Source organism: Halalkalibacter sp. APA_J-10(15) (assembly GCF_023017105.1).
GTDB lineage: Bacteria > Bacillota > Bacilli > Bacillales > Bacillaceae_D > Halalkalibacter.
Genome location: NZ_JALKEV010000019.1, coordinates 57,672 through 108,008 on the forward strand (window position 1 = coordinate 57,672; position 50,337 = coordinate 108,008).

The window sequence follows — 50,337 nt, forward strand, 5'->3', positions numbered from 1 at the left end:
GGTGTTCAACCTTTCTAAAAGAAGTGAGGAGATGGACGATGAAGAGGTTTCAAAAGCTAGTTAATATCATGGTCTATATGCTCATCGCTAGCCTATTCCTACCGGCGTTCGCAGTGCTTGCTGAGGATCAGTCAAGCACTGCGGAAAGAGGGAAGTTAAATGTGGATCTCGAGCGAATTAGTGGAAGTAATCGTGAAGGCGATCAGACGAACACGGTAACAGAGCTTGAGAAAGTGTTTCCAGAGCTGTTTAGAGATGAGACGAAAGAGATCATTGATACGAAGCAGCTTGAGCAAGAAGAATGGCTTGAGGGCCTTCAACAATCTATTTTTGAAATGGAAAGTCAAACAGATGCGACGGTAGCTCGTGTTCAAGAATCTCTTTTTACAGAAAGCTATACGGCTCCGACAACTGAAAACCGAGCAAGTGAAGATGGATCTAATGGGGGCGCTAATAACGTCCTCCTTTTCTCCATTATGGGATTTGTCACGATGATTGGCGGAGCGGTATTTATGATGATGCGACAAGTTATGGATTAGGAGAGTCGATGATGGCAAAGTCTACACATATTAATGTAACGATTGATTTTCATAATTGGGGTGGAGGCGTATATGACTTACGCATTCCAGTTCAATTAACGGTAAAGCAATTACTGCTAAGCGTTGCTGATACGCTACATATCGAGCGGACGGATTCCTCTCTATGTGCGATTAAGGTTTTAACGAAAAAATTATTTATTACGGATGATGATATGTTAAGTCATTATCCGATTACAGATGGGGATATTTTACAAGTTTTATAGACTAGAATGTGAAGGTCTGTGAAAAGGTGAAGGAGTCAACGCTATGAAGGAAAAAAAGATTCAGTTGGATTCGCTCACGCTTCATTTTCAAATTGAAGGTGAAGAGTGGCGCACAGAATTAGCCAAATCACAAACGAAGGTGAAAACGATTCAACAAATGGGACTGATTACGACACCCTCGGACTATTTTTTGCCAGTCTCGATCGAAGAGGAAGAGGATCTTTTTAGGTTTTCGTTTGTGGTGGAAGATGAGAAAAAGAAATGGAAGGATATTAAGGATCTTCAACGGAATGAAAAGCTACGGTTGCTTTGGAATTTAGCTAAGCTGAAACCTTATTTATCAACTCGGACGACTTTCTTTCTCCATCCTGATAACGTCGTATTTGATGACAATTTAATGCCGTCTATTATGTATCGTGGGATTCGTCAATTGCTACCACCTTATGAAGTGAAAGAAGATCACTTCTTCCAACAATATAAATGTTTCATTCTCGCCTTATTTTCTAAACAGTATACCTTTGATGATTTATACAACGGTTCATTAAAGAAGGTGAAGGAAACAGAGTTTGAACGACATGTTCATGAGACAAAAAGTCTAGAAGAATTAATTACGTACATAAAGACGTGCTATCGCAAAGAGCAACAAAAGACGGAAAAAACGATGACGACAGTCCCGATGAAACGGTTTCGGTTATTCAAGCAATTATCGATCATTATGATTACGTTGTCTATCGTGCTGGCCGTACCGTTATTTTATTACATGTTTGTGAAAGACCCATATCAGGAAAAGTTATTAACTGCACACGGTGAATTTTTGTCGTCAGATTATAGCGCAGTCATTTCAACTCTTCGGAGAGAAGACCCTGAGCGGTTACCTTATCGGACTAAATATATTTTGGCGTACTCTTACATTCAAGTTGAGAGTTTACCAAATCGAGATAAAGAAGCGATTATGAGAAATGTCAGCTTACGAAGTGATGAGAATTATTTGCTCTATTGGATTTTAAATGGTCGTGGCTATTTTGAAGAATCGATTGAAAAGGCGATGTTTATAGATGACCCACAATTAATTATGTATGGGCTTATTAAGCAAATGGAGCAAGTTCGAAATGATCCGCAATTAAGTGGTTCAGAACGTGATGAGGAAATAAGGAGGCTTCAAGACGAACTGAATCGATATGAAGACGACTACTTGGAAGAGAATGAAGAGGAAGTAACAGAGGAAGTTCCAGTAGAAGGAGCCAATGCTGAACAAGAGCTTGCTCCAGAGCCTGATGAAATGATTGATCAAGAAGAGGAAGAAGAGTAGCGATGCAAGCTTGGCTGATTGAGAGAGGAAGAAAATCATGGAACAGACGAGACTATTAATTCTTTTTGATAAGCAGTTACACAAATGTCTTTTACCTAAAGGGATATCGAAAGAAATAACGGTAAGTAATGATTGGTCTGATACGGTCACATTTACGAGCTTAACGGAATCTTTTGTCGTTACTTGGGATGGAGAAGAGTGTGTTCTTGAAGGGGACGCCCTTCCTGATAATGGACGAACGCGATTACAAGTAGGCTCGACGGAAATAGAGTTTCTTCTTATAGAGGAAGAAGAAGTAACCGTTTATGATTTAGCAGGTGCTCAGGCGGTGACATTTGGAAATAGTGAACATCATGATATCCGGCTGGAATCGACGGATGCTGATTTTTCACTTATACGACCATCAGAAGATCGATTCTTTCAGTTAACGGTAAATAGTGGTGAAGTGTATCACAATGGTCTATGTAAGGAGCATGTTCAATCGCTTGAACCGGGAGATCAGCTCTATGTAGATGGAATCTCGATCATCATCAATGCAGAGGATATGGAGGTCAGTGGTGCCAAAGAGAAGCTAGCATCGGAGCTGACGCAGCTGGTGGAGCGGGATACGTACTACAGTGAGGAGTATCCAGATTACCATCGCTCGCCTCGCGTCATTTATCGAGAGCCAACCAAAAAGCAGACCATTGCTAAGCCGCCACCGCAACCGTCAAAGCCGAGTGAACAATTAGCGCGGACCATTGTCCCTCCTCTTGTGATGATTGCGGCGTTTGTTCTATTGACAATTTTCCAGCCGCGAGGAATTTATATTGTCGTTATGCTCGCGATGACGGTGACAACGATTCTGATTTCAGTTATTTATTATGTGAAAAACCTGAAGCAATATAAAGTAGACACAAAGGAACGGTTAGAGAGCTATCGAGAGTACTTACACCGAAAGACGAAGGAGTTATATCACATAACCGAGGAGCAGAGGCATTCCTTGAACTATCATTTTCCTCATATCGAACAAATACGAGATATGGCTGTACGAGTTGATGCAAGAATCTATGAGAAAACGATGTTTCATCATGATTTTCTGCAATATCGTACAGGATTAGGAACAGCAGAAAGAAGCTTTGAGATTGACTTTAATGAAGAAGAGTTTACTCAAGAAAAGGATGTACTCGCAGACGAAGCGAGAGAGCTTTTGAATCAGCATGAAGATTTACACGATGTTCCTGTCGTGGCCTCCTTAATGAAAGGTCCGGTTGGATATATTGGACAGCGTCATCTCGTCTTGGAGCAGCTACAGCTGCTAGTTATGCAGCTAGGTCTGTTTCAAAGCTATCATGATGTTCAGTTCATTACCGTATTTCCTGAAGAGGAAAAAGAAGAATGGAATTGGATGCGGTGGCTTCCTCATTCAAGCCTGCGTGATGTGAATGTAAGAGGCTTTGTGTACCATGAACGCTCACGAGATCAAGTTCTTTATTCGGTGTATCAGATCTTGAAGGAGCGAAAGCAATTGATCGACGAGAAAGGGAACACGAATGAAAAAACGTATTTCTTCCCACACTATGTCGTCTTGATTACGGACGAAAAGCTCATTCTCGATCATACGATTATGGAATTCTTTAATGAAGATCCAAGCGAGCTCGGCGTTTCTCTTCTATACGTTCAAGATGTCATGCAATCATTACCAGAGCATGTGAAAACGGTTATTGATATTCGTGATTCTAAGACAGGAAATATCATCTTAGAAGAAGGCGAGCTTGTTAATCGTGCGTTTGTTCCTGATCACTTTCCGTTGAATTTCGATAAGGAGGAAGTGTCTCGTGCTCTTGCACCGATTAATCATTTGCAAAGTTTAAAGAATTCCATCCCAGAAAGTGTAACGTTCCTTGAAATGTATGGGGTTGAGCGAGTGGAGGAGCTAGGTGTTACAACGAGGTGGCGTGCAAATGAAACGTATAAGAGCTTGGCGGTTCCGCTTGGATTACGTGGAAAAGAGGACATCGTCCAGCTTAATCTTCATGAAAAGGCTCACGGGCCACACGGGCTTGTTGCTGGGACAACTGGGTCAGGTAAGTCTGAAATTATTCAATCGTACATTTTGTCTTTAGCTGTTAACTTTCATCCATACGAAGTAGCTTTTCTATTAATTGACTACAAAGGTGGAGGAATGGCGAATTTATTTAAGAAGCTCCCGCATTTAGTTGGAACGATTACGAATTTAGATCGTAGTCAATCAATGCGTGCGTTAGCTTCTATTAAGGCGGAGCTTCAAAAGCGCCAGCGTCTTTTTGGAGAAAACGATGTAAACCATATTAATCAATATCAAAAGCTATATAAGCAAGGGAAAGTCCAAGAGCCGATGCCACACTTATTTTTAATTTCGGATGAGTTCGCTGAGTTGAAGTCGGAGCAGCCTGATTTTATGAAGGAGCTTGTTTCAACGGCGCGTATCGGTCGATCATTGGGCATTCATTTGATTCTTGCTACACAAAAGCCAAGTGGGGTTGTCGACGATCAGATTTGGTCGAATTCAAAATTTAAGTTAGCGTTAAAAGTACAAAATGCTAGTGATTCAAATGAAATATTGAAAACACCAGACGCTGCTGAAATTACATTGCCTGGTCGTTCCTATTTACAAGTAGGAAATAATGAAATATATGAGCTATTCCAAAGTGCATGGAGTGGTGCTGATTATATTCCTGATCAGGACGATTATGAATTAGTGGATACGACGATCTATGCGATTAATGATCTAGGGCAGTATGATATCTTAACAGAAGATTTAAGTGGTTTAGGTCAGAAAGAACAAGTTGAGAAGGTGCCTACGGAGCTCGATGCTGTGATTGATCATATTCACGATTATACGACGAAACAGGACATTGCGCCATTGCCACGTCCGTGGCTTCCACCGCTTCCTGAGCATTTAACGACAGAAGAGCTTCACCCTATTAGCTTTGAAGAGGCTTGGGAAGAAGAGAAGAGGCCGTTGCAAGTGACGATTGGTTTACTCGATCAGCCTGAGCTTCAGTCACAGAAGCCGTTAACTCTAGATTTAACAAAGGATGGTCATATTGCTGTCTTTTCAAGTCCAGGGTACGGGAAATCGACGTTCTTACAAACGGTTGTAATGGATTTAGCCAGACAACATCACCCTGAGCATTTTCATGTATACTTGCTCGATTTCGGGACAAATGGTTTGTTACCGTTAAAGGGTTTGCCACATGTGGCTGATACATTTTTAGTTGATGATAGTGAGAAGGTTGGAAAGCTGATACGTTTGTTATCGACAGTCATGAAAGAACGAAAGCAGCTTTTAAGTCGGTATGGTGTCGCTAATTTATCGATGTATGAAAAGGCGAGTGGGGAAGTTGAACCGAATCTATTAATCGTCATTGATAACTTTGACACTGTTCGAGATACGGATTTCTCTGAGGAGTTCGAGAAGCTTGTGACGCAAATCGCTCGTGAAGGTGCAAGTGTTGGGGTTCATTTAACGATTAGTGCAGGACGACAAGGGGCTATGCGCATTCCGTTATTATCAAATATTAAGACTCAAATCCCACTTTACCTGATTGAACAAACAGAAGCGCGCTCGATTATTGGTAGAACCGAACTAGAGATTGAAGAAATTCCAGGACGCGGTCTAGTGAAGCTAGAAGAGCCAGCACTATTTCAGGCGATGCTACCTGCTGAAGGAACAGAGCCATTAGAAATAATCGATTCAATCCAAACGACTGCTAAGAGCATGGATGAATATTGGCAAGGAGAGCGTCCTGAGGAGATTCCGATGATGCCAGAAGGGGTCATTGAGTTTGAGAAGTTTAGGCAGAGTAAGAAAGTAAAAGAGCTTGTAAATCAGCAGCAGCTTCCTCTAGGTCTGGAGTTTGAGGAGGTTCAGCCGTTGGCATTTGCTCCGAACAAATTTGGACAGTTCATCGTCGTAAGTGACCGTAAAGACGGGTTAAGAAGGATGAATCAGTCTATCTTAAAAAATATGATGCTTCTGAAAGATGATTATCAGCTCATGCTCCTTGATACGAGTGATAAAGAGTTATCCGAAGTAGCAACAGAGGTGAATGCTTATATTTGTGACACAGAAGGTCACAAGACGGTTAAAAATGATTTATTAAGTGAGATCAAGATTCGAATGACTCAAGGGACAGAAGGAATGCCGAGTTGGCTCATCTTTATAACGGATTTAGAAGATTTCTGTCAAAGTAGTGAGCTCACAATAGAGGAAATGACTACATTCTTTGAGCAGGGAGCTAAGCTAGGACTCTACTTTATTTTGGCAGGAGATTATAGCTTTATTGGAACAAGCTTTGATCCAATTGCTAAATATGTTCGAACACAAGCCATTGTTGGACTTATTAGTATGCGATTGTCTGATCAAGACATTTTTAAGCAAGCATATATTGCCAAGGAAAAGTACCCTAACGCATATGAATGCTATTATGCGATGGATCATCAACATATTAAATTAAAAATCCCTGAATAAGGAGGCTGGAGGAGAATGAGTTATTTACATACATTACAATCGAAAAGAAATCGAGTTTCGAACCAAATGTATACGAAACAGCAACAGCATTCCGTTGCGTCTGATGAAGTGTCCAGGTTAACGACAGCTTTGTCTAATTTACAAGCAGAGGTCTCTGACTTAAGATCGTCAAAGTCAAGGATTGATAAACTCTCAATTCAAACGAGTAGATGGAAGGGAAAAAATGAATCGACCTTTTCAAGTCGCTATTCATCCTATCAATCGGTTGTTGGCACTTATGCGAACAGAGCTGATGATGCGAAGGAGCGAGTGGCTGATGATCTTCGTAGGGCGGAAGAACGAAAAAACTCGCTTGCATCAGATATTACTAATCTACAATGGTCACTAAATTCTCTGGATAATCAAATAAGATGGGAACGCGTTGCTCAACAGAAAGGGTGAAGAATATGGGAGCAGAAGTTAAGATTAATATTGAAGTGTTTCGTGCAAATGCTGAGAAGCTTAGAGGCTCATTATCGCAACTAGAATCAAAAATGAATGTGAATAAAGCGCTTGGACAAACGAATATTTCTCCTTTCACAGATGATGTTGAAAAGTTTGCCGAAGCATTGCAGCTTATAAAGAGATATAAGCAATTGATCGAAGTAGATGTAGGCATTTTAAAAGAAACAGGAGAAGCTATGAAGGAAAATGATGAGCAATTAGCTTGTCAATATGTCCATTCAACGACGGGATCACAACCTTTACCATACTAAGGGAGGAGGCGAAGCGAATGAGTCATAAAGTAAAGCTAGAAGAAGTTACGCAATTTTCAGATGAACAGTACAATGAAACGATGAATCTATTAGATGGAATTGGAGAAGTTCGATCTAATATAGATCAAATCATTCAAATGGATACATTCCAAGGTGAAGCGGCCGACTGCTCAAAAGCATATTTTAATGAAATACACATAACGATTCTTCAAGCATTTGAAGATTTGTTCATAGCTTTATCAACGACAACAGACAAACATATTGAAGCATTTCAAGCGAATGTTGATGCAAATGAATCAGCTATCATTGAGAGCAACTATTTAGAGGAGCAAGTTACCAAAATCGATGACCAATATAATGAGCTAGCTCAAGTCTCAAATAATATTAACCGAATTATTCAAAGTGTATCAGATATCTCAACGGCTACACAGCCTAGCCTAAACAATGTCACAAGCCATCAAGAGGATGTTATTGAAGTCCCAACAAAATTGGATAAGAATCTATCTGAATTTACGAGTAGTGGCAAGAGTGATATAAATAACATTAATACGGTTATTTCAGAGATTGAGTCGCTAATCAGTCAGATAGAAGCTAAGAGAGGTTCGGCTCAAAGTAATAGTAATTGGTTTAAAGAGGGATTGGATTGGGCATATGAGCATGAATTTTGGCTCCAAAGGGGAGCCAATGTAGCTGGCCAATCACGAACAGCAGCTTCCAGTAATTCAATGTACAATGCAGGAAAAGATGGCGGTCTTGACACTTCTCAACACCGAACTTCAACTGGTACAGGATATCGGATAAATGCGACAAGTGACGCATTAGAACAGCTTGGAGTGAAACCGGATGGCCAAGCAAGGCGGGATTTGAATAAACGATTGCCGAAGAATGGTCAAACGTTAACCGTGGCACAGCAAGATCTGGCAAGAACCAACCAAACAACATTACGAGCAGCTGACCAAAGACCAGGAAGACCAGGCTGGACGAATACGGGTCAGCAAGCTTTGAATATGCATCCGGAGTTACAGTATTTCGGTGCTGGTTCTAATACGGTAACTCCTGTTGGGTCAGCAAAAGAGATTGTGAAAGCCGGGGTTCATGGCGCAGCTAGAGGAGCTGTAGGAGCGTTTACAGACGTTTTGAAGAAAAGTACAAATACGCTATCTAAAGTCGCAAAAGGAGCAGGAGTATTTGGTGCTGGTTTAAGTGCTTATACAAACTTTAGAGATGCTGAGGAAGATGGCTTGTCAGGTTGGAGTGCAGTAGGAAGGGCTGCGAAAGATACTACCATTGATTTGGCAGTAGGTGGCGCCGTACAAGCTGGAATAACGGCGGCATTTACAGTCGCTATACCGATACCAGGAGTCGGAACTGCTGTTGGGATGGCAGCAGGAATTGGAGCCAATGCTCTGCTAAATGTAAAGTTTGGCAAGAGTGATAAGTCAGTGATGGATCGAGTGAAAGGTTGGTTTAATTAATTGGAGGAACATTATGTTTAGCAAATTATCAGAAAAGGATTTTTTAGTATTAAGAGGCCCGTTTGAATCGGGAAGGCAGGCACCTGTATCATTGGGTGGCGCTATGATTTTAGGTATCTTTGGCCAAGCGTTAATGGTTTTTTTAAGTATTTTTATAGGTAACTATTCCATATTACCTTTTACAGATAAACTAGTAGCGATTCATCTATGGATAACGATTATTATTGTAGGGCTAACGATTTTATATTCATTTCCGTATTTTTATAAAAATCATCAAAAGTCTCAGTACTTGTTAAGTATCTTTATGATTCATAATCTCGGGACGTTTTCATGGTTTGTTTTGCCTTTGTTAACAATGGGAGCGAAATTACCAGAAAATTATGTTTTAGAACATGTTATGACGTATATTTACATTACATTAGGAATAGGGGTTATCTTATTTATTGTGACGTGCATACGCTTTTACATTTTGCTTATGAAAGGAAAATATAGAAAAGGGTCTTCGCGGGATAGATTGAGGGGGAAGTTCGAAGGGAAAATCAATATGGCTTCGATTGGAGCTGGAAGTATAGGTGTTGTTGCTAGTGTGCAATATTTGATGAGAAATGTCGATTTTATGGATTATGAAGTTTTGTTTATTGTTGTATTAGGTTTATTAATATTTTATACAATGATCTTTATTCTTCCAGAACAGCTTGTCATTTTGTATTGTAAATACCGCTTTAAAAGCTTTAATTTTAGGCCGAGTGGTAAGTATTTGACGTTAATTCCACTGCAGGAAACGGATAAAGACGAAAAAAACGCATAATAACTGATGATAGAAAGGATGAACGAAATGACCATCGAAAAACGTGCACTTCAATTTGATAATCTATTAGTATACGAAAAAACACAGCTACGCACCGATTGGCAGGAAGGCTTTTTTATGATGGAGGATTTATTGCTTTCTGAAGGGATCTATAAAACAGGGCCTGTCTTTTTCTCTGTTGCACCTGCAGAGGGAGAAAAGTCTTTTGGTCACTTTACGTATTATTTACCGATTAATGAAGCGGTTCGTTTGGAGGATGAACCTGACTTTCGTTTTGAGGGAACATTTCGTATAGAGGATGCTCTAGTATTGCGACAAGCCAATGAAGAGGTTGATTTCCACGTAGCCAATGATCGAGTACGAGAGTATGCCAATGAACAAGGAATCTTGTTAGAGGATACTTTTTATTGTGTGTTATTAGAAGTGTATGGTGATATGATCATTGATTTATATGTACCGATTCAAGGGAGAGGCGAGTAATGATGATCGATAATCATACTATTGCCTATCGAAATGTTGTATCAAAGTATTATCAATTTATGCCGGAGGAAATTGAACTTGCTTTTCAAGATTTTGAAGCGTTGTTAGAGAAGCATCAATACCATCCAACGGGTACGGTTTTTTTCTCTATTATGAGTGATCCTACGGAAGAAATTATGACTGCGGAAATTTTCTTTGGAATAGAGGAAGAGCAATTTGCGCTTGAATCAGAAGATTATTTACGATTTCGTAGCTACTTTTCGGTGAAGCCGATGTTCATGACGCGTGTAGAAGGGGATATTCAGGAACAAGCACAAGTGAAATATTGGGAGTTAATTGAACGATTGAATCAATTGGGAGTTGAGCAAGCCACTCCTGTCTTTGTGGAATATAAACGAACACATTCAGATCAATCGTATATTGAGATGAGTGTAGGATATCGATGACAATACTAGAGGGAGGCAAAAATATGAAAAGGTTATTGATGACCATTATTTTCCTAATAGGTATGACCTTAGTTGGCTGTAGCTCTGAGGATACGAATACAGATGAGGAAGGGGTCGATGTAATTTTGGAAGAAGAAAATCAAGACGGAGTTGAAGAAGAGGATAACTTCATAGATGACGAAGAGGCATCTGCAATTGAGGAAGAAGAATTAGATGTAACCGATGATGAAGACTCTGCTGCTATAGCAACTGAAGGCTTACAGCTTCAAGTAAATAAAATCGACCAAGAAGCCGGGGTAACGATTGAAAATCATCCACTGTATGCGGATATTAATGAGCTTGTCACAGCTGATCCAGAGATGGGTATCCCGAATGATTTTAGTGTCGTTCCACTTGATATTTACATAACAGAGGAAGGAAGCAGTTTGTTCTTCTTAGCGGTGAATCGGCTAGACATACCGATTACAAATGCTTCATTCGATTTTACATTAGGGAATACGGATGGTGAGCTCGTGTTTGATCAGGTAGACATTTATTTGAGTGAAGAGGAGTTTGGTGTTATTGAACCTAATCATACCCTTCCTTTTTTTCTCGACCTGACTCCAGGAGGCGAGGAATTATATGAATCATTAACAATGGATAATGTGTTCATGGATATTGAGAACTTTTCGATGGATGTCGAGGAATAACTGGTGGTAAGGGTGAACAATCGATAGGTTGTTCATCCTTATTATGTGAATAAGGAAATCAGGTCTAAGGGTGCTAGAATAGGCTGTTTATAGAGTGATCTATCATGTTAAGAAAATCAAATAACTGGAGATCCAGTGTTGGTATGAAGATTGTTCGTACATTTATAGAAACGTTAAAAGATAGGGAAACAGAAGTAACCTTCTTTTACAAGAAGATAAAGGAAGAGGAGAAATGGGGGAAACGATCCATTTATTTTGCTCTGCTGTGGCAAAATGTGCTTGCTGCGGTGATTGCGATCTTCCTTACCGTTATGATGCCATTACTTCTATGGCTAATATGGATCGTCGGAGGGGTCGATATGACGCTTTCGTGGATACTTTTTGCTACGGCGTTCCTTTTACTATCTCTTTATCTATTTGAACTCTGGATACTTTTCCTTATGCGAAAGGTGTACCCGAAGAAAAAAGAAATATTTTTAAAAAAGCTGGATAATAAAGGCCATTCGTAGGAGGTACTATACATTATGTCTTCCGTACAGTGGTACGAGAAGAAGAGCTGTGCTTTTGACGATTACATAAGTGAATCATGGGAGAGTGATGGTATAATGGCAATTTTAATGTTTTTATTTGGTAAACCGTTGATTGAGCACAAGTTATACATATTTATATATAGTTTTTTACTGTTAGCGTATATTTTCATAGGAACTGTTTTTATGATCGTGGGGTGGCCTTGGCACTTCTTGGTGATTTGGGGTATCTCGTTTCCGATAACCGTTCGAGTGAATCATGCACTCTTTAAAACCATATTCAATGGCCTAGTTCATGCGCCGAAAAGTCGTTTTAATCGCAAATCTGTAGGTGGTTTTATAGGGATGGTTTTGTTCAATATCATTTTTGCTATAGCGTTCATTTTATATGCCGTATATAACGGCTCAAATGGTTATTTAGTGCTTAATTTGAATCAGAGCCAAATTAATAATAACGCATACGAGCTTTCCGCAGGCACGTTGCGAGGGGAACTTGATTCGGACTTTTATATAGGCATTCCATCTTCAGAACCCGATCTATTAGTTCAAGTGCAATATGAAGCTTTTGTAGGAGAAGGCTCTTTCACCATTGAGTTATTCAATAAGGAAAGTGATGATGTGATATGGTCGAACGAAGTCGATGATCGTGTTCGTGGTGCTATACAGATTCCAGCGGTAGAGGGAAAGTACTGGTTTAGACTGATTGCTGATGAGACGGTAAAAGACATAACGTTTAGGTTTAGTGTAGAGTAGTGAACGATTGAATCAAGAAACATATAGTTTGGTGGTGACATCGGAACGAATCTCTTTAGACTGATATGGCTCAAGTAAATACAGGACGAAGAATGTTGTTGAAATACACTCTTGATTCTAGTAATGTTCATACTTATTTTTTAGCCATGGCTTTGTCCTACCTCAAGGCGTCAGCTTAGGTGGGGCTGTAATCTTTGGGAAATTTTAAGGCTAAATTGGATAATATATTCGCTAAAGAAGCTAACAAGGAAACACGTTCCTCGTTAGCTTTTGTATAGCGATTAATCAGATTACACTTTAAACTTTGCTAGAACTTCCTTCAATTCAGCTGCTAAATGGCTCAAATCTTGTGCGGACGAGGAAACTTCCTCCATTGAAGCGAGCTGCGTTTCTGATGAGTGGGCAATCTCCTGTGTTCGATTGGAATTTACTTCTGTAATTTTCGCAATTTCGTTAAAGGCTGCTGTGACTTCTTCAGCGCCTGCGGACATTTCCTCAGATGTAGCAGCCATGTTTGAAATTTGGTCAGCAACTTGATTGGTTAACTCAATAATTTCGCTAAACTGTTGTTTGGTCTTTTCGGCAATGGTTAATCCTTCGCTTACTTCACTTGTAACGGCGTTCATCGACTCATTCGAATGTTCAATATCGAGCTGAATTTCGTTAATAATGTTTGAAATTTGCATCGATGATTGTTGCGAATCCTCTGCAAGCTTTCGAACTTCGTCTGCTACGACAGCAAATCCTTTTCCATGACTACCAGCTCTTGCTGCTTCTATTGCCGCATTTAATGCTAACAGATTCGTTTGCTCAGCAATGTTTGTAATGACATTTAAAATGTTACGAATATCCTTCGATTTAACGGCTAGCTTTTTCGTAATGTCGTCCATTTCTAATACGGACTGTTGGATGACGTTCATCTGTTGAATGTTTCGTTCAACAGAACGTCCACCTTGCTGGGCCTTTTCAATTGTTGTTGAGGCTGTTTCTGAGACAAATGAAGCAGACTCGGCCATGTCTTGCACGCCTCTTGCCACTTCATCAAGTGATACCAAGCTCTCCTTAACTCCTGCTGCTTGCTGAGTCGAGCCTTTTGCGACTTCTTGAATCGATCCAGCGATTTGCTCAGTCGTTTGAGACGTTTGCTCAGAGGTTGCCGATAGCTCTTCTGCCGAGGCAGCAACAGTATCAGTGCTCGTGTTCACTTGCTCGACTAACGCTTTCAAATGCTCAGTCATTTGGTTCGTATGGTGAGCTAAAGCACCAATTTCATCTTCTTTTTTGATGGATAGTGGTTCACTCGTCAAATCACCTTTGGCAACGTTTTGAACATGACTTGTAATCTGGCGGATCGGGCGGCTAATATTTCTGGCGATTACTAAAGCTAAGCCACTAATGATAACGGATGCGATAATCATGATGATAATGGATGTCCATTTAACGGTTTCAGCTCCTGCTAGGACGACGTTCATCGGAGTGAAAAAGTAGATGCTGTAACCCGCAGTTGGAATCGACGCGTGTGCGACTAAGCTTTCCTCTCCGTTCGCTTGAACAATGGATGTTCCACTATCTTCGCTACCCGATTCAAATAAAGTCATTAAATCACTTTCAAGGTTAGCTTCAGTGATGTGTAAGCCAACTAAATCCTCGTTGGGGTGTGATTGAATGATATCTTGATCATCGATAAAGACTGTATGGCTATTTGCATTTGCTGAATCTAACAGAAACTGTTCGATCAACGCTTCAAAGTTAACAGAAGCAGACATGACTCCTAGTCTATTGCCAGAAGAATCATGAACAGGCGTAGCGACAACAACGATGCGATTACCAGTAGCGTTAGATGTTAGAACGCTAGACATATTCTGATCGCCAGCCATCCCTTCTTGAAAGTAGTCACGGTCAGAAAGGTCAAGAACGCCAATGTGTTCTTCTGTTGTATGTGCTTCAACGATACCTTCAGCTCCAGTGAAGACGACCGTCTCATAGGTCTGGTCTTGGGCTTTAACAGTATTCATTAATTGGAGTGTATCATCTAAATGATCACTTCGAATCGCATTGGATTGTGCGATAATCGAAATTTCATCAAGTCGTTTTACAAGCCATTCTTCCATCCCTTGAACCGTACTTTCGGCTTGCACTCCTAACAACATTTCTTCTTTCATAATTAATTCCTCACGACTAGATTGATAGATAAGTGAAGATGTAATGATGAGTGGAATAATACCAATTGATACAAAAGCTAAGACAAATTTAACATTGATTGACTTTTTGATTTTAGATAATAAATTCATTCGATCCTCCTGAGTAAAAGCTTTAATAGGATAATTGTATCACCTTTACTTAGTAACAAATACCCGGTAAAAATTAACCTTAGTGACCGTTTTTTGTAAAAAAATCTATTAAAAAAAATAATAGGTGCCATATGTAAATGAATAGTAAATATGAATAGTACGAGGTGCATGAAAATCAATGGGTGATTTGAGTACAGCTAAGGAGCATAAAAGCTAGATTTATTAGATGTATCTTACTACTTTAAGCAAGAGTACATTTAAATTTACAAAACCTTTACAAAAACTTTACATATCATTCATGTACATAGGTTGTTATTTTCTTTAGGATGGTTGAGGGGAATAAAGATGTTAAAACATGTCGAATGAATAGAAGAAGGGATGATTGTATTGGATGTGCAATCCTTATTATTTATGTTCTTTGGGGGACTGGGGATCTTCTTATTTGGGATAAAATATTTAGGAGATGGTCTACAAAAGGTTGCTGGAGATGGACTTAGAGACTTACTAGAACGCTTTACGTCGAACCCGATTATGGGTGTGTTTGCTGGGATTTTTGTTACGGTTTTACTGCAAACAAGTACAGGGACGACGGTTCTAACAATTGGTCTTGTCAATGCAGGATTTATGACGTTGAAACAAGCGATTGGGGTTATTATTGGCGCGAATATTGGTACGACCGTAACTGCATTTATTATCGGAATCAAAATATCGACCTATGCTTTGCCGATTGTTGCTGTCGGAACCTTTTTCATTTTTTTCTTTAAAAATCGTAAGTTAAATAATTATGGGCAAGTTATCTTCGGATTTGGTGCTTTGTTTCTAGGTTTGAACTTAATGAGTGATGGATTAAGACCGTTAAGAGATGTACAAGCATTTGCTGATTTAACGGTTAGTATGAGTAACAATCCATTACTTGGTGTGTTAATTGGAACGATTTTTACGATTGCGGTGCAAAGTTCAACTGCTGCGATTGGTTTATTGCAAACTCTCTTTGGTCAAGGATTAATGGAGCTAGATGCAGCATTGCCAGTCTTGTTTGGTGATAATATTGGAACGACGATTACAGCTGTCCTAGCGTCAATTGGTGCATCAATCGCAGCTAAGAGAACGGCGTTAACCCACGTTATCTTTAACTTGGTTGGTGCGACGATTGTCTTAATTTTCTTAGTACCTTTTACAAGGCTGATTGAGTTTATTCAAGGTCAATTAGGATTAAATCCTGAAATGACGATTGCGTTTGCGCATGGGATATTCAATGTGTCTAATGCGTTGATTCAACTTCCTTTTGTCGCAGTGTTAGCATGGATCGTCATCAAGCTTATTCCGGGTGAGGATTCAGCGATTCCATATAAAACGGTTCATTTAGATGAACAATTTATTAGACAATCACCAGCAATTGCACTAGGGCAAGGGAAGAAAGAAGTGCTTCGGATGGCTGAACTGTCTGAAAAAGGGTTAGAGGAAGTTAGTCAATATTTTAAGACTCAAGGTAAGAAGCATGGAGAACTGATTCCACAATACGAGGATGCGATTAATAATTTAGATAAGAAGATTACCGATTATCTTGTGCAAGTATCTTCGCATTCGTTGTCTACAGTCGATTCGAACATTCATCACACGCTTATGAACGCGGTTCGTGATCTTGAACGAATTGGTGATCATATGGAAAATATCATGGAACTCATTGAATATCAAATTACAAATAAAGTGAAATTTTCGGATTCGGCTGTTTCTGGATTAGAGGAAATGTTTGAATTAACGATCTCAACGTTAAGGCAATCCATTAGAGCACTTGAAACAGATGATCTTACTGAAGCGAGAGCTGTTCTAGAAAAGGAAGAAAAGATTGATAAAATGGAGCGCGAACTTCGGAAGAGACATATTAAACGCGTCAATGAAAATAAATGTACAGGCTCGGCAGGAATTATTTATGTCGATATTGTTAGTAATTTAGAGCGAGTTGGAGATCATGCTGTGAATATTGCTGAAGAGGTCATTGGTGAAGGATAAACGAACGTTATAGTAGGGCATTGAAAAAGGAGAAAGTAAACTTTTTCAATGCCCTTTTTCTATAGTTGCTTTTCTGTATGAAATCAACTAACATATAAGTATACGTTTATATAAGTGTTCACTTATATATATATTGATGATAGGAGGCTTATTTTGCATGAAATTAGAAATCTTTGATCCGGCGATGTGTTGTTCAACAGGGGTTTGTGGTCCTTCTTTAGATCCTGAACTTACGAGAGTAGCATCGGCGGTTTATTCTTTAGAGAAGAAGGGCTATCAAGTGAAACGGTATCAATTAACTAATGATGCTGATCAGTTTGTTAGCAATCAAGAAGTGAATCGTCTATTGAATGAGAGAGGTCCAGATTCGCTACCGATTGTTTTGGTAGATGGACAAGTAGAGAAGATAGGAGAATATCCGTCAAATGAAGAGTTAGCCGAATGGTTTCATTTACGAGAAGATGATTTGAAGGAAAAACCTAAAGTACGTCTACCCATTGACGTTACTCCATTAAACTAATATTGGGAGAAGGGTTTCGTATGTTTCAAACATTTAGTCCGAATGATGTGAAGACAAAATTTTTATTTTTAACAGGTAAGGGCGGTGTCGGAAAAACATCAACAGCTTGTGCAACTGCTGTTCGGTTAGCTGATCAAGGAAAGAAGGTACTCTTGATTAGTACAGATCCCGCTTCTAATCTTCAAGATGTGTTCCATTTGTCATTACAAAGTAAACCGAAAATCATTCCTGAATTACCGAATTTATCTGTAAGTAATATTAATCCAGAACAATCTGCCCATACCTATCGTGAGAGGGTGATCGGTCCTTATCGAGGTCAATTACCTGAAGCTGTTGTTGAAACAATGGAGGAGCAGCTATCAGGTGCATGTACGGTTGAAATTGCCGCATTTGATGAGTTTACGAATTTTCTTACAAATGAGGAAGTCGTTGAAGCGTATGATCATATTATTTTTGATACAGCGCCGACAGGACATACGCTACGTCTTTTGTATTTACCGACTGCGTGGGATGACTTTTTACGAGAGAGTACACACGGTGCCTCTTGTTTAGGTCCTTTGTCTGGATTAGAAGGAAAGCAGGAGTCATATTCGAAAGCTGTTGGAGCACTTGCTGACCAAACGAAAACAACGCTAATACTAGTTGCACGTCCTGATCGCTCCTCTTTGCTAGAGGCTGATCGAGCTGCGAGGGAGCTTGCAGAGATTGGGATTGCTAATCAATTGCTTATTATTAACGGTTTATTTCTTCACTATACAAAAGGGGATGAAGTATCAGAGTCCTTTTATTTCCGACAACAACAGGCGCTGGAAAGTATTCCTTCTAAATTAGAGTCGTTACAAGCTTGCTCCTTACCATATGTACCTTATTCATTAACAGGTGTCAATCAGCTTCGGGAATTATTTCAATTACAAAAGAAGGAGTTTGTTGAAAAGGGTAGGCAGCGAACATCGATTGATGGTGTTCTAGGTTTAAAGGATGTGATTGAGGATCTTTCTGCTTCGAATAAGAAGTTAATATTTACAATGGGAAAAGGAGGAGTGGGAAAGACGACCGTTGCATCTGCTATTGCAGTAGGGTTGGCGGAAAAAGGTCATAACGTTCACTTAACAACAACAGATCCTGCCGCTCACTTAGAGTATCAATTTGAAAACGAATTAAATCATCCTCATTTAACGGTCAGTCGAATTGATCCTAAGCAGGAAGTTGAGCATTATAAAGAAGAAGTCGTACGACATGCGAATGAGAAGCTAGATGAAGATAGTCTAGCTTATTTACAAGAGGATTTAGACTCTCCCTGTACAGAGGAAATCGCTGTTTTTCAGGCTTTTGCTGATGAGGTGGCGAGAACAGAAAGTGAAGTGGTTGTCATTGATACAGCCCCCACAGGTCATACACTTTTATTATTAAATGCGTCAGAATCATACAGTAAGGAGATGGCACGATCGACAGGTGGAGAAGTGTCAGAAAGTGCTAAAAAACTTCTTCCTCAAATTCGTAATGCAGCTGAGACTGAGGTCATTATCGTTACGCATGCGGAAGCGACACCTGTCTTGGAAGCAAAGCGATTGCAAGACGATTTACAGCGTGCAAGTATTACGCCTAGATGGTGGGTTATTAATCAAAGTTTAGCGAAAATTCATTCAACAGATCCACTTTTGAACGCTAAGGCTGATAGTGAGAGAGAATGGATTAAGAAGGTTGATAACGAACAAGCTGAGAAATGTGCAGTTATTCCATGGATTCATGAAGAAAAGCTAGGGTACGATAAGCTGAAAGAATACGCAACGATTAATGGAGTATGTATAGATAGATAAAGGAAGGTGGAATAGGTCATGGAGAAAAAATATCATGAGCTAGTGAAGAATCGGATCTATATTGGTGGAGCTGATGATGTAGGGACCGTTCAACAAAATGAGAAGGTAGATGTCGTATTTGATCTACGTGCAGAGTCTCGGGAGGAGGATGTAGCATACAATCGTGTTCATTGTCCAATCGTTGATGATGCTGATAAACAGGATGAATCGGTAAAGGAATCGATTGAACAAATCGTCCAAGCGTATGAAGAAGGAGAAAATGTGTATGTTCATTGTCAAGGAGGCAGTAATCGAACAGGTACAGTTGCTGTTGGTACATTGCTGACCTTAGGTGAAGCGAGTACGATAGAAGAGGCAGAAGAGCTAGCGAAGCAAGCACGTCCGAAAATTAACATTAAGCCAGAAATGAAGGAAACGCTAAAGCGACTCTTTCCTAAAGCTTAATAAATGATCAATCGAAAAGCGCTTGGATGGGGTTCCAAGCGCTTTTCAGCATTGTCGAATGAATACTTTTTTGGGATGAGTATTCGATGCTAGTATATCGGCACATCGGAGCTCGGACAATGGGATTTACTCTTTTTTTACAAAATTTACGTAAAGTTTAGATTTTACTTCATTTAATTAATGATCAAAAAAGAAACCGTTGTCATTTTCTTGTATTCATATTATGATGAATACATAAAGAATGCGTAGAAAAATTTTAGTTAGAGAAATAACAACGTTATTATTTTGAGGAGGATATGAAATGAAACCGTTTATTCACGATGATTTTATGCTGCAAAATAAGGTAGCGAAGAAGCTATACCATGAACATGCCGCACATATGCCGATTTTCGATTTTCATTGTCACTTAAGCCCACAAGAGATTAGTGATAACCATCAATTTTCGACGATCTCGGAGATTTGGTTACATGGTGATCATTATAAATGGAGAGCGATGAGAACGTTAGGGATTGATGAGCAGTATGTGACAGGTTCCGCATCGGATGAAGAGAAATTTCAGCAATGGTCAAATACGGTTCCGAATACGATTGGTAATCCATTGTATCATTGGACACACCTTGAATTGAAACGATATTTCGGAATTGACGAGCTATTAAATGAGCATACGAGTAAGCGGATTTGGGAAGCAACGAATGAGCAGCTACAACAGCCTGAATTAACGACCCAAAGCATTATTGAAAAGTCAAACGTTCGTGGCATTTGTACAACAGATGATCCGACAGATAACTTGGAATACCATAAACGAATTGCGCTTAATCAAGACATTAAGACAGTTGTATTGCCTACGTTCCGACCTGACAAGGCGATCGAAATTCAGCAGGAAGGCTTCCAAAGCTATATTCAAAAACTAGGAGAGTCAGCGGATATCTCGATTCAGCGTTATGATGATGTACTGAAAGCGTTAGAAAGTCGAATGAATGTCTTTGCTGAAGTAGGGTGTGTCGTTTCTGATCATGGAATTCAAACATTACCATTCGAATCGGTTACGAAAGAGGAAGCTGATCGTATTTTTGAAAAACGAATGAGTGGTGAGCATATTACAGAGCGAGAAATTGAGAAATATCGTACGTATACAATGATCTTCTTAGGAAAGCAATATCATCAACGTGGCTGGGTCATGCAGCTTCACTTAGGAGCAATTCGAAATAATAATAAACGAATGTTTCATAAGCTAGGTCCAGATAAGGGCTTTGATTCGATGTACGATTTTAATATGGCTGCGTCATTAAATGGCTTTTTTAATAAGTTAGATTCGACTGATCAATTGCCGAAGACGATCGTCTATAATTTAAATCCGATTCACAATGAGGTGATCGCGACAACGATAGGTAACTTCCAGTCATCTGATGCGCGAGGGAAGCTCCAATTTGGATCAGGCTGGTGGTTTAACGATCAAAAGGTAGGTATGGTCAGACAAATGACGGATCTAGCGAATCATGGGTTACTTAGTACATTTGTTGGGATGTTAACGGATTCAAGAAGTTTTCTGTCTTATACACGTCATGAATATTTCAGACGAATTCTATGTAATGTAATAGGTGAGTGGGTAGAGCTTGGTGAAGCTCCTGAGGATTATACGTTACTTGGGAAAATGGTTGAGGACATTTGCTTCCATAATGCCAATCAATTCTTCGGTGTAGAGCTTGAGCGATAACGAGAATAAGGAGGGACGAAGATGACGACTGTTGCAGATTACTTGCAAGTTCACACAAAAGATAATGTAATTGTTGCTCTGAAAAACTATGAAACTGGTGAACGGATCTCCTTTCAGAATCAAGATGTTACATTACGAGAAGCCGTTGAAACAGGGCATAAAATTGCGATTCGACCGATTGAAAAAGGCGAGAACATCATTAAATATGGTTACCCAATTGGTCAAGCTACGAATAAGATTTCAATCGGTGATTGGGTTCATACACATAATGTCGCGACGAACCTGTCGGGTACGTTAACCTATGAATATAAGCCGAAAAATCTCTCTTTTCAGTCATTGCAAACAGATCGAACCTTCCAAGGCTATGTCAGAGCGAATGGTGATGTCGGCATTCGGAACGAAATTTGGGTGATTAATACCGTTGGCTGTATTAATAAAACGTGTGAAACCGTAGCTAAGACGGCAAATGACATGTATAAAGGCGAGAACATTGATGGTGTCTATCACTACCCTCATTTATTTGGCTGTTCACAGCTTGGAGATGATTTGCATAATACGCAAAAAATCTTAAGTAATTTAGTTCATCATCCGAATGCGGCGGCTATTTTGGTAATGGGACTGGGCTGTGAGAACAATTACATTGAGTTTTTTAAGCAAGTGCTAGGTGATTATGATGAAAAGCGGGTTCGTTTTATTGAAGTGCAGCAGGTTGATGATGAAATTGAAGAAGGATTAGATGCAATGGAAGAGCTTGTTTCCTATGCGAAAACCTTCAAGCGTCAGCCTGTTCCAATATCGAAGCTGAAGGTTGGTTTGAAATGCGGTGGATCTGATGGGTTTTCAGGCATTACAGGAAATCCGTTATTAGGAGCTTTCTCTGATAAATTAATTGCCCATGGTGGCTCAACGATCTTAACCGAAACGCCTGAGTTATTTGGTGCAGAGCAAATTCTTATGGAACGTGCACAGGATGAGGGTGTTTTTCATAAAGTCGTCGACATGGTCAATGGCTTTAAAGAGTACTTTATCAAGCATGATCAAAATGTGTATGAAAATCCATCGCCTGGGAATAAAAAAGGTGGGATTACAACATTAGAAGAGAAATCACTCGGCAATGTTCAAAAAGGTGGATTTGCGCCGGTTGTTGATGTGCTTGATTACGGAGGGAGGATGAAGGAAGCTGGCTTAACCCTTCTTGAAGGACCAGGAAATGATCTAGTCTCTGTAACGGCATTAGCTGCATCTGGTGCGCACATTGTACTCTTTACAACAGGACGTGGAACGCCGTTTGGTGGACCTGTTCCAACAGTGAAAATATCAACGAACTCGGCCCTTTACAATAAGAAGAGAAGATGGATTGACTTTAATGCAGGACAATTAGTGGAAGGAAAGGATAAAGACGAATTAACGGATGAGTTTTTTGACTATATAGCCGCGCTTGCATCAGGTGAAGTGCAAGCAAACAATGAAAAATATGGCTTTAAAGAGATTTCTATTTTCAAAGATGGTGTTATTTTATAGGGGGAAGGAGTGTGAAAGATGAAGACATTGACGAAGCAGTTGTTGGAAACGGAAGGCTCACAAAGTGCTGAATATGTTGAGCTTGATCATTTACCAGAAAAGGTTCTTCAGTTTGGAAAAGGTAATTTTCTTCGGGCTTTTGTGGATTGGCAAATTCATCAGCTGAATAAGCAGCATTTGTTCAATGGGAAAGTGGTGATTTATCAGCCTTCCCCACATGGACAGTCAAAGGTGTTCTTAGAGGATCAGGATTTTCTATATACAGTGGTTCTTCGTGGAATTGAGAATGGAAAGAAGGTTGATACGAGTGAAGTAATTTCATCTGTTTCACGTTCATTATCCTATGATCAATGGTCGCACGCTTTGAAGCTTGCGAGTTCAGAAGAGCTTGAGCTTATTATTTCGAATACGACGGAAGCTGGAATCACTTATGTAGCAGAAACACCACCTAACCAGGAGGACATTCCGAAGTCGTTTCCGGCAAAGCTGACGATGTTCTTATTTGAACGTTATCAACGCTTAGGTGAACGAAAGGCCCCTGGGCTTACGATTTTACCTTGTGAGTTAATTGAGCAAAACGGAACAAAGCTCAAGGAATATACGATGAAATATGCGCGAGACTGGCAATTACCAGTAAGTTTTATTGAGTGGATTGAGAAAAAGAATACATTTTGTAATACGTTAGTTGATCGAATTGTGACAGGTTATCCACACGATTCGATAGAGGAATATCATGAGCGGTTAGGATATGAGGATAAAGGATTAACTGTCGGAGAGCCATATCATTTGTTTGTTATTGACGGTGGTGAAGACGTTCAGCGTACGCTTCCTTTATCAGCAGCTCAACTGAATGTGAAATGGGGAGATATTACACCATATCGTGAAATCAAGGTGAGACTGTTAAACGGTCCGCATACGATGATGTTCTCAGTCGGGCATTTATTTGGCTTAAGGACGGTACAAGAGGTCATGGAAACGGAATCAACTCGTCAATTTGTTGAAGCGGCTTTTCATGAAATCAAACAAGTAGTGAGCGGTGATGAGCAAGAGAAGGAAGCCTTTATAGCTAGTGTGAAGGAGCGTTTTCTCAATCCGTATAATCACCATCATTTATTAGATATCGGGTTAAATGCTATTAATAAATTTAAAGCTCGCTTGCTACCTACATTGAAGCGCTTTGTAGAGGAAAAGGGAGAATTACCACAATCAATTGTTTTTTCGATGGCTTCATTGTTTCTTTATTATAAACCAATTCGAAGAGAAGATGATGGTCTAGTAGGATTACGTGATGGTGTCGAGTATAAAATGAAAGAAAATGAAGACGTTCTATCATTAGTCACACAAGCGTGGGAGTTTTATGATAAGGGCGGTGAGCTTGCAACGGTGGTTTCTTCACTTTTACAAGCCGAGCATGTCTGGGGAGAGGATGTATCACGATTACCCGGGTTGCATGAAGCTGTTACAAATTATCTTCAACTGATGCTAGAAGAGGGAATGAGTAGTGGTCTTGAACGTTTGTTAAATGATTGTGAAATAACCGGTTAAAAAGAATTGAAGCACGAGTTAGGAAAATATATTTAATGGGATCATAACAACGTTGTTAGACAATGACGATAAGGAGATGGGAAAAATGAGAAAAAAATACGTATTAATCGGAACGGGTGGAAGAGCAGAATTTTTCTACGGATCATTAGCAAAGGATTTTAAAGAGACTGGGGAATTAGTCGCTTTTTGTGATGTAAATCAAACGAGAATGAACTACGCGAATAAGCTATTAGTTAGTAAATATGATCATCCAGAAGTTAAAACCTATTTGAATACAGAGTATGAAAAAATGATCAAGGAAGAGCAGCCTGACTTTGTCATCGTGACAACGGTAGACCGTACACATCATACGTATATCATTCAGGCGTTAGAACTAGGATGTAATGTCATTACGGAAAAGCCGATGACAGTTGATGCGGAGAAGTGTCAGGAGATTATTGATGCGGTTAATCGTACAGGTAAGGAAGTTCGCGTAACCTTTAATTACCGTTATGCGCCACACAATACAAAAATTCGTGAACTCATTCGCGATGGTGTGATTGGCGATGTGTATTCTGTTAACTTCGAATGGGCACTTGACACTCAGCACGGGGCCGATTATTTCCGTAGGTGGCATCGTGATAAGAGAAACAGTGGTGGTCTGCTTGTCCATAAGTCGACTCATCATTTTGATCTTGTGAATTTCTGGTTAGGGACAGAGCCAGAGACCGTTTATGCGAATGGTGGTTTGCGTTTCTATGGTAAGGAAAATGCAGAAGCTCGTGGGGTGAAGCAATTCTATCAACGTGCTCACGGCAATGAATATGCCAAGGATGACCCATTTGCAATACAGCTTGAAGACAATGAGCATTTAAAGGCGATGTATTTAGATGCTGAGAGTGAGGATGGCTACCAGCGTGATCAAAGCGTATTCGGTGATGGCATTAATATTGAAGATACACTTGGAGTGATGGTCCGTTACAAAAATAAGGCGATCTTAACGTATTCATTAAATGCTTATTTACCGTGGGAAGGGTTCATTATATCCTTTAATGGTAGCAAAGGCAGGATTGAAGTGAAGGTGAGAGAGCAATCCTACATTAATTCAGGTGGCGAGAAAGCGGATGAAGGAGCTATCGAAGAAAAGGCCATAACTGTTCTACCTATGTTTGGTCAACCTTATGAAATAGAAGTGGTTGAAGGTGAAGGTGGCCATGGTGGGGGCGACCCTGTATTGCTACAAGATATATTTGGTGAACCTGGTGAGGATGAATTCCAACGAGCTGCCTCCCATGTAGATGGAGCGAAATCAATTCTAACAGGAATTGCTGGCAATATTTCATTACAAACGGGCCAAGCTGTGAAGGTTGATGAGTTGATTAAATTATAAATTTTGATGTGAGAAGACAAAACGCCTTTGAGAGATGACTCTCAAAGGCGTTTTTATGTTATTTCGTCTGGTGACATTGGAGGATGTGTTCCACCCATGTCAGTTCATTTTTTGTCATGCATAGTAGAGGCTGGAGACATTCTATAATTAGTGTCTCTATTCGAAAAGTATGATAAATATCCTTTCGTTTACAAAAAATAAACAATTCTTATCATGAAATTAATGGATACGGAAGGCGTAGGTCTATTAATCTATAGATAGGATGAGACTAATAGACTATAGAGTAGGTTAGGGGGGTTCAAATGAACCGAATGAAACGAATATTTCAAAAATTGAATAGACAAGTTCCGTCGGTATCTATTCGTCAAAAGCTGTTAACGATTTTTATCACGATTCTTTTGCTATTCACTTTGACATTTATTATTCAAATTGTTCAAGTGTTAGACGTGGAAAGTCAAATTAAAGAGATGGCTAATAGTACGGAAGATGCGATTCTGCTCTCTTCTATTAATTCACTTATGAAGGAGAAGTATATATTAGTAAATGAATTTGTTGAACGTGGTGGCTACGTCGAGCCGGCACTAGAACAAGCGGAAGGACAACTAGGCGAGTTGTTTCTCGAATTAGAAGTTAGTAGTCAATCTGATATTCAGCATTTAATTTCAGAAAAGAATCATGAATTTAACGGGATTGTTGATCAAATTTTTGATGGTACTGGTAGTACGATGAGCCATATGTCAACACTTTTTCTACACATTCAAGATATAGATCGAACGATTCTGAATTTCTCTGATGAAGTATTAGAAGCGACGGAGACCAATAGGGCAAGGAGTATGGAGACGATTCAACAGTCTCTTCAATTGTTTGTTGTCACATTTATTATCGCAACTGTTGTTGGAATAGGGTTCATCTATGTGTATAGTAGAAGGCTGAATAAACGTTTACGTGCTGTTGTAAACATCACAGATGAGTTAAGTCATGGGAACTTAGCTATTCAAAAGCTCTCTACTCATTCGACTGATGAAATAGGAAGGTTGAGTCTTTCGATTAATGATATGCTTGACCAGTTGAAACGACTTGTTCAGCACATTGCTGAATCGTCACATAAAGTAAAGAGCTCATCAAGTGTATTAAGTAATCATGCTTCTGAATCATTACAAGCAGCCGGAATAATCTCTCATTCGATGACAGAAATACTAGTAGGGACAGAAGAGGTGCTACGAACCTCGCAAAAAGATGAAACTCACATTCAAGAATTGTCCTACACAGCAAGAGAAGTGAAGAATTACATGCTAACAGTTGATGAAAGAACCGAACAATCTAAGGTGTTAACAACAAATGGTATTCATAAGATCCAAGCAGCTAAACGACAAATGGCCGATATTTATGATAGAACAACTAGCTCAGTTACGATGATTGCTGAACTAGACAAGAAATCCAAGGAGATCACGTCGATCTTGAGCATGATTACATCTATTTCCGAACGAACGAATTTGCTCGCTATTAATGCATCCATTGAAGCTGCACGTGCAGGGGAGAATGGTAAGGGCTTTGCCGTAGTGGCGAGGGAAGTTCGCCAGCTAGCTGAACAGTCAGGAAAGGCGGCAAAGAAAATTGCTAGTCATATTGGTGATATACAATCAGATATTACAAAGTTTGTTACGGTCACAAGCTCTAGTCATCAATCTGTCCATCATGGAATGGAATTAATGGATGAAGCTTCGTCCATTTTTACATCAATCACAGAGGCGGTTGATGATGTCTCAACAAATGTTGGGGAAACGACTTCAGCGGTGACAATAATAGATGAGTCAATCGTTCAATTGCATCAGCGTATGAGTGATACAACGAAAACAATAGAAGAAAATGCCCACTTCGCTGAACAAGTAGCAGCCTCCACAGAGCAACAGCATCAAGCAATAACAGAAGTAACTGTAACAGCAGAAGCTTTATCTAGTATGGCGCTAGAGCTTGAACTAGCAGTACAGGCATTTAAACGGTAAAAGAGAAAGCTCCTTTCTCATCACATTTTGGTGAGTGAGGGGTTCTTTTTAGGTTATAGTTCCGTTTTAAAAAAGTCATATTCTTATAAAAAAAGTCATCACTTTCGAGGGGAAAGTCACAACCTTTCATATTCATATAAAAGCACGGTTTATTTCTAGTATGATGAATGAAAGAAAGGGGGGAGCGTCATTATGATAAATGAGCAACCGACTGTCCTTATTATTGACCATGAAGTACATGTTCATCAAATAGTAAAGGCATCTCTAGAGCACAGTGGTTATCAAATTAGGAGTTGTTATTCTGGGAAACAAGCGATATCCGAGGTTACCAAATATCAACCGGATCTTATTTTAATGGAGGCTGCCTTGCCTGATATAGATGGAATCTTTATTTGTCAGCAACTCAGGAGAACGTTGGATATTCCTATTCTGTTTTTAAGTGTAAAAAATGAAGAAACGGATAAAATTGTAGGCTTAACTGTAGGAGCTGATGACTATATATCAAAACCGTTCGGAACAGGTGAGCTCATTGCTCGCATTAAGGCACATATTAGAAGAACCATGCTAAATGTGATGAAAGATAAACTACCAAATTCGTATAGATCTAAAAATGAAGTGATATCCTTTCATTCAATGACCATTGATGAACAGCGTTGTGAGGTGGTGTTAGAAGGACAATTTGTTGAATTATCCTCGAAGGAATTTAAGATTCTTGTTCTGTTCGCTAAAAACCCAGGAAGAGTTTTTGAGCCCGAAGAAATTTATCGCCTTATATGGGGGTGTGATGGGTTAGATGATTTTCGTACAGTAGCCGTTCATATAAGTACGCTTAGAAAGAAGCTCGAGAAACAAGGGTCTTATCGAATGATTCAGAACATAAGAGGATTAGGATATAAGCTTGAATTACGAGAAAGTAGAATTCCAAATGAAACTTAAAGATTCTTTATTGTATTATAAACTCAATTTTAGGTTTATTTTAAGTGAAATTTTTATACTATAAATAAGCATAGCAGTCGTGCTTATGCTTAGGGGGAATTTCTAGAAAGGGACGTGATTGATCGTGAATTCAATGGAACAGCTATTTGATTTTCTAGAGATTGTACGTCATGATATTCGGTTGAAGCATAACGTTCAAGCTTTACTAGAGCAAGGGAAGGAGGTGTTTGTAGAAGGGCTTGTGACGTTGGCAAACAACGAGTATGGTTACTCGTTAGATAAAGGTGAGATTATGCGTATCATTGAGGATGAGATAGAGGTTACTTTTGAAAATGGGCAACAACCAAATCAGATTACGAGTATCGCAACATCAACAGTATATCATTGTAAATAAGCAATGAACGTTATTAAGTCTCACAAGAGTGGTTTCTAAAGCTCATGAGGCTTTTTTATTTGGAAAAAATTCACCTCATTTCTTTGTAGAATGGATCAACTTAATTTAAAACACCATTTTAATGGAACTTTAACTTTCATTTAATTGTATTTAAACCTAAAATGATAAGGTTTAGATGAAGGTAAAGAGAAAGTGGGGAGTGGGTGACGTGCTTACTTCATTTGAGAACTATCAGTTAGAGCTGAAAGCGAGTTATTATGAGTTGTTGAATGACGTATTTTTTAAGTGGAGGACCGTAGGAGGTTCGACTTCTTTATATAATAAGTGGTTCGTGAAAGCCGAAGATCATGATGAAAAAAGCGCTTCTCATAAACCGTTGGAATCACCTAATTTGCACTTAAATGAACGTGAAAGTCCATGGGATAGTGAGGATTTAGAGCAGCTTTTTTTAGTGGAAGCTGAATCGATTTTTAAGGAGATATGGCATAGTAAGATAGAGAATGGTGACGATGAAGTGATGTGGTCTGTAAAGCAGCGGGAAGGTTCGGAGGATAAAGGGTCGTCTACTGGTTGGGATTTATATGAAGGACGTACCGGTATTGCTCTGTTCTTTGCTGCGTTATATGCGATTAATAGGGATGAGTTAGTGAAGGAAGCGGTTAAGAAAGTGATCTCTCCATTTTTTGACGAGATTCAAAGTGGATTAGGAACGGATAAAGAAACGATTCCATTAGGCAAGGCACATGGAATAGCTGGGATTGTTCAGGCTCTTTTTCTCATAGGTGAGTATGTAGATGAAAAGAGTTATATTGAAAATGCGTCGGCAATTCTTTCTCGAGTAACCGTATTGAACATTCAGTCTGATCAGCTTTTAGATATTTTGGAGGGAACAGCTGGGTTATTATCCGTTGTGTCTGATTTATATGAACAAACAAAGGATAAGAATATGATCACATTAGGCAATGCTTTAGCAGAGCATTTAATGGAGTGTCGAGTTGAAAGTGAGCTAGGAGTAAAAGTTTGGTTATCTGATGATGGAAATCAGCTATTAACAGGGTTTGGTCATGGGATATCGGGGATGGCACATGCCTTGTATAAGTGGTATAGGGTCACAGGGCATCTTCCTTATGAAATAGTTGCTGAAGAGGTGTTACAATATGAAGGTTTGATGAAAGAAAGCAGTTGGACTGACTTTAAGGACAGGAGTCATTTTGATACGCTGGAGCAACCATTCATGGCAGGTTGGTGTAGTGGAGTTCCTGGAATTGGTTTAGCTCGACTTACGGTGTTTCAAAAAGCTGATATAAGCTTCCGACAGGATTTGAAAAGAGCTCTAGCATTTACGGAATGGTCTTCTGTTCAAGGTGTTGACCATCTCTGTTTTGGAAATGCGGGGCGATTGGACTTTTTATTAGAGGCGTCAATCGTGATGAATAATGATCATTTATTTCATACTGCTAGACAGAAGCAAAAGTGGGTCATAGAACAGAAGCAAGTCCGAGGTCATTATGTACTAAATTTGGAGGATGAAATGAGCTTTTATCCATCTCTTTTTCAAGGTCTATCAGGGATTGGGTATGTCATGTTACGCTGTATAAACGCAAAAAAGATTCGAAGTATATTAACATAGACAGCAGAGGGGTGCGAGGGTGGCTAAAAAGGATTACAATAATGAAATAAGTGAAAATCATACGTTTGGTTATTTAAAACATGATCAATTACATTTGATTTCTGGAGGGGATACACAACATTCCATTCAGGTGTGTTCCCGTTGTGATTCGCGAATCGCCGTACAAGGGCTAGACATTTGTGGTGTATGCTATCGGCGTGAACGCATAAAGGGAATATAGTGTAATGAAAGCTTTTCTTATGACGAGATTGGGAGAGGATGATCCTTTTTTACAGAATCTAACGGCAACTAGTTGACCAAATAAAGAGTGATGTATATTGTGAATAGTAGGGATAAAAGTGAAAGGGGTGACGATTTGGAATACACAGATCAGATGAAAAACAGAGTGAAGCGTGTAGAGGGACAAGTTAAGGCAATACTAAGAATGATGGAAGAAGGCAAGGATTGCAAAGAACTCGTTGTTCAAATGACAGCGGCTCGAAATGCTTTAGATCGGACAATAGGTGTCGTTGTAAGTACAAATCTCGAATCTTGTGTACGAAAGCAAATTGAAAAAGAGGAAGACACGGAAGTATCGATTCAGGAAGCGGTTAATTTACTTGTTAAAAGTAGATAGTTTCGATTATTTCAAGTAGGAGTGAGTGATAAATGAGTGTGATTGAACATAAGAAGGAAGCACCTAAAACCGTTCATTGTAAAGTCATTACGGTTAGTGATACAAGAACATTTGATACAGATAAAAGTGGTACATATATAAAGGAATCATTATTCAACCAAGGTCATAAAGTTGCTGAGTATGAAATCGTCAAAGATGAGCAAAAGGAGATACATGACTCCATTATAAAGGGCGTTCAAGCTGCTCATATTGATGCGATTTTGTTAAATGGAGGTACAGGTATTGCGGATCGTGATGTAACCATTGAAACGGTTAAGGCACTCATAACAAAGGAAATCGTTGGATTTGGTGAATTATTTAGAATGTTAAGTTACACAGAGGATATCGGTCCTGCTGCGATGTTAAGTCGAGCCATTGCGGGAGTGAGTCGTCATACAGCTATCTTTGCTATGCCTGGCTCCAGTGGTGCGGTAAAGTTAGCAATGGATAAGTTAATTATATCTGAGCTAGGTCATGTTATGAGAGAAATACGTAAGGACATGTAAAATGAATATTCAATCCTGTTTAAGGATGTCCCAAAGGAAGAGGTAGATCTTTTTTGGGGCATTCTTTTTTTTAGGACAGGGATTTATAAATGTTGTAGAAGGAGGTTAGGGAAGAATCGAGGGAGATGGAGGTGAATTCGCAGGTGGCGTTGGCTTCGCACATTACACGTTTTTATGGAAGAGCTCCACTTTCATAAAAATTTAAAACCTTTGTAACGGCTCCGCGCAACGCTTTTAAGAAAAGACGCTGTCGCGTTTTTCTTAATCAGAATTAGCTCGATCTGTCATTCGCCAATTGATTAGACCGATGATCATGAAGATGATGAATAAAAATATATACACACGTGTCGACCAGTTACCGATTCCGGTAAAAGCAAGAAATAACCATAGCAGAGAAGCGATAAAAAACAAAACACTACCTACAGGCATTTTATTCATATGAAAATCCCCCTTTCATGAGGACATCGAAAAGGTTAAAAACAAATGTTATCAGTGTCTTTCCTTTCCCCTCTTTTCTTGTTAGTTTCTCCACCTTTAAGCGAAATAATCTTCACATAAAAAAGAGAATGTATCGTTTTTATATTGAACGTTGCTACATAGTTCGCTATAATTGATATTCATTATCATTTGTGGTGATATAGAGATAGAAAATATGTGAGGAGTGGAGAAATGATTAAACGGTTTTTCTCCTATTATCAGCCTTATAAAGGCTTGTTTATATTAGATTTTTCGTGTGCGGTCTTTGTTGGACTACTAGAGCTTGCGTTTCCTCTTGCGGTAAACCTAGTGATTGATCGATTATTAGATACGGGTAATTGGTCACTCATTTTTTGGGCTTGCTTTGGTCTGTTATTGATCTATGCTCTGAATACAGGCATGCATTATATTGTTACGTATTGGGGGCATATGCTCGGAATTAACATTGAGACAGACATGCGGAGGAAATTATTTAAGCATATGCAAAAGCTTTCTTTTAGCTATTATGATCGAAATAAAACGGGTCATTCCATTTCGAGACTAACAAAGGATTTAGAGGAAATTGGTGAGGTAGCTCACCATGGTCCAGAGGATGTTTTCGTTGCTATTATGACGTTAGTTGGGTCGTTTATATTAATGGTCACGATCAATTGGAAGCTAGCCATTCTTTCATTTTTAGTTATCCCATTATTAACGTATTGTGCGATTTATTTTAATAAGAAAATGACTGGGACGTTTCGGAAGATGTTTAATGACGTGGGTGAGATTAATGCACGAGTAGAAGATAGCATTGGTGGAATCCGTGTCGTTCAAGCATTCGCGAATGAGAAGCACGAACAAAAGCAATTTGCTGTCAATAATCATCGTTATCGTCAGACGAAGCTTCAATCTTATAAGATTATGGCGCAAAATGTAACCGCAAATTATATGTTTATGCGTATTATTACACTATTTACGTTATTATTTGGTTCGTTCTTTGTCATAAGTGGGGAGTTAACGAATGGGGAATTTGTCGCTTTTATATTGTTAGCCAACATTTTATTAGGCCCGATTCAGAAAATTAATGCGGTCATTGAGAGCTATCCTAAAGGCATTGCTGGGTTTAAACGATATACAGAAATTTTGGATACGGAGCCTGACATTGAAGATGCACCAAATGCCAAGGACGTGACGTTACAAGGAGATATTTCATTCAACAATGTGACGTTTGGCTATGAAGGGTTAACACCCGTATTAGCTAATATTGATTTATCGATAAAAAAAGGAGAAACCGTCGCTTTTGTTGGGCCTTCTGGCGCTGGGAAAACGACGTTGTGTAGCTTACTTCCAAGGTTTTATGAAGTGGTGGATGGAGAAATCACGATCGATAACGTTCCTATTCGTGAAATGAAGCTTGATTCATTACGAAGTCAAATTGGTATTGTGCAACAGGATGTGTTCTTATTTTCTGGGACCATTCGGGAAAATATTATGTACGGCAAACTGGATGCAACAGAAGAAGAAATCATGGAAGCAGCTAGACAGGCTCAGTTAGAATCATTTATCGACGCTCAGCCTGATGGCTTAGATACAGTCATTGGGGAAAGAGGAGTGAAGCTTTCCGGTGGTCAGAAGCAACGACTTTCGATTGCTCGCATGTTCTTAAAGAACCCACCTATTTTAATTTTAGATGAAGCGACATCTGCCCTTGATACGGAAACGGAAATTGCAATCCAAAAGGCATTAACACGATTATCTGTAGGGAGGACGACATTAGTGATTGCCCATCGATTAGCAACGATAAAAAATGCGAATCGCATTGCTGTTGTCACTCAGGATGGTATAGTAGAACAAGGAAGCCATGAGGAGCTATTACAACAAGGTGGGAGCTATAGTCGGTTATATGAAGCGCAATTTGGACAAGAGCATGTTCAAGTATAGCTTCATTCTATTAATTCGTGGTTGATTAAAGGAGTTAAGAAGATGAGCGAAAGCAACGTACTCATTATGACATCAGTAGAAGCAGAGAAACAGGCAATTGAAGCAGGCTTAGGAAGAAATAGGCGATTTCATGTGAAGCTGGCAGGAGTTGGCCCAGTTGAAGCAGCGGTTGCAACTGCATTAGAACTGGCAAGAGGTTCCTATCAATATGTGCTGAATATGGGAATTGCCGGTGGCTTTGAAGAAAGAGCTCCGGTCGGGTCTATTGTCATTGCTTCGAGACAAATTCTTGCAGACTTAGGAGTGCAAACGGATGAAGGCTTCCAAAAGGTAGAAGCATTAGGTTTTGGTCAATCAACATTAGTACCAGACGAAACGTATGTTGATGAATTAACTCTTTTTGGGAGCGATTCAAATATAAGCATGCAAGTTGGCGAAATATTAACATTATCGACGGTAACAGGAACGGCAAAGCGAACGATTGAGTTAAAGGAACAATATCCTAAAGCGGCCGCTGAAGCGATGGAAGGGTTTGGCGTTGGTTTAGCGGCGAGTAAAGTAGGGATACCGTTCATGGAAGTCAGAGCTATTTCCAATGTGATCGGTCCACGGGATCGCGATGCATGGCGAATTGCCGATGCATTGCAAGCATTAAAGGAGACATCTCAATATATAACGGAGGTATTATAACATGAACATTGCATTTTCCCCTTGTCCGAATGATACATTTGTCTTTCATGCTTGGGTACATGGGTTAGTTGCAGGTGCTCCGAAGCTTGATGTGACGTATGCTGATATAGACAAAACGAATTTTTGGGCTGCAGAGAGAACAGGTCCAGAAGTGATGAAAATTTCCTATGCGGCCTTACCGTGGGTTCTTGAGGATTATGCTCTACTTCCTTGCGGTGGCGCGTTGGGAAGAGGATGTGGACCGTTGTTATTAACGGCCAAGCCTTCCACAAACCCTAAGCAATTACAAGGAGCAACAGTAGCGGTTCCGAGTGAACGGTCAACGGCGTATTTGCTGTTCCGCTTATTTGCTGCTCAGCAAGTTCATGGGGGAATCGGACAAGTAGTCGTCATGCCTTTCCACGAGATTATGCCAGCTGTTCGTGACGGTAAGGTTGATGCAGGGTTAGTCATTCATGAAGCAAGATTCACATATCAAAACTACGATTTGCATATGCTAGTCGACCTTGGTGACTGGTGGGAGAAGGATACAGGACATCCAATTCCATTAGGAGCTATTATTGCTAAACGATCGCTCGATAAAGAGGAGATAACGAATTGGATTAGAGCCTCCGTTCAAGAAGCTTTTAAACACCCTAACCAATCAGCAGAGTATGTTGCTACTCATGCTCAGGAAATGTCAGAGGCTGTGACTGAGGCCCATATCCAATTGTATGTGAACGATTATACACTTGATTTAGGAGAGTCTGGCTACGATGCGGTTGTAGAGCTATTAGGAAGAGCAATGCAGGAGCAGCTAGTACCTGAATTTGATTTATCTTTACTTAAGACATGAAAGAAAGAGGGTACCAAAAGGGCAAACAGACCTTTTGACACCCTCTTTCATTTATCGTCTTGAACGTAATGCGGTTTGCGCTAGAAAGGTAATATAGGATTCATCCTGTACGAGCCAAGCTTGATAACGGCGTTTTATGTAGGACTCGCCTTCTAAAAAAGTTTCAAAGGTTTTGTAAGGTGCATGGTTATGCTCTAACATCCAATTCTCGTGATAAGGGTAAAGGTAATAGAGAGCGCCGTCCTCTGAACGATAAAGTGTCCCATTTTCTGATTCTTTTACATTATGTTTATTATGAATAGGATCAACGTGTAGAGGTTTTAGTGGAAATGCCCCTTTGACAAAGAACTCGAAAGCAGAGTCATTTAACGTTGCACCCGCTGCTTTTGCATGACCGCCCCCCTCGTATTGTTCAGCTACCATTGATACGTCTATGTGGTCGTGGATCGTGCGAAAACTCATTTTACGTTGTCCGACATTTAAGATAGCAATGTAATCAAGGTGTGGGGACTCCTTCCCTAGCTTATTTCCTAGCTCCGAATGATATGCTTCTGCGTGGACGATTCCGACACATTTCTCTTCAAGCATCACTTGTACTAATTCACGGCGTTTGCGCTTAATATAGCGAGTGATCTTATCCTCTTCGATATCGAGAATTTTATCTTCAAAATCATCAAATTTAAAGTTGTTAGACGTAGGTAGTCGTTGTACCATCCTGTCTTCAAAATCATCGATAGACAGTAAAAAAAATAAATCATTTAACCGTTTTGAACGGAAATTTTCGTTGCGATCCCATTCCCAAGTATCCCATTGACGTACTAGTTCGACAAATTCATCCAGAGCTTGAGAACGCTGTAAGTAATCCGATTTGATTAAGAAATCGTAAAGTAAGGATGTGGCAGATGCAAGCTTGCTTTCTTCGTGAGCTATCTCAATGTGCGCCCACGAATGATCGTTTAGGTGTAAGGCTGTTTTATGATGGTCAATCAGTTGGACACTTCCGCCTGCTTTTATAAATGTATGGATTCTTTGTTCGTTATCGCTGTTTATAGATAAATCAGTAATCCATAATGAATCAGCCGTTTTTGCTGTTTCAAGGTGCTGTTCAATTTTTTGATCCAATCGCTGGATGGATACATATTGAATTTCTACATTTGAGCCAAAGGCCAGTCGGGCTAATATCCCACAGCTAACACCATCAAGGTCATTATGCGAATATAAATAGTGCATGGTTTTATTCCTCCTTATGTCTAGTATGAAGCAAATGGTATAAATATAAAGGTAATATTTAAAAGATCTTGTTCAAAAAGCATAAAAAGTATAGCAATAACTCCATTTGCTACGCGTCTTGTGGTGTGTGGATTTCTCGCCACAAAAATGGTAAAGCAAATGTAACGTTATAGCAGTTGATAAAATGGTATGATGGAAATAGACTGGTTGAAGTAGAATGGAGGAAGTAAATGGAAACAACAACAAAACGAATTAATGAAGTAATTGAAAATATTGAGCGTGTCGTTGTTGGAAAAAGAGATGAAATTAAACTTAGCTTAGTTGCCATGTTTGCCGGTGGGCACGTCCTGCTTGAAGATGTGCCGGGGGTAGGGAAAACGATGATGGTCAAAGCGATTGCGAAATCTTTAGGTGCTGACTTTAAACGAATACAGTTTACTCCGGATCTCTTACCATCTGATGTAACTGGAGTTTCAATTTACAATCAACAAACACAGCAATTTGAATTCCGCCGAGGCCCAGTTATGTCTCATATCGTGCTGGCGGATGAAATAAATCGTACATCACCAAAGACTCAAGCAGCTTTGCTAGAGTCACTTGAAGAAAGTAGTGTAACAGTTGACGGGGAAACAATTAAATTGGACAAGCCTTTTTTTGTTATGGCCACTCAAAATCCTGTTGAGTATGCTGGAACGTTTCCTTTGCCAGAAGCACAGTTGGATCGCTTTTTATTGAAATTGAAGCTAGGTTATCCTGATGAATTAGAGGAATTTGAGGTTCTGACTAGAGTCCAATATGAGCATCCTCTTGAGCAATTGCAATCGGTTATGACAACGCAAGAAGTATTATCTATTCAACAGGAAGTATACAATGTGTTTGTTAGTGATGATGTGAAGGGATATATTGTCGAACTTGTTCAAGCAACGAGGAAAAATCGACTCGTTGAACTCGGAGTGAGTCCTCGTGGGACGATTGCACTTATGAAGGCCGCTCAAGCATTTGCCTTTATTGAAGGTCGTGAATTTGTTATTCCAGATGATATTCAGCACTTAGCTCCATTTGTTTTAGCTCACAGGTTAATTTTAACGGATGAAAGTAAAATGACAAACAGACAAGAGAGGCAAGTCATTCGCCAAGTGCTTGATCAAGTGCCTGTTCCGGTGATAAAACGAAAGGTTTCACAATAAAATGACACGTTGGATGAAAGTGGCATTTAAGTATGTTTTTCTTATTATCATCATTGGTGCATTATTTGCATATGCGATGTTTCAAGGTGGCTTTGTAAGTTGGTATTTATTCTATAGTGTTATAACCATTATTGTTTTAATGATGGTCGTCACTCTTTTTCCTTTTAAAGTGAAGCAAATACGACGAATCATCTCTGAAGAAGCAGTGGAGGTGGGGGGGACTGTTGATGTGACTGTCAAAGTTGAAAAATACCCATTCCAGCCCTTTTTCTTCGTCAGGATCTTTGATGAACTACCAGGAAGATTACAGCAAGAGGATACACCTGGAGCTTTGTTTTTCTTTTCGTTTCAAAGAACATTGTCCTTTACGTATACGATTAGCAACTTGAAGCGTGGTGTGTACCGTTTTGGAGAGGTGAAGTGTAAGTTTGGCGATTTGTTCGGGTTGTTAGAAGTAGAACGAACGTTACAAGGTGACGAAACAGAGATTCTTGTATATCCATCCTTTCATTATTTACGCAGCTTACCTCCGGTTGCTCAGCAGAGAGAGAGAGAGGGTCAACGTAATCGTACATCTCTTCAAGAAGATCGTTCTCTTGCTGGTGTGAGGCAGTATGTTCCGGGGGATCGGTTAGCCAGTATTAATTGGAAGCAAACAGCACGTTCCTCTGACCTCATGTCCAAAGAATTTGAATCGTTTCAAGGTGAAGGTGCTTTACTCGTCTATGATTCCTTTTCGAAGAAGTCAAATCAGCCCATGTTTGAACAATCGATTGAGTTAGCGACTTCTCTATTAGCGACGCTTATGAGAAGACAGTCGTATGCTCGCTTTTATATTCGGAAGGATAGATGGGAGTCGATAACGGTTCATCAATCAATGATCCCTGCTTTACAAGCGCTTGCTTATGTTGAGCCAAATCGCCAACCTATTGAAGCCATTGACGGAGTATATCGGAAATGGAGTGGGACGCATATTTACTATGTTTGTGCAGTGCTTGATCAAGCTTTGCTAGCGGCATGTAGAACACTCCAAGCTCAACGAGTAACGATGACGATATGTACTGTAGCACTTAAAGGAACAGATCCGAGAGTCGTAAGTGAATTAGAGTCTATAGGTGTAAAAGTGGTTGAAATGAGCTAACAGGGGGAGAGAGTTTATGCGCTCAAATAGAAAAAAACTTGATTTAAGCAGAGACTTTCTTCTTTACGGATTAAGTTTTTTATTATTAATGGAATGGCTTTTGCCACTTCCGTATGTAGCTGATACAGGTTATATTCATATTTTTGTGTTGTGTACAGCTGTGTTTTTCTTTATTACGTTTTTACAATTACCTGTTGGGTTATCGGCTTTAATGAAAGTTGCGGTCGTCTTTTATGGGTTATTTTTAGTGTTCTTTCAAGGTCAATTTTTTTCGTTTGAATGGGTAGGTGCTATTCTTGAAGATGTAGCCTTGAATATTAGCTATATGTTAGGCGGTAGCTGGCATGCGTTAACGGATTTATTTCGTAGTTTGCTCTTCTTTGTCTTGCTAGCGATTATGAGCTATTTATTATTTTATTGGATTGTTTACGCACGGCGAATGCTTTTTTTCCTTATTTTCACTGTCATTTATGTAGCGATTATCGATACATTTACGGCGTATGATGCGACCTTTTCTATTGTTCGTACGTTTTTTATTGGTTTTCTTTTACTAGGGCTTGTGACGATGTATCGATTCATTGAACAAGAACGATTACATGCAGCTTCTACTATGCTACCTGTTAGGCTAAGTGGGGTGTTGATTACGATTCTTGTGTTAGGAGGGGTATTTGGATTTCTTTTCCCTAAGCCTGAGCCTCAATGGGCTGATCCGGTTCCGTATGTCCGAGCAGCAGTAGGGTTAGAGTCAGGAAATGATCCTGTTCAGCGGATTGGCTATGGTGATTTTGATGAACAGCTAGGTGGGGGGTTCGTTGATGATCATACGATCGTATTCTATGCGGCTGTAACTGAGGAGCATTACTGGCGTGGTGAAACAAAGGATCTTTATACGGGGAGAGGCTGGGAAACGACAACCCCCGAACGAATGAAAAACCCGCTTTATCGCACAGAGAGAGAAGGAGCTATTTCAGTTGAGCAATTAAGTACAGAAATTGCATTTGAAGGCGAAGAGTCACGTTTTGATCATATCTTTTACCCTGGTGATTTCGTTGAATTGACAAGTCATGACACCATTGATGTTGTTGTTGATCAATATTCTGAACGTGCGAATACATTTAGAGAAGAAGAAGCTATTGCTTTGACACGCTATCGATATGATTATGTGTATCCAAGCTTCCATGTGGACGTACTGCAGGCAACAAATGAAGAAGATCCAAATGATATTGTGGATTATTATACTCAGCTGCCTGATACTTTACCTGATCGTGTACGTGAATTAGCTGAGGAAATTGCTGAAGATGAAGACAATCGTTATGATCAAGCAAAGGCGATTGAAGCGTATTTCCGTTTATCCGATTTTGTTTATGAAACAGAGGATGTTCCCATTCCTAGTAGTGGTCAGGACTACGTTGATCAGTTTTTGTTTGAAACGAGAAGAGGCTATTGTGATAATTTCTCTACTTCAATGGTCGTGATGCTTCGTACGCTTGATATTCCTGCACGTTGGGTGAAGGGGTTTACACAGGGGACGGAGGTCGAGCAACTAAGTCAAGATCGCTCGGTCTATGAGGTGACAAACTCTAATGCGCATTCCTGGGTCGAAGTGTATTTTCCTGAGGTTGGTTGGGTCCCGTTTGAACCGACACAAGGCTTTGCTAACATGTATGACTTTCTTGAAGTTGATGAAGAGGAGAGCGAAACGAACGGAGAGGATCCGTTAGATGTGACAAGTGAAGAGGAAGAGCTTGAGGAAGAGGAACAGGAAGAGGAGCCAGAAATAGAAGAGGAAGAAGAACAAACACAAGACCTCGGAGCAACGTCACGGAATTGGACGATTCCAGGGGGTCCGTGGATTCTTGTTGGACTCCTGCTTTTAGCGGTCATTGTTATGGTTATGAAGAGGAAGAGTGTGGTTTTCTATATTCTTCTTAAAAGGTATGAGAAAGCGACAAAAAAGGAAGCGTTTGTTCCGGCTTACGAGCATCTTCTATGGTTACTACGGTATAATGGATATCATCGACAATCTGGTGAAACGATAAGAGCCTATGCACGAAGAATGGATGATCAATTTGTAACCGATGAAATGGAAGCTATGACAGAGGAATATGAGCGTATTCTCTATAGTGAAAAGTCAGAGCATTCGAGTTGGCTTGAGCAAAAAGCACGTTGGTTAGCTTTTGTGAAAAAAATGAATTCTTGACCAAGATATAGTAGGTTGATAAAATGAATCAGTGTTTAACGTTGAAAAGAGACCTTCTTTAACTGTTAAGAAAGGTTGTTTAAGTGTACAAGGCATAAATAAGTTTACGGAGCATGTTAATAGCTTCAGAAAAAGGGTGGGTAAGGATGAGTGAATTGAATCAAGAAATGATCGTCGTGTTGGATTTTGGTGGCCAATACAATCAACTCATTACACGTCGAATTCGTGATTTAGGTGTGTACAGTGAGTTGAAATCGAATAAAATGACGGCAGAAGAAATCAAGAAATTAAATCCAAAGGGAATTATTTTCTCAGGGGGACCTAATAGTGCATACGCCCAAGGGGCTCCTCATTGTGACCCGGCGATATTTGATTTAGGAATTCCGATATTAGGTATTTGTTATGGTATGCAATTAATGACACAGCATTTTGGTGGAAAAGTAGATGCAGCAGACCACCGAGAGTATGGAAAAGCGGCGATTCAAGTTCAAAATCAATCTGCTTTGTTTAAAGGATTACCGATTGAACAAACAACGTGGATGAGTCATGGTGATCTTATTTTGGCACCACCTCCAGGCTTTGTTGTTGATGCCTCTAATCCATCATGTCCGGTGGCAGCGATGAGTAATGAAGATCAAAAATTCTATGGTGTTCAGTTCCATCCAGAAGTACGTCATTCGGAGTTTGGTGATGACATGCTGAAGAATTTCGCTTATGAAGTATGTGGCTGTACGGGCGAGTGGTCAATGGAGAATTTCATTGAAGTCGAAATCGAAAAAATCCGTGAAATTGTTGGAGATAAACAAGTCCTTTGCGCATTAAGTGGTGGAGTAGACTCATCTGTTGTTGCTGTGCTTATACATAAAGCGATTGGTGATCAGCTCACGTGTATGTTTATCGATCACGGCTTGCTTCGTAAAGGGGAAGCGGAAAGTGTCATGGAAACGTTCCGTGAAGGCTTTAATATGAATGTCATCAAAATTGATGCAAAAGACCGTTTTCTAGGGCGTTTAAATGGCGTGTCTGACCCTGAGGAAAAGCGTAAAATCATAGGAAATGAATTTATTTATGTGTTTGAAGAGGAAACGAGCCAATTAACAGATATGGATTTTCTTGCACAAGGAACTCTGTACACAGATATTATTGAAAGTGGAACAGATACAGCACAGACGATTAAGTCTCATCATAACGTAGGTGGTTTACCGGAAGATATGAAGTTTACATTAATTGAGCCACTCAATACGTTATTTAAAGATGAAGTACGTAAGCTTGGGTCTGAGCTAGGCATTCCGGATGAAATTGTTTGGCGACAGCCATTCCCTGGTCCAGGGCTAGGAATTCGTGTCTTAGGCGAAATAACAGAGGATAAATTAGAAATCGTTCGTGAATCTGATGCGATTTTACGTGAAGAAATTAAAAAGGCTGGGCTTGATCGTGAAATTTGGCAATATTTCACTGCTCTTCCGAACATGAGAAGTGTCGGTGTCATGGGAGATGCGAGAACGTACGACTATACTGTTGGCATCCGTGCCGTCACATCAATAGATGGCATGACTTCTGATTGGGCTCGTATTCCGTGGGATGTACTTGAAATCATTTCAACACGAATTGTTAATGAAGTGAAGCATGTGAATCGAGTGGTCTATGATATCACGTCAAAGCCACCTGCAACGATTGAGTGGGAGTAAGTATAAAAGAAAAGCACAAAGTCTAGGTATAATAGGCTCTGTGCTTTTTACTTATTTAGTATTTTTGGGGTCTACTCTCAGAAATTCCAATGTCCTCCTTGTGGGTGAAAAAATCGTCACGTTCACTTATTTTCCTCATTTTTGGAAACTTCTACTCTTCTTTCTAGTTTAAGGATGTTATATACTATATATTATAGTTGTTAGAGCTTAAAATTAGAATGGAGGACATGATTGATGGTCTTGAAATCAGTAGATTTATTCTCAAACGAATTTCATCAAAATCCTTATGAGTATTATGAAAAAATCCGGCCACACAAGCCTTTTGCTAAAGTCAAAATGTTCAATGAAGACCAGTATTCTTGGATGGCCTTTTCGTATGAAGCGGCAGAAGCTGTTTTAAAAGACAAACGGTTTATTAAAGAAATGAAAACCGTTTACCCTGAGCTCACTGATGAAACTATATCACCGATTGCCCACAGTATGCTTTTTTCCGATCCTCCTAATCACCGCCGTCTCAGTAGCCTCGCTCAAAATGGCTTCACTCCACAAAAAATAGCCAAACTAAGAGGTCGTATTGAAGAAATCGCCAAAGAACAAGCAATTATGATGAAGAATAAAAGAGCAGTCGATTTTATTGAAGACTATGCCTTTCCAATTCCAATTCGAGTCATCTGTGAGCTACTCGGTATTCCTTCTGAGGATCGCCTCGATTTCCAACGTTGGTCAACCGTCATCGTCGAGATTACCGAAGCACCTCGTTATGAAGACGCGATGGACGAATTTACCTCCTACTTACAAAAATTAATCGAACAAAAACGCCTCGAACCACAAGAAGATTTACTGTCCGAGTTAATTCAAGCAAAAGAAGAAGATGAACAGTTATCGTTAAAGGAATTGTATGGCTTCGTCATCCTTTTAATTGTCGCTGGACATGAAACAACGGTCAACTTAATTGCCAATGGTTTACTTGCTTTACTCACTCATCCAGAACAATTAGCTTTATTAAAGGAGGACCCTTCTCTTATCGGGCAAGCGATTGATGAATTGCTACGCTTTAATGGCCCGGTTGAGTTTAGCACAGACCGTTGGGCAAGTGAGTCGTTTACATTTATGGGTCAACAAGTAGAAAAAGGAGATCACGTCCTTGTCTCACTCGCCTCAGCCGATCATGATCCATCAAAATTTGACGACCCGAATAACCTTGATATCACAAGAGAGAAAAGCCCTCATCTCGCTTTCGGAAAAGGCATCCACTACTGTCTCGGCGCTCCACTCGCAAAGTTAGAAGGTGAAATCGCGCTTCAAGTGCTGCTTGAGGAATATCCTAATCTTTCGCTTGCCGCAGATTTGTCTCACCTACAATGGCGCCAAAGCTTAATCATTCGCGGGTTGAAACATTTTCCTATTAAGCTTTATTAAAAGTCAAAACAAGGGTGTTATCCAGGCCAGCTTCGTAATAAAATACCTGTTATTGGTCTTCTTGTTAGGCTGTTTTACAACTACCTATCAGAGTCGTATCTAAGTCACTATCGATAAGGCTTCTAAGGGAATACGCCACGATTGAGTGTGAGTAAGCGAATAATAATAAAAGGTTGTTGTCGATTGTTCGGTTTTTGTTGACAGATAAAAATGATGTTGGTAGACTCTTATATAGAAATAATAATTTTATATAAGAGTCTTATCGTATAAATGCAGGAATAGGGCCTGCACGTCTCTACCAAACTACCGTAAATAGTTTGACTACGATAATCATCTAAATTTTTGCTTGCATCCTGTCTTAAATCTGATGATTTCTAGTTAAACTTCCATTCGTATGAGATGAATTGGAAGTTTTTTTATTGATTTAGAAGGGGCTTGTTTGCTTGTGGATGTAATTAGGTGAAGACTGAAAAAAATGGAGGCGAAAAGGTTGGAACGTTTTTTTGGCTTTAAAGAGCATGGAACTTCAATCGGACGAGAGAGTATTGCGGGGTTAACAACGTTTTTGGCTATGGCTTATATTCTGTTTGTTAATACAGATATATTGAGTGCGACTGGAATGGACCCTGGTGCAGTATTTACGGCTACGGCATTGGCGGCGGCAGTTGGAACATTAATTATGGGGCTATTAGCGAACTATCCCATTGCACTTGCGCCTGGTATGGGACTGAATGCATTCTTTGCGTTTTCAGTTGTTATTGGATTAGGAGTAGAATGGCAAGTTGCGTTGTTCGGAGTATTCATTTCAGGTATTATCTTTATTATTATTACGCTATTAAACATTCGAGAGATGATCATTAATGCGATTCCGGCAGAGCTTAAATATGCAGCTGGAGCTGGGATTGGTTTATTTATTGCATTTATTGGATTGAAGCAAGCAGGTATCGTAGTTGGCGATGAAGCAACGGCTGTTACATTAGGTAACATGACAGCTCCGACGACGTTGCTTGCGGTGTTCGGTATTGTCGTAACGGTTATTTTAATGGTACGCGGCTTTAAAGGCGGTATTTTCTATGGAATGGTGCTAACGGTTATTGCTGGGTTACTATTTGGTTTAATTGATCGTCCGGATGCGATTGTTGGTTCGGTTCAAAGCTTAGCACCGACATTTGGTCAAGCGTTTATGTTCGATTGGTCGACAGTAGAAATTTGGACATTAGTCATTGTGGTACTAACATTCTTGTTTGTCGATTTCTTTGATACAGCAGGTACATTGTATGCTGTTGCTAACCAAGCAGGTTTTGTGAAAGATAATAAGCTTCCGCGTGCTGGAAAAGCGTTATTAGCTGATTCAACGGCAACATCAATTGGTGCGGTACTTGGAACATCGACAACAACTGCATATATTGAATCATCTTCTGGTGTCGCTGCAGGTGGACGTACAGGGTTTACATCAGTTGTAACAGCTGGATTGTTCTTAGTAGCATTGTTCTTTTCGCCATTATTAGCAGTTGTAACAGAGCAAGTGACAGCTCCTGCTTTAATTGTTGTCGGTATTTTAATGGCCTCATCCATTCGCTTGATTGAATGGGATAAGTTCGAAATTGCTGTACCGGCTTTCTTGACGGTGATTGCGATGCCATTAACATACAGTATTGCAACGGGGATTGCGATAGGCTTTATCTTTTACCCGATTACGATGATTTGTAAAGGAAAAGCGAAAGAAATCCATCCGTTAATGTACGTATTGTTCGTTGTCTTTGTTTTATACTTTATTTTCTCACCAAAATAAATCATACAAAAGGTTCAAGTGGGACATCCCTGCTTGAACCTTTTTTGCATGGAGTTTTTGATGATATCTTTTTAAACGGTATTCTTTTTAAAACGATGAGTAGGACTTCCTTGGATGTTGGTTTTTATGCGGAATAAGCCCCCGGCGTGTTCATATTGCTCATCATTCATTCTTGCTGTTGTAATGTAAAGGTCCGTTAAATCCTGCCCTCCAAAGACACAGGATGTCACATTTAATGCAGGGATAGGTATATCAAGTAAATGTTCACCACTTGTTGGATTCCACCTCGAAATCTTTGCCCCTCCCCAATGAGCAATCCAAAGCATACCTTCTTGATCGATCGTCATTCCATCTGGTGATCCAGTGCTTTTTTCAATTGTAATGATTTCGGTTTGATTAGTGACTTGACCATTCGTGATGTCGTAGTTAAATCGTACAACCCTTTGTGTAGGTGTATCAATATAATACATATATTGATTGTCTGGTGACCATGCAAGTCCGTTTGAAATACTTATATAGTCAAGTTTCTTGGTGCTGGATAAATTAGGTTCTAAGCAATAGAGGGCTCCTTTTTCTTTGTGTCCTTTCAGACTCATCGTTCCAGCCCAAAAGCGGCCAGCGGGATCGCATTTTCCATCATTAAAGCGGTTCTCGTTTATTCCTTCTTCCGGATTGGAGATGAATTCTGTCGTATTTGCTTCACTATTATAAAAATAAAAGCCTGATTCTAAAGCTGTAATAAGCCCTCCGGATTCGTTAGGTGCAACTGCACCGACCATTTGTCCAAGCTGAAGCGTCTTCTGATGATGGTTAGAAGGGGCATAGATGAAGCATTTTTTCTCGATAATATCTACCCAATAGAGAACTTGAAGTTTCTCGTCCCAGCTAGGAGATTCCCCGAGTGTTGCTTTTGCATCTATGATAAGTTCTGCTGTTTCTATCATGTCACATCTCTCCTCATTAATAATCTATTGTAATTGTATACCTGTTATATATGGAATGAAACGTTTACATTGAAAAATTGCTTAAAAGAAGAGCACTGGCTGCGCTCGTTATGACTTCTTTATGAGAATGATAGCTCATAGGGAAGTTTTGAAACGGGCCAAGCACAGTGCTTGAAAGAGTAGCGTTTATCATGTTGCTGGCGAGGTTTTGAATTGTTGAACGCTTTGTCGCAATTGCTCACTTTGTTTTTTCATTTTTGTCGAAGAGTTTTTCACGACATTGGCAATATCGGTTGAATCGTTAGTCATTGAGTGAATTCGATCGATCATTTCAAGTAGCTCCTTCATTTCGTCTTGCTGCTTTAAATGGTTCTCGCCCATTTTAGATGTATCTTGACTTACTTGATTTAATTTTTCAACAAAATAAGTCGTTTCTTGATGGACGCTTTCGATTTCTTTACCTATGCTTGTGAAGGTAACTGGTAGAGAGTTTAGCTCCTTATATAGTTGATCAAATTTGCTTGTTACCGTTTCTAATTGATCATGGCTTATCGTTTGAATGATTTCACTATTCTCATCTAAAATTTTAACAATTTCGCTTGTGGCTTTTCTAGATTGATCAGCTAAAGTCCGAATTTCCTCTGCGACTACGGCAAAGCCTTGACCGTGCTCGCCAGCTCTTGCTGCTTCAATACGAGCATTTAGTGATAGTAAGTTAATCTTTTCGGTTACCGATGAGATAGTTGAAGTGATATTCCCCACCTTCGTTGAAAAGTGTGCAATTTGATTCATTTTTTCTGTGAATGCATCCATCGATTGATTGGCTTCTGATTGTGAAGCTGTAATGGTATTGATAAGAGAAGCAATCGTTTGTATTTCCTCTTTAATGGTGGAAACTCTGCTGCCTATTTGCTCCATGTTGCTAAAGGATTCTTGAATTGTAGCGAGCACTTGCTCATCATTTAGGAGTTCTTTCACTAACTTTTTCTGTTTGTCATTTAAATAGGATTTCGATTGCTCAATATATCCCTTCTGATCACTAGTTAATAATGAAAGACGTTCGGAGAATTCAATCATTGTATTAGACGTTCGATGGACAAAATGGGAATCGGTCTTAACTTGATCGACTATCCGATTAAGGCTCGCAACCAATTTATTAAAGGCTTGATGGAGCTCAGCTGTATCTTCATACGGTTCAATAGGTAATGTTTGAGTTAAATCTCCTTTTGTAGCGGCTATTTCTTTCATAGCTTGTATCGAATCGAATAAAGCGATATGCTCACCGTGTTCTGATACATTCAAGCCGGCGATCTCTTCTTCCTTCGTGACTCGCAATGGATAGACTTTATGAACGATCCAATAGAAGAGTATCCCTAAACCGAAGGCCCATACAAAGGCCACAACCACTCCTAATGCTTGTACGCCTATTTGATGGAATCGGCTGTCGACTGCTAGAAGCTCTATTTGACCGAAGAAACCAACTGCTAGTGTTCCCCAAGCTCCGGCTACACCGTGAACAGCAATAGCTCCAATCGCGTCATCGACTTTAAAGAAACGATCAATTAATAAATGAGCCAATACAACGATTAGTCCACCAATAGCCCCGGCTAGCATTGCATAAAGTGGCGTCATCACATCTACACCGGCAGTAATTGCGACTAACCCCCCTAATAATCCGTTTAAGCAGCTTTCAACGTGAGCCTGTTTATAAATGAACCATGAAACTATTAGAGCGATGATTCCTCCAGAAATAGCTGCTAATTGTGTATTCAGGGCAATAATTGCAATGTTACCATCGGCAAACGTAGTAGAGCCTGCGTTAAACCCCATCCAACCAAACCATAAGATAAAAACACCTATCGTTGCAATGACTGGACTCGCACCTCTAAAGGAAGAGGCAGAACCATCCTTCTTGTATTTACCGATTCGCGGACCGATAATAATGGCTGCTGCAAGAGCAACCCACGCCCCGATAGAGTGAACGACAGTTGATCCAGCGAAATCCATAAAGCCTAAGCCCTCAAGCCAACCTTCTTGTCCATCGATCCAAAGGCTTCCCCATGCCCAGTGACCAAAGATGGGATAAATAAGAATAACGATGAATGCTGTTCCTATTAAATAACCAGAGAATTTAACACGTTCAGCAATAGTACCAGAAACGATGGTTGCTGCCGTACCAGCAAAAACAATTTGAAAAAGAAGGAATGACCAGTTCCATGGATCTTCTGACATATTATGAAAGAAAAAAGATGATCCTCCTATCCAGCCATTAATACTTTCACCAAACATTAATGGAAATCCGATTAAGCTGAAAATTAACGTTGCAAGCATAATATCTGCGATGTTTTTCATTGCAACATTAATAGAGTTTTTTGCTCTTGTTAGACCAGCCTCAAGAGCGGTAAAGCCAGCTTGCATAATTAGAACTAATACACTAGCAAGAAAAATCCAGACAAAGTTTAAATGTTCTTGAAGTTCCATATCGATCCCCCTAATTCCAACTAACATATGTCATTTTTACTAGATATGAGTTAAAAGAACTACTTACGCGTTAGGTTATATAACATTTATATGGGATGAATGTTATATTTAAGTTGTGAACGATGTTAATAAATCTAAACGAGAAAAGAAAGTTTAAAAGAAATAAAATAAATATTGACTAAAGGTGACGAATCATGATATATTATTTCTCGTTGTCATTCATGACTACATTAAAATAATTTAAAAAAATTATTGACATTGTGGTCACTAGTTGATAATATAGAAAAGTCGCAATAAACGACGATGAGTTCCTTGAAAACTGAACAAAAGCCAAGCGAAAAAGAGACAATTGTTGCGTGAGCAACAAGGAATCTCGTCAATGTTTTATGAAATATATGAGCTAATTCAACTCAACTTTTATGGAGAGTTTGATCCTGGC

At 39.7% G+C, this 50,337-nt stretch carries 43 protein-coding genes and 1 riboswitch (1 of these 44 cut by a window edge); of the genes, 38 read left to right on the forward strand and 5 right to left on the reverse strand.

Annotated elements, in window-relative coordinates; all coding sequences use genetic code 11:
* The 14 genes from esaA to MW695_RS19205 form a co-directional block, all read left to right on the forward strand.
* A protein-coding gene (gene esaA, locus MW695_RS19140; protein WP_247107102.1) for a type VII secretion protein EsaA crosses the window boundary here: on the forward strand, positions 1–64 show its 3' end. Its footprint begins 3,365 nt before the window's first position; 64 of the gene's 3,429 nt are visible here — the last part of the coding sequence; the start codon falls outside the window, past its left edge; its stop codon occupies positions 62–64.
* Positions 39–539: a type VII secretion protein EssA gene (gene essA, locus MW695_RS19145; protein ID WP_247107103.1), complete on the forward strand. Its 501-nt coding sequence runs from the start codon at positions 39–41 to the stop codon at positions 537–539. Before esaA ends, essA begins: the two co-directional genes overlap by 26 nt.
* Positions 540–550: 11 nt before the next feature.
* A complete protein-coding gene (locus tag MW695_RS19150; RefSeq protein WP_247107104.1) occupies positions 551–802 on the forward strand; it encodes an EsaB/YukD family protein in 252 nt (83 codons plus the stop codon).
* Between the two features lie 43 nt (positions 803–845).
* Entirely contained in the window at positions 846–2,111 is a 1,266-nt protein-coding gene (gene essB / locus MW695_RS19155) for a type VII secretion protein EssB (RefSeq protein WP_247107105.1), read from the forward strand.
* A gap of 37 nt (positions 2,112–2,148) precedes the next feature.
* Positions 2,149–6,606: a type VII secretion protein EssC gene (gene essC, locus MW695_RS19160; RefSeq protein WP_247107106.1), complete on the forward strand. Its 4,458-nt coding sequence runs from the start codon at positions 2,149–2,151 to the stop codon at positions 6,604–6,606.
* A 15-nt stretch (positions 6,607–6,621) separates the two neighbouring features.
* Positions 6,622–7,047, forward strand: coding sequence for a YwqH-like family protein (locus MW695_RS19165; protein WP_247107107.1), 426 nt, complete (start codon positions 6,622–6,624; stop codon positions 7,045–7,047).
* Between the two features lie 5 nt (positions 7,048–7,052).
* Positions 7,053–7,361 (forward strand): TIGR04197 family type VII secretion effector, encoded by a 309-nt coding sequence (locus MW695_RS19170; RefSeq protein WP_247107108.1) that lies wholly within the window; start codon positions 7,053–7,055, stop codon positions 7,359–7,361.
* Positions 7,362–7,378: 17 nt separating this feature from the next.
* Entirely contained in the window at positions 7,379–8,836 is a 1,458-nt protein-coding gene (locus tag MW695_RS19175) for a T7SS effector LXG polymorphic toxin (protein ID WP_247107109.1), read from the forward strand.
* Positions 8,837–8,849: 13 nt separating this feature from the next.
* The gene (locus tag MW695_RS19180; RefSeq protein WP_247107110.1) at positions 8,850–9,644 is read left to right on the forward strand and encodes a hypothetical protein; all 795 of its coding nucleotides are present in this window, start codon (positions 8,850–8,852) and stop codon (positions 9,642–9,644) included.
* A gap of 27 nt (positions 9,645–9,671) precedes the next feature.
* The gene (locus tag MW695_RS19185; RefSeq protein WP_247107111.1) at positions 9,672–10,124 is read left to right on the forward strand and encodes a hypothetical protein; all 453 of its coding nucleotides are present in this window, start codon (positions 9,672–9,674) and stop codon (positions 10,122–10,124) included.
* Complete coding sequence (locus MW695_RS19190) at positions 10,124–10,570, forward strand: DUF5085 family protein (protein WP_247107112.1); 447 nt, start codon at positions 10,124–10,126, stop codon at positions 10,568–10,570. The genes MW695_RS19185 and MW695_RS19190 overlap by 1 nt, the downstream gene beginning before the upstream one ends.
* A 23-nt stretch (positions 10,571–10,593) precedes the next feature.
* Positions 10,594–11,259, forward strand: a complete 666-nt coding sequence (locus MW695_RS19195; protein WP_247107113.1) for a hypothetical protein — start codon at positions 10,594–10,596, stop codon at positions 11,257–11,259.
* 104 nt (positions 11,260–11,363) lie between these two features.
* A complete protein-coding gene (locus MW695_RS19200) occupies positions 11,364–11,768 on the forward strand; it encodes a hypothetical protein (RefSeq protein ID WP_247107114.1) in 405 nt (134 codons plus the stop codon).
* Positions 11,769–11,783: 15 nt separating this feature from the next.
* Positions 11,784–12,539, forward strand: coding sequence for a hypothetical protein (locus MW695_RS19205; RefSeq protein WP_247107115.1), 756 nt, complete (start codon positions 11,784–11,786; stop codon positions 12,537–12,539).
* Positions 12,540–12,829: 290 nt separating this feature from the next.
* Here the strand turns inward: MW695_RS19205 and MW695_RS19210 are convergent, their stop codons facing one another.
* Positions 12,830–14,830 carry a methyl-accepting chemotaxis protein gene (locus tag MW695_RS19210; protein WP_247107116.1) on the reverse strand — a complete coding sequence of 667 codons (2,001 nt, stop codon included), beginning with the start codon at positions 14,828–14,830 and terminating at the stop codon, positions 12,830–12,832.
* A 378-nt stretch (positions 14,831–15,208) separates the two neighbouring features.
* Between MW695_RS19210 and MW695_RS19215 the strand changes: the two genes are divergently transcribed.
* The 15 genes from MW695_RS19215 to MW695_RS19285 all read left to right on the forward strand — a co-directional run bounded on the left by MW695_RS19215 (position 15,209) and on the right by MW695_RS19285 (position 31,894).
* Positions 15,209–16,840 (forward strand): Na/Pi cotransporter family protein, encoded by a 1,632-nt coding sequence (locus MW695_RS19215; RefSeq protein ID WP_247107117.1) that lies wholly within the window; start codon positions 15,209–15,211, stop codon positions 16,838–16,840.
* 157 nt (positions 16,841–16,997) lie between these two features.
* The gene (gene arsD, locus MW695_RS19220; protein ID WP_247107118.1) at positions 16,998–17,360 is read left to right on the forward strand and encodes an arsenite efflux transporter metallochaperone ArsD; all 363 of its coding nucleotides are present in this window, start codon (positions 16,998–17,000) and stop codon (positions 17,358–17,360) included.
* A 20-nt stretch (positions 17,361–17,380) separates the two neighbouring features.
* Positions 17,381–19,177, forward strand: coding sequence for an arsenical pump-driving ATPase (gene arsA / locus MW695_RS19225; protein WP_247107119.1), 1,797 nt, complete (start codon positions 17,381–17,383; stop codon positions 19,175–19,177).
* An 18-nt stretch (positions 19,178–19,195) separates the two neighbouring features.
* On the forward strand, positions 19,196–19,621 hold the full coding sequence (locus tag MW695_RS19230) for a protein-tyrosine phosphatase family protein (RefSeq protein WP_247107120.1): 426 nt from the start codon (positions 19,196–19,198) through the stop codon (positions 19,619–19,621).
* Between the two features lie 301 nt (positions 19,622–19,922).
* The gene (gene uxaC / locus MW695_RS19235) at positions 19,923–21,335 is read left to right on the forward strand and encodes a glucuronate isomerase (RefSeq protein ID WP_247107121.1); all 1,413 of its coding nucleotides are present in this window, start codon (positions 19,923–19,925) and stop codon (positions 21,333–21,335) included.
* Positions 21,336–21,356: 21 nt separating this feature from the next.
* Positions 21,357–22,856 (forward strand): UxaA family hydrolase, encoded by a 1,500-nt coding sequence (locus tag MW695_RS19240; RefSeq protein ID WP_247107122.1) that lies wholly within the window; start codon positions 21,357–21,359, stop codon positions 22,854–22,856.
* An 18-nt stretch (positions 22,857–22,874) separates the two neighbouring features.
* Entirely contained in the window at positions 22,875–24,401 is a 1,527-nt protein-coding gene (locus tag MW695_RS19245; RefSeq protein ID WP_247107123.1) for a tagaturonate reductase, read from the forward strand.
* 85 nt (positions 24,402–24,486) lie between these two features.
* On the forward strand, positions 24,487–25,770 hold the full coding sequence (locus tag MW695_RS19250) for a Gfo/Idh/MocA family oxidoreductase (RefSeq protein ID WP_373647664.1): 1,284 nt from the start codon (positions 24,487–24,489) through the stop codon (positions 25,768–25,770).
* Between the two features lie 302 nt (positions 25,771–26,072).
* Positions 26,073–27,773, forward strand: coding sequence for a methyl-accepting chemotaxis protein (locus MW695_RS19255; protein ID WP_247107124.1), 1,701 nt, complete (start codon positions 26,073–26,075; stop codon positions 27,771–27,773).
* Positions 27,774–27,965: 192 nt separating this feature from the next.
* A complete protein-coding gene (locus MW695_RS19260; RefSeq protein WP_247107125.1) occupies positions 27,966–28,709 on the forward strand; it encodes a response regulator transcription factor in 744 nt (247 codons plus the stop codon).
* 124 nt (positions 28,710–28,833) lie between these two features.
* Positions 28,834–29,103 carry a hypothetical protein gene (locus tag MW695_RS19265; RefSeq protein WP_247107126.1) on the forward strand — a complete coding sequence of 90 codons (270 nt, stop codon included), beginning with the start codon at positions 28,834–28,836 and terminating at the stop codon, positions 29,101–29,103.
* A gap of 208 nt (positions 29,104–29,311) precedes the next feature.
* Positions 29,312–30,733, forward strand: a complete 1,422-nt coding sequence (locus MW695_RS19270; RefSeq protein ID WP_247107127.1) for a lanthionine synthetase LanC family protein — start codon at positions 29,312–29,314, stop codon at positions 30,731–30,733.
* A gap of 19 nt (positions 30,734–30,752) precedes the next feature.
* Positions 30,753–30,953, forward strand: coding sequence for a hypothetical protein (locus MW695_RS19275; RefSeq protein WP_247107128.1), 201 nt, complete (start codon positions 30,753–30,755; stop codon positions 30,951–30,953).
* Between the two features lie 135 nt (positions 30,954–31,088).
* Positions 31,089–31,349, forward strand: coding sequence for a metal-sensitive transcriptional regulator (locus MW695_RS19280; RefSeq protein ID WP_247107129.1), 261 nt, complete (start codon positions 31,089–31,091; stop codon positions 31,347–31,349).
* Positions 31,350–31,381: 32 nt separating this feature from the next.
* Positions 31,382–31,894, forward strand: coding sequence for a MogA/MoaB family molybdenum cofactor biosynthesis protein (locus MW695_RS19285; protein ID WP_247107130.1), 513 nt, complete (start codon positions 31,382–31,384; stop codon positions 31,892–31,894).
* 261 nt (positions 31,895–32,155) lie between these two features.
* On the opposite strand, the gene MW695_RS19290 is transcribed toward MW695_RS19285, so the two are convergent.
* Positions 32,156–32,332: a hypothetical protein gene (locus MW695_RS19290; protein ID WP_156315003.1), complete on the reverse strand. Its 177-nt coding sequence runs from the start codon at positions 32,330–32,332 to the stop codon at positions 32,156–32,158.
* Between the two features lie 231 nt (positions 32,333–32,563).
* Here MW695_RS19290 and MW695_RS19295 point away from each other — a divergent pair, with 231 nt between their 5' ends.
* From MW695_RS19295 to MW695_RS19305, 3 genes are read left to right on the forward strand one after another with little or no spacing between them, the layout of a single operon-like run.
* A complete protein-coding gene (locus MW695_RS19295; RefSeq protein WP_247107131.1) occupies positions 32,564–34,291 on the forward strand; it encodes an ABC transporter ATP-binding protein in 1,728 nt (575 codons plus the stop codon).
* A gap of 42 nt (positions 34,292–34,333) precedes the next feature.
* On the forward strand, positions 34,334–34,981 hold the full coding sequence (locus tag MW695_RS19300) for a futalosine hydrolase (RefSeq protein WP_247107132.1): 648 nt from the start codon (positions 34,334–34,336) through the stop codon (positions 34,979–34,981).
* A gap of 1 nt (position 34,982) precedes the next feature.
* Positions 34,983–35,816 carry a 1,4-dihydroxy-6-naphtoate synthase gene (locus MW695_RS19305; RefSeq protein ID WP_247107133.1) on the forward strand — a complete coding sequence of 278 codons (834 nt, stop codon included), beginning with the start codon at positions 34,983–34,985 and terminating at the stop codon, positions 35,814–35,816.
* Between the two features lie 51 nt (positions 35,817–35,867).
* Here MW695_RS19305 and MW695_RS19310 read toward each other — a convergent pair whose 3' ends face one another.
* A complete protein-coding gene (locus MW695_RS19310) occupies positions 35,868–37,046 on the reverse strand; it encodes a DHH family phosphoesterase (protein WP_247107134.1) in 1,179 nt (392 codons plus the stop codon).
* Positions 37,047–37,276: 230 nt separating this feature from the next.
* On the opposite strand from MW695_RS19310, the gene MW695_RS19315 reads away from it, so the two are divergent.
* From MW695_RS19315 to MW695_RS19340, 6 genes are all read left to right on the forward strand, one after another.
* Positions 37,277–38,233: an AAA family ATPase gene (locus tag MW695_RS19315; RefSeq protein ID WP_247107135.1), complete on the forward strand. Its 957-nt coding sequence runs from the start codon at positions 37,277–37,279 to the stop codon at positions 38,231–38,233.
* Position 38,234: 1 nt separating this feature from the next.
* Positions 38,235–39,374, forward strand: a complete 1,140-nt coding sequence (locus tag MW695_RS19320; RefSeq protein ID WP_247107136.1) for a DUF58 domain-containing protein — start codon at positions 38,235–38,237, stop codon at positions 39,372–39,374.
* Positions 39,375–39,390: 16 nt separating this feature from the next.
* Entirely contained in the window at positions 39,391–41,574 is a 2,184-nt protein-coding gene (locus tag MW695_RS19325; protein WP_247107137.1) for a transglutaminase TgpA family protein, read from the forward strand.
* Positions 41,575–41,720: 146 nt separating this feature from the next.
* Positions 41,721–43,262 carry a glutamine-hydrolyzing GMP synthase gene (gene guaA / locus MW695_RS19330; RefSeq protein ID WP_247107138.1) on the forward strand — a complete coding sequence of 514 codons (1,542 nt, stop codon included), beginning with the start codon at positions 41,721–41,723 and terminating at the stop codon, positions 43,260–43,262.
* Between the two features lie 234 nt (positions 43,263–43,496).
* Positions 43,497–44,681, forward strand: a complete 1,185-nt coding sequence (locus MW695_RS19335) for a cytochrome P450 family protein (RefSeq protein ID WP_247107139.1) — start codon at positions 43,497–43,499, stop codon at positions 44,679–44,681.
* A 242-nt stretch (positions 44,682–44,923) separates the two neighbouring features.
* Positions 44,924–45,025: riboswitch (purine riboswitch) on the forward strand.
* A 146-nt stretch (positions 45,026–45,171) separates the two neighbouring features.
* Positions 45,172–46,473, forward strand: coding sequence for an NCS2 family permease (locus MW695_RS19340; RefSeq protein ID WP_247107140.1), 1,302 nt, complete (start codon positions 45,172–45,174; stop codon positions 46,471–46,473).
* Positions 46,474–46,544: 71 nt separating this feature from the next.
* On the opposite strand, the gene MW695_RS19345 is transcribed toward MW695_RS19340, so the two are convergent.
* On the reverse strand, positions 46,545–47,417 hold the full coding sequence (locus tag MW695_RS19345) for an SMP-30/gluconolactonase/LRE family protein (RefSeq protein WP_247107141.1): 873 nt from the start codon (positions 47,415–47,417) through the stop codon (positions 46,545–46,547).
* A 189-nt stretch (positions 47,418–47,606) separates the two neighbouring features.
* Positions 47,607–49,898 carry an ammonium transporter gene (gene amt, locus MW695_RS19350; RefSeq protein ID WP_247107142.1) on the reverse strand — a complete coding sequence of 764 codons (2,292 nt, stop codon included), beginning with the start codon at positions 49,896–49,898 and terminating at the stop codon, positions 47,607–47,609.
* Positions 49,899–50,337: the final 439 nt, after the last annotated feature.

Bases quoted from the DNA above. Each gene is read 5' to 3' on its own strand.
- essA (WP_247107103.1), top strand. From the start codon at position 39: ATGAAGAGGTTTCAAAAGCTAGTTAATATCATGGTCTATATGCTCATC.
- MW695_RS19150 (WP_247107104.1), top strand. From the start codon at position 551: ATGGCAAAGTCTACACATATTAATGTAACGATTGATTTTCATAATTGG.
- essB (WP_247107105.1), top strand. From the start codon at position 846: ATGAAGGAAAAAAAGATTCAGTTGGATTCGCTCACGCTTCATTTTCAA.
- essC (WP_247107106.1), top strand. From the start codon at position 2,149: ATGGAACAGACGAGACTATTAATTCTTTTTGATAAGCAGTTACACAAA.
- MW695_RS19165 (WP_247107107.1), top strand. From the start codon at position 6,622: ATGAGTTATTTACATACATTACAATCGAAAAGAAATCGAGTTTCGAAC.
- MW695_RS19170 (WP_247107108.1), top strand. From the start codon at position 7,053: ATGGGAGCAGAAGTTAAGATTAATATTGAAGTGTTTCGTGCAAATGCT.
- MW695_RS19175 (WP_247107109.1), top strand. From the start codon at position 7,379: ATGAGTCATAAAGTAAAGCTAGAAGAAGTTACGCAATTTTCAGATGAA.
- MW695_RS19180 (WP_247107110.1), top strand. From the start codon at position 8,850: ATGTTTAGCAAATTATCAGAAAAGGATTTTTTAGTATTAAGAGGCCCG.
- MW695_RS19185 (WP_247107111.1), top strand. From the start codon at position 9,672: ATGACCATCGAAAAACGTGCACTTCAATTTGATAATCTATTAGTATAC.
- MW695_RS19190 (WP_247107112.1), top strand. From the start codon at position 10,124: ATGATGATCGATAATCATACTATTGCCTATCGAAATGTTGTATCAAAG.
- MW695_RS19195 (WP_247107113.1), top strand. From the start codon at position 10,594: ATGAAAAGGTTATTGATGACCATTATTTTCCTAATAGGTATGACCTTA.
- MW695_RS19200 (WP_247107114.1), top strand. From the start codon at position 11,364: ATGTTAAGAAAATCAAATAACTGGAGATCCAGTGTTGGTATGAAGATT.
- MW695_RS19205 (WP_247107115.1), top strand. From the start codon at position 11,784: ATGTCTTCCGTACAGTGGTACGAGAAGAAGAGCTGTGCTTTTGACGAT.
- MW695_RS19210 (WP_247107116.1), bottom strand. From the start codon at position 14,830: ATGAATTTATTATCTAAAATCAAAAAGTCAATCAATGTTAAATTTGTC.
- MW695_RS19215 (WP_247107117.1), top strand. From the start codon at position 15,209: ATGATTGTATTGGATGTGCAATCCTTATTATTTATGTTCTTTGGGGGA.
- arsD (WP_247107118.1), top strand. From the start codon at position 16,998: ATGAAATTAGAAATCTTTGATCCGGCGATGTGTTGTTCAACAGGGGTT.
- arsA (WP_247107119.1), top strand. From the start codon at position 17,381: ATGTTTCAAACATTTAGTCCGAATGATGTGAAGACAAAATTTTTATTT.
- MW695_RS19230 (WP_247107120.1), top strand. From the start codon at position 19,196: ATGGAGAAAAAATATCATGAGCTAGTGAAGAATCGGATCTATATTGGT.
- uxaC (WP_247107121.1), top strand. From the start codon at position 19,923: ATGAAACCGTTTATTCACGATGATTTTATGCTGCAAAATAAGGTAGCG.
- MW695_RS19240 (WP_247107122.1), top strand. From the start codon at position 21,357: ATGACGACTGTTGCAGATTACTTGCAAGTTCACACAAAAGATAATGTA.
- MW695_RS19245 (WP_247107123.1), top strand. From the start codon at position 22,875: ATGAAGACATTGACGAAGCAGTTGTTGGAAACGGAAGGCTCACAAAGT.
- MW695_RS19250 (WP_373647664.1), top strand. From the start codon at position 24,487: ATGAGAAAAAAATACGTATTAATCGGAACGGGTGGAAGAGCAGAATTT.
- MW695_RS19255 (WP_247107124.1), top strand. From the start codon at position 26,073: ATGAACCGAATGAAACGAATATTTCAAAAATTGAATAGACAAGTTCCG.
- MW695_RS19260 (WP_247107125.1), top strand. From the start codon at position 27,966: ATGATAAATGAGCAACCGACTGTCCTTATTATTGACCATGAAGTACAT.
- MW695_RS19285 (WP_247107130.1), top strand. From the start codon at position 31,382: ATGAGTGTGATTGAACATAAGAAGGAAGCACCTAAAACCGTTCATTGT.
- MW695_RS19290 (WP_156315003.1), bottom strand. From the start codon at position 32,332: ATGAATAAAATGCCTGTAGGTAGTGTTTTGTTTTTTATCGCTTCTCTG.
- MW695_RS19295 (WP_247107131.1), top strand. From the start codon at position 32,564: ATGATTAAACGGTTTTTCTCCTATTATCAGCCTTATAAAGGCTTGTTT.
- MW695_RS19300 (WP_247107132.1), top strand. From the start codon at position 34,334: ATGAGCGAAAGCAACGTACTCATTATGACATCAGTAGAAGCAGAGAAA.
- MW695_RS19305 (WP_247107133.1), top strand. From the start codon at position 34,983: ATGAACATTGCATTTTCCCCTTGTCCGAATGATACATTTGTCTTTCAT.
- MW695_RS19310 (WP_247107134.1), bottom strand. From the start codon at position 37,046: ATGCACTATTTATATTCGCATAATGACCTTGATGGTGTTAGCTGTGGG.
- MW695_RS19315 (WP_247107135.1), top strand. From the start codon at position 37,277: ATGGAAACAACAACAAAACGAATTAATGAAGTAATTGAAAATATTGAG.
- MW695_RS19320 (WP_247107136.1), top strand. From the start codon at position 38,235: ATGACACGTTGGATGAAAGTGGCATTTAAGTATGTTTTTCTTATTATC.
- MW695_RS19325 (WP_247107137.1), top strand. From the start codon at position 39,391: ATGCGCTCAAATAGAAAAAAACTTGATTTAAGCAGAGACTTTCTTCTT.
- guaA (WP_247107138.1), top strand. From the start codon at position 41,721: ATGAGTGAATTGAATCAAGAAATGATCGTCGTGTTGGATTTTGGTGGC.
- MW695_RS19335 (WP_247107139.1), top strand. From the start codon at position 43,497: ATGGTCTTGAAATCAGTAGATTTATTCTCAAACGAATTTCATCAAAAT.
- MW695_RS19345 (WP_247107141.1), bottom strand. From the start codon at position 47,417: ATGATAGAAACAGCAGAACTTATCATAGATGCAAAAGCAACACTCGGG.
- amt (WP_247107142.1), bottom strand. From the start codon at position 49,898: ATGGAACTTCAAGAACATTTAAACTTTGTCTGGATTTTTCTTGCTAGT.